Origin of the sequence: Bordetella genomosp. 9 (assembly GCF_002119725.1) — a bacterium.
Lineage (GTDB): Bacteria > Pseudomonadota > Gammaproteobacteria > Burkholderiales > Burkholderiaceae_B > Bordetella_C.
Map to the genome: position 1 here is coordinate 227,623 of NZ_CP021109.1, position 54,121 is coordinate 281,743.

56 protein-coding genes and 1 tRNA gene (1 of these 57 cut by a window edge) are annotated in these 54,121 nt (G+C 66.9%); 21 read left to right on the forward strand and 36 right to left on the reverse strand.

Annotated features, from left to right (window positions below; translation table 11 throughout):
* Positions 1 to 66 precede the first annotated feature (66 nt).
* Positions 67 to 549: a YajQ family cyclic di-GMP-binding protein gene (locus tag CAL13_RS01000; protein WP_086055838.1), complete on the reverse strand. Its 483-nt coding sequence runs from the start codon at positions 547 to 549 to the stop codon at positions 67 to 69.
* A gap of 126 nt (positions 550 to 675) precedes the next feature.
* Between CAL13_RS01000 and CAL13_RS01005 the strand changes: the two genes are divergently transcribed.
* A complete protein-coding gene (locus CAL13_RS01005; RefSeq protein ID WP_086071235.1) occupies positions 676 to 1,188 on the forward strand; it encodes a DUF2127 domain-containing protein in 513 nt (170 codons plus the stop codon).
* Positions 1,189 to 1,209: 21 nt separating this feature from the next.
* Here CAL13_RS01005 and CAL13_RS01010 read toward each other — a convergent pair whose 3' ends face one another.
* Positions 1,210 to 2,043: an oxidoreductase gene (locus CAL13_RS01010; RefSeq protein ID WP_086071236.1), complete on the reverse strand. Its 834-nt coding sequence runs from the start codon at positions 2,041 to 2,043 to the stop codon at positions 1,210 to 1,212.
* 160 nt (positions 2,044 to 2,203) lie between these two features.
* Here CAL13_RS01010 and CAL13_RS01015 point away from each other — a divergent pair, with 160 nt between their 5' ends.
* Both CAL13_RS01015 and CAL13_RS21570 read left to right on the forward strand, forming a co-directional pair.
* Complete coding sequence (locus tag CAL13_RS01015) at positions 2,204 to 3,115, forward strand: AraC family transcriptional regulator (protein ID WP_086059156.1); 912 nt, start codon at positions 2,204 to 2,206, stop codon at positions 3,113 to 3,115.
* 65 nt (positions 3,116 to 3,180) lie between these two features.
* Positions 3,181 to 3,315, forward strand: coding sequence for a hypothetical protein (locus CAL13_RS21570; RefSeq protein WP_269768187.1), 135 nt, complete (start codon positions 3,181 to 3,183; stop codon positions 3,313 to 3,315).
* Here CAL13_RS21570 and cysW read toward each other — a convergent pair.
* The 8 genes from cysW to CAL13_RS01055 all read right to left on the reverse strand — a co-directional run bounded on the left by cysW (position 3,290) and on the right by CAL13_RS01055 (position 10,506).
* On the reverse strand, positions 3,290 to 4,117 hold the full coding sequence (cysW, locus tag CAL13_RS01020; RefSeq protein ID WP_086055841.1) for a sulfate ABC transporter permease subunit CysW: 828 nt from the start codon (positions 4,115 to 4,117) through the stop codon (positions 3,290 to 3,292). The two genes, CAL13_RS21570 and cysW, sit on opposite strands and share 26 nt — an antisense overlap.
* A gap of 402 nt (positions 4,118 to 4,519) precedes the next feature.
* Positions 4,520 to 5,353: a sulfate ABC transporter permease subunit CysT gene (gene cysT / locus CAL13_RS01025; protein WP_086055843.1), complete on the reverse strand. Its 834-nt coding sequence runs from the start codon at positions 5,351 to 5,353 to the stop codon at positions 4,520 to 4,522.
* A 228-nt stretch (positions 5,354 to 5,581) separates the two neighbouring features.
* On the reverse strand, positions 5,582 to 6,550 hold the full coding sequence (gene cysP, locus CAL13_RS01030; protein WP_232467809.1) for a thiosulfate ABC transporter substrate-binding protein CysP: 969 nt from the start codon (positions 6,548 to 6,550) through the stop codon (positions 5,582 to 5,584).
* Between the two features lie 198 nt (positions 6,551 to 6,748).
* Positions 6,749 to 7,492, reverse strand: coding sequence for an NAD(+) diphosphatase (nudC, locus tag CAL13_RS01035; RefSeq protein ID WP_420042433.1), 744 nt, complete (start codon positions 7,490 to 7,492; stop codon positions 6,749 to 6,751).
* Positions 7,493 to 7,699: 207 nt separating this feature from the next.
* Positions 7,700 to 8,194, reverse strand: coding sequence for a peroxiredoxin family protein (locus CAL13_RS01040; protein ID WP_086055846.1), 495 nt, complete (start codon positions 8,192 to 8,194; stop codon positions 7,700 to 7,702).
* 38 nt (positions 8,195 to 8,232) lie between these two features.
* Positions 8,233 to 8,967: a BON domain-containing protein gene (locus CAL13_RS01045; protein WP_086071239.1), complete on the reverse strand. Its 735-nt coding sequence runs from the start codon at positions 8,965 to 8,967 to the stop codon at positions 8,233 to 8,235.
* On the reverse strand, positions 8,964 to 9,560 hold the full coding sequence (locus tag CAL13_RS01050; RefSeq protein ID WP_198297700.1) for a phosphoheptose isomerase: 597 nt from the start codon (positions 9,558 to 9,560) through the stop codon (positions 8,964 to 8,966). Before CAL13_RS01050 ends, CAL13_RS01045 begins: the two co-directional genes overlap by 4 nt.
* Positions 9,561 to 9,990: 430 nt before the next feature.
* Positions 9,991 to 10,506, reverse strand: a complete 516-nt coding sequence (locus CAL13_RS01055) for a YraN family protein (protein WP_086071240.1) — start codon at positions 10,504 to 10,506, stop codon at positions 9,991 to 9,993.
* A 59-nt stretch (positions 10,507 to 10,565) separates the two neighbouring features.
* On the opposite strand from CAL13_RS01055, the gene rsmI reads away from it, so the two are divergent.
* Complete coding sequence (rsmI, locus tag CAL13_RS01060; RefSeq protein WP_086071241.1) at positions 10,566 to 11,531, forward strand: 16S rRNA (cytidine(1402)-2'-O)-methyltransferase; 966 nt, start codon at positions 10,566 to 10,568, stop codon at positions 11,529 to 11,531.
* A gap of 80 nt (positions 11,532 to 11,611) precedes the next feature.
* Entirely contained in the window at positions 11,612 to 12,163 is a 552-nt protein-coding gene (locus CAL13_RS01065) for a methylated-DNA--[protein]-cysteine S-methyltransferase (RefSeq protein WP_232467810.1), read from the forward strand.
* 28 nt (positions 12,164 to 12,191) lie between these two features.
* On the opposite strand, the gene CAL13_RS01070 is transcribed toward CAL13_RS01065, so the two are convergent.
* Both CAL13_RS01070 and rapZ read right to left on the reverse strand, forming a co-directional pair.
* Positions 12,192 to 13,337 (reverse strand): septal ring lytic transglycosylase RlpA family protein, encoded by a 1,146-nt coding sequence (locus CAL13_RS01070; protein ID WP_086071243.1) that lies wholly within the window; start codon positions 13,335 to 13,337, stop codon positions 12,192 to 12,194.
* The gene (gene rapZ, locus CAL13_RS01075; RefSeq protein WP_086071244.1) at positions 13,334 to 14,206 is read right to left on the reverse strand and encodes an RNase adapter RapZ; all 873 of its coding nucleotides are present in this window, start codon (positions 14,204 to 14,206) and stop codon (positions 13,334 to 13,336) included. The genes CAL13_RS01070 and rapZ overlap by 4 nt, the downstream gene beginning before the upstream one ends.
* A 306-nt stretch (positions 14,207 to 14,512) precedes the next feature.
* On the opposite strand from rapZ, the gene CAL13_RS01080 reads away from it, so the two are divergent.
* Both CAL13_RS01080 and CAL13_RS01085 read left to right on the forward strand, forming a co-directional pair.
* The gene (locus tag CAL13_RS01080) at positions 14,513 to 15,190 is read left to right on the forward strand and encodes a c-type cytochrome (RefSeq protein WP_232467729.1); all 678 of its coding nucleotides are present in this window, start codon (positions 14,513 to 14,515) and stop codon (positions 15,188 to 15,190) included.
* 92 nt (positions 15,191 to 15,282) lie between these two features.
* Positions 15,283 to 16,554 carry a c-type cytochrome gene (locus tag CAL13_RS01085; RefSeq protein ID WP_086073456.1) on the forward strand — a complete coding sequence of 424 codons (1,272 nt, stop codon included), beginning with the start codon at positions 15,283 to 15,285 and terminating at the stop codon, positions 16,552 to 16,554.
* Between the two features lie 6 nt (positions 16,555 to 16,560).
* Here CAL13_RS01085 and hprK read toward each other — a convergent pair whose 3' ends face one another.
* The 8 genes from hprK to CAL13_RS01125 form a co-directional block, all read right to left on the reverse strand.
* A complete protein-coding gene (gene hprK, locus CAL13_RS01090; protein WP_086055855.1) occupies positions 16,561 to 17,487 on the reverse strand; it encodes an HPr(Ser) kinase/phosphatase in 927 nt (308 codons plus the stop codon).
* A gap of 12 nt (positions 17,488 to 17,499) precedes the next feature.
* Positions 17,500 to 17,955 (reverse strand): PTS sugar transporter subunit IIA, encoded by a 456-nt coding sequence (locus CAL13_RS01095; RefSeq protein ID WP_086055856.1) that lies wholly within the window; start codon positions 17,953 to 17,955, stop codon positions 17,500 to 17,502.
* Positions 17,956 to 18,205: 250 nt separating this feature from the next.
* Entirely contained in the window at positions 18,206 to 18,529 is a 324-nt protein-coding gene (hpf, locus tag CAL13_RS01100; RefSeq protein ID WP_086055857.1) for a ribosome hibernation-promoting factor, HPF/YfiA family, read from the reverse strand.
* Positions 18,530 to 18,724: 195 nt separating this feature from the next.
* Positions 18,725 to 19,513 (reverse strand): LPS export ABC transporter ATP-binding protein, encoded by a 789-nt coding sequence (lptB, locus tag CAL13_RS01105; RefSeq protein ID WP_086055858.1) that lies wholly within the window; start codon positions 19,511 to 19,513, stop codon positions 18,725 to 18,727.
* 77 nt (positions 19,514 to 19,590) lie between these two features.
* A complete protein-coding gene (gene lptA, locus CAL13_RS01110; protein ID WP_232462475.1) occupies positions 19,591 to 20,394 on the reverse strand; it encodes a lipopolysaccharide transport periplasmic protein LptA in 804 nt (267 codons plus the stop codon).
* A complete protein-coding gene (lptC, locus tag CAL13_RS01115; RefSeq protein WP_086071246.1) occupies positions 20,391 to 21,098 on the reverse strand; it encodes an LPS export ABC transporter periplasmic protein LptC in 708 nt (235 codons plus the stop codon). Before lptC ends, lptA begins: the two co-directional genes overlap by 4 nt.
* Positions 21,099 to 21,135: 37 nt before the next feature.
* Positions 21,136 to 21,741: a KdsC family phosphatase gene (locus CAL13_RS01120; protein WP_086059158.1), complete on the reverse strand. Its 606-nt coding sequence runs from the start codon at positions 21,739 to 21,741 to the stop codon at positions 21,136 to 21,138.
* Between the two features lie 2 nt (positions 21,742 to 21,743).
* Positions 21,744 to 22,733 carry a KpsF/GutQ family sugar-phosphate isomerase gene (locus CAL13_RS01125; protein WP_086055861.1) on the reverse strand — a complete coding sequence of 330 codons (990 nt, stop codon included), beginning with the start codon at positions 22,731 to 22,733 and terminating at the stop codon, positions 21,744 to 21,746.
* A gap of 126 nt (positions 22,734 to 22,859) precedes the next feature.
* Here CAL13_RS01125 and purT point away from each other — a divergent pair, with 126 nt between their 5' ends.
* Complete coding sequence (gene purT, locus CAL13_RS01130) at positions 22,860 to 24,077, forward strand: formate-dependent phosphoribosylglycinamide formyltransferase (RefSeq protein WP_086071247.1); 1,218 nt, start codon at positions 22,860 to 22,862, stop codon at positions 24,075 to 24,077.
* A gap of 57 nt (positions 24,078 to 24,134) precedes the next feature.
* Here the strand turns inward: purT and CAL13_RS01135 are convergent, their stop codons facing one another.
* Positions 24,135 to 25,763, reverse strand: a complete 1,629-nt coding sequence (locus tag CAL13_RS01135; RefSeq protein ID WP_086071248.1) for an ABC transporter substrate-binding protein — start codon at positions 25,761 to 25,763, stop codon at positions 24,135 to 24,137.
* Positions 25,764 to 26,266: 503 nt separating this feature from the next.
* Entirely contained in the window at positions 26,267 to 26,500 is a 234-nt protein-coding gene (locus CAL13_RS01140) for a hypothetical protein (protein ID WP_086055864.1), read from the reverse strand.
* A gap of 233 nt (positions 26,501 to 26,733) precedes the next feature.
* On the opposite strand from CAL13_RS01140, the gene CAL13_RS01145 reads away from it, so the two are divergent.
* The 4 genes from CAL13_RS01145 to CAL13_RS01160 all read left to right on the forward strand — a co-directional run bounded on the left by CAL13_RS01145 (position 26,734) and on the right by CAL13_RS01160 (position 31,698).
* On the forward strand, positions 26,734 to 27,381 hold the full coding sequence (locus tag CAL13_RS01145) for a TetR/AcrR family transcriptional regulator (RefSeq protein WP_086071249.1): 648 nt from the start codon (positions 26,734 to 26,736) through the stop codon (positions 27,379 to 27,381).
* 42 nt (positions 27,382 to 27,423) lie between these two features.
* Positions 27,424 to 28,578: an acyl-CoA dehydrogenase family protein gene (locus CAL13_RS01150; RefSeq protein ID WP_086071250.1), complete on the forward strand. Its 1,155-nt coding sequence runs from the start codon at positions 27,424 to 27,426 to the stop codon at positions 28,576 to 28,578.
* Positions 28,579 to 28,822: 244 nt separating this feature from the next.
* Positions 28,823 to 30,052 (forward strand): CaiB/BaiF CoA transferase family protein, encoded by a 1,230-nt coding sequence (locus tag CAL13_RS01155; protein ID WP_086055867.1) that lies wholly within the window; start codon positions 28,823 to 28,825, stop codon positions 30,050 to 30,052.
* 131 nt (positions 30,053 to 30,183) lie between these two features.
* Positions 30,184 to 31,698 (forward strand): 3-hydroxyacyl-CoA dehydrogenase, encoded by a 1,515-nt coding sequence (locus tag CAL13_RS01160; protein WP_086071251.1) that lies wholly within the window; start codon positions 30,184 to 30,186, stop codon positions 31,696 to 31,698.
* A 60-nt stretch (positions 31,699 to 31,758) separates the two neighbouring features.
* On the opposite strand, the gene proB is transcribed toward CAL13_RS01160, so the two are convergent.
* From proB to rplU, 4 genes are all read right to left on the reverse strand, one after another.
* Positions 31,759 to 32,895, reverse strand: coding sequence for a glutamate 5-kinase (proB, locus tag CAL13_RS01165; protein WP_086071252.1), 1,137 nt, complete (start codon positions 32,893 to 32,895; stop codon positions 31,759 to 31,761).
* 74 nt (positions 32,896 to 32,969) lie between these two features.
* The gene (obgE, locus tag CAL13_RS01170; RefSeq protein WP_086071253.1) at positions 32,970 to 34,109 is read right to left on the reverse strand and encodes a GTPase ObgE; all 1,140 of its coding nucleotides are present in this window, start codon (positions 34,107 to 34,109) and stop codon (positions 32,970 to 32,972) included.
* Between the two features lie 122 nt (positions 34,110 to 34,231).
* Positions 34,232 to 34,492: a 50S ribosomal protein L27 gene (gene rpmA, locus CAL13_RS01175; protein WP_086055871.1), complete on the reverse strand. Its 261-nt coding sequence runs from the start codon at positions 34,490 to 34,492 to the stop codon at positions 34,232 to 34,234.
* Between the two features lie 34 nt (positions 34,493 to 34,526).
* Positions 34,527 to 34,838 carry a 50S ribosomal protein L21 gene (gene rplU, locus CAL13_RS01180; protein WP_086055872.1) on the reverse strand — a complete coding sequence of 104 codons (312 nt, stop codon included), beginning with the start codon at positions 34,836 to 34,838 and terminating at the stop codon, positions 34,527 to 34,529.
* A gap of 458 nt (positions 34,839 to 35,296) precedes the next feature.
* On the opposite strand from rplU, the gene ispB reads away from it, so the two are divergent.
* The 3 genes from ispB (at position 35,297) to tam (ending at position 37,414) form a co-directional block, all read left to right on the forward strand.
* Entirely contained in the window at positions 35,297 to 36,262 is a 966-nt protein-coding gene (ispB, locus tag CAL13_RS01185; protein WP_086071254.1) for an octaprenyl diphosphate synthase, read from the forward strand.
* Positions 36,263 to 36,273: 11 nt separating this feature from the next.
* Positions 36,274 to 36,350 (forward strand) — tRNA-Pro (locus CAL13_RS01190).
* Positions 36,351 to 36,634: 284 nt separating this feature from the next.
* Positions 36,635 to 37,414: a trans-aconitate 2-methyltransferase gene (gene tam / locus CAL13_RS01195; protein WP_086071255.1), complete on the forward strand. Its 780-nt coding sequence runs from the start codon at positions 36,635 to 36,637 to the stop codon at positions 37,412 to 37,414.
* A gap of 70 nt (positions 37,415 to 37,484) precedes the next feature.
* Here the strand turns inward: tam and CAL13_RS01200 are convergent, their stop codons facing one another.
* The 4 genes from CAL13_RS01200 to CAL13_RS21085 all read right to left on the reverse strand — a co-directional run bounded on the left by CAL13_RS01200 (position 37,485) and on the right by CAL13_RS21085 (position 40,734).
* Positions 37,485 to 37,829, reverse strand: a complete 345-nt coding sequence (locus CAL13_RS01200) for a cupin domain-containing protein (RefSeq protein ID WP_086073457.1) — start codon at positions 37,827 to 37,829, stop codon at positions 37,485 to 37,487.
* A 114-nt stretch (positions 37,830 to 37,943) separates the two neighbouring features.
* The gene (locus tag CAL13_RS01205) at positions 37,944 to 38,678 is read right to left on the reverse strand and encodes a YqcI/YcgG family protein (RefSeq protein WP_086073458.1); all 735 of its coding nucleotides are present in this window, start codon (positions 38,676 to 38,678) and stop codon (positions 37,944 to 37,946) included.
* Between the two features lie 137 nt (positions 38,679 to 38,815).
* On the reverse strand, positions 38,816 to 40,111 hold the full coding sequence (locus CAL13_RS01210; protein WP_157664769.1) for an MFS transporter: 1,296 nt from the start codon (positions 40,109 to 40,111) through the stop codon (positions 38,816 to 38,818).
* Positions 40,108 to 40,734 (reverse strand): hypothetical protein, encoded by a 627-nt coding sequence (locus CAL13_RS21085; protein WP_157664353.1) that lies wholly within the window; start codon positions 40,732 to 40,734, stop codon positions 40,108 to 40,110. The genes CAL13_RS01210 and CAL13_RS21085 overlap by 4 nt, the downstream gene beginning before the upstream one ends.
* Before the next feature lie 299 nt (positions 40,735 to 41,033).
* On the opposite strand from CAL13_RS21085, the gene CAL13_RS01215 reads away from it, so the two are divergent.
* Entirely contained in the window at positions 41,034 to 41,999 is a 966-nt protein-coding gene (locus CAL13_RS01215; RefSeq protein WP_086055877.1) for a GlxA family transcriptional regulator, read from the forward strand.
* A gap of 55 nt (positions 42,000 to 42,054) precedes the next feature.
* Here the strand turns inward: CAL13_RS01215 and CAL13_RS01220 are convergent, their stop codons facing one another.
* On the reverse strand, positions 42,055 to 44,115 hold the full coding sequence (locus CAL13_RS01220) for an NEL-type E3 ubiquitin ligase domain-containing protein (RefSeq protein ID WP_157664770.1): 2,061 nt from the start codon (positions 44,113 to 44,115) through the stop codon (positions 42,055 to 42,057).
* Between the two features lie 297 nt (positions 44,116 to 44,412).
* Between CAL13_RS01220 and CAL13_RS01225 the strand changes: the two genes are divergently transcribed.
* Positions 44,413 to 45,288 (forward strand): endonuclease/exonuclease/phosphatase family protein, encoded by an 876-nt coding sequence (locus CAL13_RS01225; protein ID WP_086071258.1) that lies wholly within the window; start codon positions 44,413 to 44,415, stop codon positions 45,286 to 45,288.
* The gene (locus tag CAL13_RS01230; RefSeq protein ID WP_198297886.1) at positions 45,289 to 47,838 is read left to right on the forward strand and encodes a penicillin acylase family protein; all 2,550 of its coding nucleotides are present in this window, start codon (positions 45,289 to 45,291) and stop codon (positions 47,836 to 47,838) included.
* Between the two features lie 10 nt (positions 47,839 to 47,848).
* Here the strand turns inward: CAL13_RS01230 and CAL13_RS01235 are convergent, their stop codons facing one another.
* Genes CAL13_RS01235 through CAL13_RS01245 form a run of 3 tightly spaced genes read right to left on the reverse strand, consistent with a single transcriptional unit; the run spans position 47,849 to position 49,548 of the window.
* The gene (locus CAL13_RS01235) at positions 47,849 to 48,181 is read right to left on the reverse strand and encodes an FxLYD domain-containing protein (protein ID WP_086055880.1); all 333 of its coding nucleotides are present in this window, start codon (positions 48,179 to 48,181) and stop codon (positions 47,849 to 47,851) included.
* 36 nt (positions 48,182 to 48,217) lie between these two features.
* A complete protein-coding gene (locus CAL13_RS01240; protein WP_086071259.1) occupies positions 48,218 to 48,874 on the reverse strand; it encodes a 3-oxoacid CoA-transferase subunit B in 657 nt (218 codons plus the stop codon).
* Positions 48,871 to 49,548, reverse strand: a complete 678-nt coding sequence (locus CAL13_RS01245) for a 3-oxoacid CoA-transferase subunit A (protein WP_086055882.1) — start codon at positions 49,546 to 49,548, stop codon at positions 48,871 to 48,873. Before CAL13_RS01245 ends, CAL13_RS01240 begins: the two co-directional genes overlap by 4 nt.
* 113 nt (positions 49,549 to 49,661) lie before the next feature.
* On the opposite strand from CAL13_RS01245, the gene CAL13_RS01250 reads away from it, so the two are divergent.
* Together CAL13_RS01250 and queC are read left to right on the forward strand one after the other, a co-directional pair.
* Positions 49,662 to 50,459, forward strand: a complete 798-nt coding sequence (locus tag CAL13_RS01250) for an IclR family transcriptional regulator (protein WP_232467730.1) — start codon at positions 49,662 to 49,664, stop codon at positions 50,457 to 50,459.
* Between the two features lie 62 nt (positions 50,460 to 50,521).
* Positions 50,522 to 51,250: a 7-cyano-7-deazaguanine synthase QueC gene (queC, locus tag CAL13_RS01255; protein WP_086071261.1), complete on the forward strand. Its 729-nt coding sequence runs from the start codon at positions 50,522 to 50,524 to the stop codon at positions 51,248 to 51,250.
* Between the two features lie 20 nt (positions 51,251 to 51,270).
* Here queC and CAL13_RS01260 read toward each other — a convergent pair whose 3' ends face one another.
* Positions 51,271 to 51,816 (reverse strand): GNAT family N-acetyltransferase, encoded by a 546-nt coding sequence (locus tag CAL13_RS01260; RefSeq protein WP_086055885.1) that lies wholly within the window; start codon positions 51,814 to 51,816, stop codon positions 51,271 to 51,273.
* A 258-nt stretch (positions 51,817 to 52,074) separates the two neighbouring features.
* Between CAL13_RS01260 and ilvD the strand changes: the two genes are divergently transcribed.
* Positions 52,075 to 53,940: a dihydroxy-acid dehydratase gene (ilvD, locus tag CAL13_RS01265; RefSeq protein WP_086055886.1), complete on the forward strand. Its 1,866-nt coding sequence runs from the start codon at positions 52,075 to 52,077 to the stop codon at positions 53,938 to 53,940.
* A gap of 160 nt (positions 53,941 to 54,100) precedes the next feature.
* Here the strand turns inward: ilvD and CAL13_RS01270 are convergent, their stop codons facing one another.
* Positions 54,101 to 54,121: the 3' end of an MFS transporter gene (locus CAL13_RS01270; RefSeq protein ID WP_086073460.1), read on the reverse strand. 1,164 nt of this gene lie beyond the right edge of the window; the window shows 21 of its 1,185 coding nt (coding positions 1,165–1,185); its start codon lies beyond the right edge, outside the window; it ends in the stop codon at positions 54,101 to 54,103.

Below are 54,121 nucleotides of genomic sequence, written 5' to 3' on the forward strand. Positions count from 1 at the left end.
GCGATACGGCGAGATGGCCGGCGCCGGCCGCACCCGGCGCTACGGCCGCCCAAGCCCCGCGGTGGCTCAATCGCGGAAATTCTCGAACTGCAGCGGCAGGTCCACGTCGGTCTTGCGCAGCAGCGCGATCACGGTTTGCAAGTCGTCGCGCTTCTTGCCCGTAACGCGCAGCTTGTTGCCATTGATCTGTGTCTCGACCTTGAGCTTGGCATCCTTGATCGCCGCAATCAGTTTCTTGGCGACAGGCTGCTCGATCCCTTGCTTGAGCGTGATCTTCTGCCGCGCGCCGCCCAGGTTCACGACAGGCTCTGCCGGGTCCATGCTGCGCGGGTCGATGCCTCTGGCGGTAAGACGGCCGCGCAGGATGTCCAGCATCTGCTTGAGCTGGAAGGCGGACGGCGCGGTCTGCGTGACCACATAATCCTCCAGCTCGAACCTGGCATCCGTGCCCTTGAAGTCGAAGCGCGTCGCCAGCTCCCGGTTGGCCTGGTCCACCGCGTTGCTCAGTTCATGCTTGTCCACTTCGGAGACGACGTCGAAAGAAGGCATGAGAGGGTCCTCTGATAGTGTTTGGCGCGATTTTCCCATGGCGGGCGCGCGGCGGAAAAGCCGTTATGCTACCGGCCATGAGGCCGCCGGCCGGCCGGCAAGCCCCATCACTCGACCGAGCTCCCGATGTTCGCCACCGATCCCACCGCACGACCGGTATCGCCGCGCGAAGCCTCGGCGCGGCAGCGCGCCCAGCGTGTCATCGCGCTGTTCGAGGCCCTGAAGGGGCTCGGCGCGCTGGCCGCCAGCATCGGCCTGCTGAGCCTGCTGCATCACGATCTGCGCCACATCGTTTTCGTCATCATCGGCCATTTCGGCCTGGACCCCGGCGGCCACTATCCCGAGGAATTGCTGCGCCTGGCCGCCCTGCTCCAGGACACGAGCGTCCGCACGCTGGTGGCCTTGGCGGCGGCCTACGTGACGCTGCGGCTGGCCGAGGCCTATGGGCTGTGGCGGGATCGCGCCTGGGGCGAATGGCTGGGCGCGTTGTCGGGCGCGATCTACGTTCCCTTCGAACTGCGTCACCTGCTGCACGCGCCCAGCGCCCTGAGCGCGGCCGTGGTGCTCGCCAACGTGCTGATCGTCGCGTTTCTGGCGTGGCAGCTGGTGCGGCGGCGCGCCCCGCGCGCAGCGGCGTAGACGGCGCAGCGCAAGCGCCGGTCAGCCGTCCGTCGAGCGGCTCAGGGCTTCCCAGGTGTCGATTTCCGCCGCGTAGGAAGCCAGCTTTTCCCGGATCAGACCCAGCGCATCGCTGCCCAGAACGAGATGCGCCGGCGGCGCGTCGCTGTCGATGACCGCCAGCATGGCGCGGGCGGCCTTGATGGGATCGCCCAGTTGCTTTCCGCTTTTCTCCGCACGCGCCTGGCGGATCGGATCGAACAGGCCGTCGTAGTCAGAGATGGAACGCGGGGTGCGAACCATGGAGCGGCCAGCCCAGTCGGTGCGGAAGGAGCCCGGCGCAACCGCCGTGACCGCGATACCCAGGTGCCTGACCTCCTTGCCCAGCGCTTCGGAGATTCCTTCCAGCGCGAACTTGCTGCCGCAATAGTAGGCAATGCCCGGCATGGTGATGAATCCGCCCATCGACGTGATGTTCAGGATGTGGCCGCGGCGGCGTTCGCGCATGTAGGGCAGCACGGCCTTCATCATCGCCACCGCGCCGAAGACATTGACGTCGAACTGGCGACGCATTTCCTCCAGCGGCGACTCTTCCATCACGCCCTCATGCCCGTACCCCGCGTTGTTGACCAGGACGTCGATCGGGCCGATGTGCGTCTCGACGTCGGCGATCACGCCTTCGATGGCGGCAAAATCCGTCACATCGAGGATGCGCGAAAACGCATGCGCAGGGCTGAGCGCATCGAAGGATTGCCGCGCTTGCGCGTTGCGCACGGTCCCGACCACCCGATGGCCGGCGGCCAGCGCCTCCTGGGCAAGCGCGCGGCCGAAGCCGCTGCTGACGCCAGTGATGAACAGTGTTTTCGTCGATGACATGGAAAATCTCCTGGGCAAGAATGACCCAGGCATACTATTCTCGCCATGACGTGCCGTCGCGGCGGAATTTTCTGGTTTTATTGCCTATTTTTATGGACGTTGAGGGTTTTCGATGAAGGACGCCGGATCGGGCGGATCTATCGGGGCGGCGGACCCGCGCATGGTGGCGCTGCTGCTGGCCCTGGCTCCGCAAGAAGGCTACAACTTGACCGCCCTGCCCGATGTGCGCATCCTGCGCTCGGATCGTCCGCTATCGCGCACACCCGTTCTTTACGATCCGGGAATTGTGATCGTGTGCCAGGGCAGCAAGCGGGGATTTTTCCGCGACCAGGTATACCGGTACGACGAGCAGCATTACCTGGCGGTGGCCGTTCCGGTCCCGTTCGTGATGGAAACGGACGCGTCGCGGCAGCGGCCGCTGCTGGCCATCTATATGCATCTGAATTTCCAGCTGGCTGCCGAACTGGCGATCCAGATCGACCGCCACGGACACCGCGGGCCAGCCGCCGAGCCGCGCAGCATGATGTCCAGCCCCATGGACGACGCCCTGAAATCTTCCGTTCTGCGCTTCCTGCAGGTATTGAGCGATCCGCTGGAGGCCTCGGTGCTCGGGCCGGCGCTGGTGCGCGAGCTGTACTTCCGCGTGCTGACCGGCGCGCAGGGCGGCGCGATGCGTTCGGCGCTCGCCATGCAGGGGCAATTCGGCAAAATCGGCAAGGCGCTGCGGCTGATCCACGCCGCGTATGCGGAACCGCTGAGCCTGACGCAATTGGCAGGCGAAGCGGGCATGAGCGTGCCGACCTTCCATGCCCATTTCAAGGCGATCACCGGCATGCCGCCGATGCAATACGTGAAGTCGGCGCGCCTGCATCAAGCGCGCCTGCTGATGCTGCGCCAGTCCATGACGGCCGCGGCCGCCTGCCACGCGGTGGGCTATGAAAGCGCTTCGCAATTCAACCGGGAGTTCAAGCGCCTGTTCGGCCTGCCGCCGGCAGAGGAAGCCAGGCGCATGCGGCACAGCTTCGCACTGCCGCCGCCCCAGCCCGGTTCCCCGTACATTTCTTCCCACTGACGGCGATACGGAGCAGGCTGCCGCGGCAGCCGCCCGGTGCGCTCAATGGGTTCAATGCGCTCGACGTGCTCTATGCGCTCGATGCGCGCGCGATATGCGGGCGAGATGCGCTCGATGCGCTCAATTCGCTCAATGCGCTGGATGCGATCGATGCGCTCGATGCGCTCGATGCGCTCAATGCGCGGGACCGCGCATCGTGATGCGATGCCCAAGTTCCATCAAAGTCTTGATCACCATGGTGAGCAGCGCCATGCAGGCCAGCAAGGCCGCGGCGGTGAACGCCGCCACGGTCTTGTAGTCTTCGCTCAGTTGTTCGATCAACAGCGGCAGCGTCACCGTTTGGCCGCGGATCGCGCCGGACACCACCGATACCGCGCCGAACTCGCCGACGGCGCGCGCGTTGGTGATCACGGTGCCGTACAGCAAGGCCCATTTGATGTTGGGCAGCGTGATGCGGCGGAAAATCTGCCAGCCGTTCGCGCCCAGGGTCAGCGCCGCGTATTCCTCGTCGGCGCCCTGCGCCTGCATCAGCGGGATGAGGATCCGCGCCACGAAGGGCGAGGTGACGAATACGGTCACCATGACAATGCCCGGCCAGGCGAACATCAGCTGGATATCGTGCTGGCTGAGCCAGCCGCCCACGGCGCTTTCCATGCCGTAAACAACCAGGTAGCAAAGACCCGCGACCACCGGAGAGGTCGCGTACGGGATGTCGACCAGCGTCGTCAACACCTGTTTGCCGCGGAAGTCATAGCGGGTCACGCACCAGGCCAGCAGAATGCCGAACGCGACATTGATGGGCACCGTCAGCGCCGTCGCCAGCAGGGTCAGCCAGATGGCATGCTGCATCTCCGGATCGCCCAGGTTGTCCGCCACCGCGCCCCAGCCGGCCGACAGCGCCTGCTGGAAAATCAGTATCAGCGGCAGGACGAGCAGCATGAACGCACCCGTCACGCCAATCGCAATCAACGCCCACTGGCGCCAGTTCCTGGGTTTGCGCATCTCAATACTCCATCAACCTACACATCGCCCGCACCAAGTCCTATCCCCCACACTCCCCGCCCAACCACAACGCGCCACTCCTCCACACCGGTACCCCTCGATCCGACCGGCACCCCGCGGATCCGGGACGCGCGGATCCGGCTCCGCCGGTCCGCCAGCGTCGCCCCCTTGAGGGGGAAGCGCGCAGCGCCTTAGGGGTGGACCTTCCCACCCCCAAAAACAGGTGTCGCCCGACCCGGGACGCGCGGATCCGGCTCCGCCGGTCCGCTGCGTCGCCCCCTTAAGGGGGAAGCGCGCAGCGCTTCGGGGGTGGGCCTTCCCCCCGCGCGGATCCGGCTCCGCCGGTCCGCCAGCGTCGCCCCCTTGAGGGGGGAGCGCGCAGCGCTTCGGGGGTGGGCCTTTTCACGCCTTCCCCCATGGCAGCAGGCGGCCCTGCAGCACGTGCAGCCCGAACAGCAACAGAAGCGAGGCGCCCAGCACCACGGTGGCGATGGCGGACGCCGCGGCGTAATCGAATTCGGACACCCGCACGAAAATCATCAGCGAAGTGATCTCGGTCTTGAAAGGGATGTTGCCCGCGATCATCACCACCGCGCCGAACTCGCCCAGGCTGCGGATGAAAGCCTGGGAGCCGCCGGTAAACAAGGCCGGGGTCAGGGAAGGCAGCAGCACACGCCAGGTGGTCTGCCAATCCGTGGCGCCCAGCGTGTGGGCGGCCTCTTCGTACTCCGGGCCGATCTCTTCCAGCACCGGCTGCACCGAGCGCACCACGAACGGCAGGCTGGTGAAAATCATGGCCGATACCAGCCCGGGGAAGGCATAGGAAATCTTGATGCCCGCCTGATCGAACCACTGGCCAATCCACCCGTTGGGTCCGAGCAGCACGGACAACGTCAGGCCTGCCACGGCGGTGGGCAGGGCGAAAGGCAGATCGACCAGCGAATCGAGCAGCAGGCGGCCGGGGAAGCGATAGCGCACCAGTATCCAGGCCAGCAGCAGGCCGAACAGCACGACCACAATCGTGGAAATCGCCGCGCCCAGCAGGGTGACGCGATAGCTGGCCACGACCCGCGGATCCGTGATGGCCTGCCAGTACTGGGCGGCCGACATCTCGCTCGTATAGGCGAGCAGGGCAGCGATGGGAAACAGGATCACCAGCGAGATGAAGAGGCTGCTGACGCCGAAGCTCAGCCCGAACCCTGGCAGCGTGGGGTTTTGTTTGAAGAATGTAGGCATACGGTTCGATGAAAGCCGCGCGGCCGCGCAGGGCGGCCGGTCTGGCGGCGCTTCGCCGCATCGCGCGGGAGGCGCCAGTCTACGCGAAATGCCGGGGAACGCCGTAGGATGCCTATCGCAACGAGGCCGCTCAGTGCGATGCCGCCGGGACCTGCCCTGCGTTCGCCATGGCGGACCGGGCGGCCCTGCCGGGGCGCGTCGCGCCCGGGATAGGGGCGGCCGCGGCGATCAGGACTTGCCGGCGAGCAATTGATCCAGGACGCCGCCGCCCTTGAAATGCGTGTCCTGGATCTTGTCCCAGCCGCCCAGCAATTGCTGCGGGTCCAGCAGCTCGACCTGCGGGAAGCGGTTGGCATTGGCCTTCACCACCTCGGGGTCGCGGACGCGGTAGTTGTAGCTGGCCAGCAGCTTCTGGATTTCCGGCGAGTACTGGTATTGCAGATAGGCCTCGGCCAGCTTGCGCGTGCCCTTGGCGTCGACCACCTTGTCGACCACCGCCACCGGGAACTCGGCCAGCACGCTGGTTTTCGGTACGACGACTTCCAGGCCCAGCGGCTTGAATTCTTCGCTGGCGGCGATGTTGCGCACTTCGGATTCGAAGGTCAGCACGGCGTCACCCTGGTTGTTCTGGGCGAAGGCAACCGTGGCGCCGCGTCCGCCCGTTGGGAAGCTTTCCACGTTGTGCAGCAGCTTGCCGACGAAGGCGCGCGTCTTGGCTTCATCGCCGTTGAACTTCTTCTGCGCGTACAGCCAAGCCGCAAGATAGGTATAGCGAGCGTTGCCGGAGGTCTTGGGATTGGGGAACACCACCTTCACGTCGTCGCGCACCAGGTCGTCCCAGCCCTGGATGTGCTTGGGATTGCCCTTGCGCACCAGGAAGGCGATCGTGCTGTAGTACGGCGAGCTATTGTCCGGGAAACGCTTCTGCCAGTCCTTGGCCAGCAGGCCGCGCTTGGCCAGGATGTCGACGTCCGGCACCTGGTTGAACGTAACGGTGTCGGCCTTCAGACCCTGGATGATTGCCTGCGCCTGGCGCGAGGTGCCGCCGAACGACTGCTCGATGTTTACCGTTTCCCCGGTCTTTTGCTTCCAGTATTCGACGAACTGCGGATTGATCGCGGTGAAGAGTTCGCGCGCGACGTCGTACGAGGAATTCAGCAGGTTCTGCTGGGCCGATGCGGCGTCGGCGCCGAGCATCAGGGTGGCGGCGAGCGACGTGGCAAGAAGACGCTTGATCAAGGGAACGGCTCCGAAGGAAACGATGGCCGCCCGACGTGGACGGTCGTCGCATCATGCCGGTCGCGCTTAGTTACTCAAACGAATAAATTTTGGTTTATATATTGCCGCTGCTTATAAGCGACAGGGCGGCCGCGATGCGGCGCCCGCCATGCGGATTCAGCGATCGCCGCGCGGCCGCTTCCCCTGTGGCAGATTTGCTCGAATCAGGTGCCCTGCAATCGAATCCATCGGTGGAATATCGGGCAAGTCGTCGTCCGGGCCGAACCAGCGCGCATCCACGATCTCCTGCCCGTCCACCCGGATATCTCCGCCGTCGTACTCCGCGGTGAAGGCAAGCATGAGCGAATGCGGAAAAGGCCAGGACTGGCTGCGGAAATATTTCAGGTCCCGCACGCGCAGCCCTACTTCTTCATAGACCTCGCGATGCACCGTCGCCTCCAGCGATTCGCCGGCTTCCACGAAACCTGCCAGCGCGCTGTAGCGCCCCGTCACGAAGCTGGCGTTGCGCGCGAGCAGAATGCGGTCGCCCCACCGGACCAGCACCATCATGGCGGGCGATATGCGCGGATAGGCGGACAGGCCGCAGCGCGGGCACTTCATGCAATATTCTTCGGGCACCCGCACCGTCGCCGTGCCGCAGGCGCCGCAGAAGCGATGGGTGCGCGCCCACTCGGCGATCTGGAAGGCACGGCTGGCGACGCCGGCGCCTTCCTCGCCCAGTACGTTGAGCATCTCGCGCAGACGCTTGAAGACGTAGCCCGCCGGTGCGGCGGCATCCCGCTTCAGCGCCGCTGCAACACAGGGCTGGCCCAAATAGTCGCCGATCGATTGCCACTGCACGGCCTCTGCGATCCGGCCTCGCACTTCGTCGCCCGGCAGCGACAGGCCGTCCTCCCGCACGAGCAATTCGCTGCCGCGGAAAGCGAAAACCCGCCCATGGGGCGGGACGATGGCATCGGCGATGCCGGAAGAAGAGCTTGCGGTGGAATCGGCCATCTGTCGGATCGGGCCATTGCGGCAATGGCGCGGCAAAGGTACGGGTTGGTTTGTCGCCGTGACGGCGAAATAGGCCGGAAGTGGCGGACGAGCGGCGCGATGAACCGCGCTTCAACCGGCTGCCAGCGCTTTTTCGATCTCGGCGTGGAAGGCCTTGGGATCGTAATCGCCAAGGTAACGCTTGATGATACGGCCCTGCTTGTCGATCAGGAAGGCGGTGGGCGTCAGCCGCACGTCGCCGAACGCCTGCGCCGCCTTGCCCTGCGTGTCCAGCGCGACGGTAAAGGGCAGCTTGCGCGTTTGCGCATAGTTCAGCACGTAGTTGGGCGGGTCGTACTGCATCGCCACCGCCACGGTCTGGAAACCCTGTGGCGCATAGCGGTTGTAGTCTGCGATCGTGTCGGGCATCTGCTTGATGCACGTGACGCAATCCGTGGCCCAGAACTTAACCAGGACCACTTTGCCGCGCAGGTCCTGCATGGATATCTTGCGGCCATCGATGGACGCGAAGGTCACGTCGGGCGCGGCCTGCACCGGCCTCCAGACGAACCACCCGGCGATCCCCGCGGCAATCGCCACCACCATCGCGATAAGCAGTTTCTTCATCTCACACCCTTCTGCGATCCGCCCGAAGCGCCGCGCGCCTACTTGATCGGTATGGCCTCGGCGCCGCCTGTGGGCGCCGACCCGCTGTCCGACCCGCCGCCGGTCTCGATGGGGGCGGGCTTGGTCGCGCCGCTGGCGGGGGCCGACGTGCCGGACGAGTTGGTGCCCGACAGCCTCAGCGCTTCTTCGCGGCTGATGATGTCGAACAGTTTAACCACCTTGGTCACGCCGCTGACGCCGGCCGCGGCGTTGGCCGCATAGTCTCCTTCGGCCTGGGTGACTTTGCCCTGAAGGTAGACCACGCCCTTGTCCGTCGTGATGGAAATGGTGCCGGATGGAACGAATTTGGTGTTCAGCAGCTCGGTCCGGACCTTGGAGCCCAGCCACGTATCGTTGGAGCGCGCCGTAAAGCTTGCCACCGGGCCGACCGTCAGCTGGTTGACCACCCGCTTGACGTTCTCTACGCCCTGGGCCAGCGACGTCGCCTGCGTCTTCGCCGCTTCGTTGGGCACTTCGCCGGTCAGCAGCACCACGCCTTCGTACGTGCTGGCGTTGACCCGCGCGGTGTCGCCGAATTTCTGCGACATGTTGCGCTCGACCTTGAAGCTGATGTTCTGGTCTTCCACCTGCGTGCCGGAGGTGCGGCGGTCCGTCACAACGACGGCCGCGCCGGCCGCCGCGCCGCCCACCACCAGGGGGGCGCAACCGGACAGCGCGGACGCGCCCAGGGCGATGGCCAGGGGAATGGCCAGCATTCGGGTCTTCAATGTCATTCAGGATCTCCAAGCAGTAGAGCGTCGATGCCGTCGCACAAGGCGTGCAGCAGGACGATGTGCGCTTCCTGGACGCGCATGGTCCGATCGCTCGGCACGCACAGATGGACGTCGTGCGGCGTCATCAGTTCCCCGATCACGCCCCCGCCCTTGCCGGTGAGGGCAATGACGTGCATGTCGCGCGCCTGTGCAGCCTGCACCGCGCGCACGACGTTGGGCGAGTTGCCGCTGGTCGAGATGGCCAGCAGCGCGTCGCCCGGCTGGCCCAGGGCGTTCACCTGCCGTTCGAACACTTCGTCGTAGCCGTAATCGTTGCCGACCGCCGTCAGGATGGCGGTATCCGTATTCAGCGCCACCGCGGCCAGCGGCAGGCGCTCGCGTTCGAAGCGCCCGACCAGCTCCGCGACGAAATGCTGGGCGTCGGCGGCCGACCCGCCATTGCCGCAGGCCAGGATCTTGGCGTTATTGGCCAGCGCGCCGAACAGCAGCTCCACCGCCACGGCGAGCGGTTCGGCCAGCACGTCCCGGGCAGCCTGCAGGGTCGCGGTCGCATCGTTGAAATGCGACACCATGCGCGTCGTCATATCAGTCATGGCGCGGATTATCTCACGCGCTTGGCGCCGCTTTCGGTCGCGAGCGCGCCGCGCCCCCCACCGCGACAACGGCCCAGTTTTGGGACGCGCGGATCCGGCTCCGCCGGTCCGCCAGCGTCGCCCCCTCGAGGGGGAAGCGCGTCAGCGCTTCGGGGGTGGACCCCACTCCTGGGTCGGTCTTCCCTCCGCCGCAAATGACAGATGCCGCCCGATCGCAGACGCCGCGGATCCGGCTCCGCCGGTCCGCCAGCGTCGCCCCCTCGAGGGGGAAGCGCGTCAGCGCTTCGGGGGTGGGCCCCACTCTGGGTCGGTCTTCCCTCCGCCGCAAATGACAGATGCCGCCCGATCGCAGACGCCGCGGATCCGGCTCCGCCGGTCCGCCAGCGTCGCCCCCTTGAGGGGGGAGCGCGTCAGCGCTTCGGGGGTGGGCCTATCTTTCCAGGGAGAAGGCGTGGCGCAGCCAGAACGGCGTCTCGCCCTCGAAGGCGACCACGTCGAACCGCACCGCGGCGGGCCGGCCTGCCCAGAAGCGGGCGATCAGGCGGGGCGCGAGCACGTGGGCCGCCCGTATCAGCCGCGCCTGCTTGGCATGGCCCACACTGGCGGCTGCGCCGCCGAAGCGATCGTCCCGGCGGGCGCGCACCTCTACCAGCACCAGAGTCCAGCCGTCGCGCAGCGCCAGATCGATTTCGCCGGCGCGGCAACGCAGGTTGCGCCCCAGCGGCTGCAGGCCGGCCCGGACCAACAGCGCCAGGGCGCGGTCCTCGTAGCCGCCCCCGCGGCGTTGCGAAGCCGATTGCGCCGGCAAGGTCTGGTCCGCGTCCGCGACCGCGTCAGGCAGCGGGCTCGCATCGTCACCCCGGCGGTTGCGCCGGCGCCGCCGCAGCCGCTTGGCCTGGGCGTGCCGGGCAACTTCGAATGGCAGGGCGGATGGATCGTCGGGCATGGCTGGCGGACACCGGGAAGCCACTACACTGACAGGGTTTGCCATCCTGTATTCCCAAAATGAACGAGAACGTCCCGGTGCCCGCCGCGATCGATTCCGGCGCCGACGCCCGCGCTCCCGGCGGCGATGCCTGGCGCCGCGTGGCCGAACGGGTGGCGGCCCAGCAGTGGCCCGCCGCCACCCTGTACGTGGTGGCCACGCCCATCGGCAACCTCGGCGACCTGGGCCTGCGCGCCTGGCAGGCGCTGGCGCGGGCTGACGTCATCGCCGCAGAGGACACCCGCGAAAGCCGTACGCTGCTGGATGCCTGGGGTGTCGCCACGCCTTTGATGGCCGCGCACCGCCATAACGAGGCCGCCGCCGCCCAAGCCATCTGCGAGCGCCTCGCGCGCGGCGAGCGCGTCGCCTTGATCTCCGATGCCGGTGCGCCCGCGGTGAGCGATCCCGGCGCGCGCATCGTGCGTGAAGTGCGGCAAGCCGGCTACGCCGTCGTGCCCGTGCCGGGCCCGAGCGCCGTGATTGCGGCCCTGATGGCCAGCGGCGTCACGTCCGACGAGAACCCCGCGTATGTGTTCGCCGGCTTCCCGCCGCCGAAATCCGCCGCCCGGCAACGCTGGCTGGCGCAGTGGTGCGCCCTGCCCGCGCCCGTCGTCATGTACGAATCGCCGCACCGGCTCGCCGCCACGCTGGCGGACCTGGCGCAGGTCTGCGGCCCGGCACGCGATGTCACCATCGCGCGCGAGCTGACCAAGCGGTTCGAGGAGGTCGCCACTGTTCCGGCAGGCGAGGCCGCCGACTGGCTGCAGGCCCAGCCGCACCGGGGCCAGGGCGAATTCGTCGTCATCGCGCATCCCGCGCCGCCGGCCGCGGCGGACGCGCAGGCCGCGGATCCCGCCACCGATGCGCTGCTGGACGCCCTGCTGGAATCGGTGTCGGTGCGCGATGCCGCACGCATCGCGGCCCGGGTCAGCGGATTGCCTCGCGACGTGCTTTACGCGCGCGCCCTGGCGCGCAAGCCGGCATGATCGCCCGCGGCAGCCGGCACCCGAACGGCACCGGAACGGCCGGCCCATGCGTGCGCGTCGTCGATACGCCCTTGGGCGCCATGCGCCTGCAGGCGGAAGGCGGCGCGTTGACCGGCGCCTGGTTCCTGGACCAGCGCGACTGTCCCGCGATGCCGGAGCCGGCCGCCGAGGCAAGTCCATCGCCGGATGCCGGCGGGCGCGATTCCCGCTCCGCCGAAGACGCCGTTCTCGACCAAGCCGTCCGCGAGCTCGCGGAGTACTTCGCCGGCCGTCTGCGCGCATTCTCCTTGCCGATGGCGCCGCAGGGCACGCCATTTCAACGGCGTGTCTGGGATGCGCTGCGAGATCTGGATTTCGGCGTGCTGGAAAGCTACGGCGCGCTGGCGCAGCGCTGCGCCACGCCAGCCGCGGTGCGCGCCGTCGCGCAGGCCGTCGGCCGCAATCCCATTTCCATCTTTATCCCGTGCCATCGCGTCGTCGGCGCCGACAGCGCCTTGACGGGCTTTGGCGGCGGCTTGCACCGCAAGCAGGCCCTGCTCGCGCTCGAAGGGCATGCCTATGCTTCGCCGGTGCGGCAGGCCCGCCGCGCCCAACAGGATCCGCGTCAGGGAAGCCTTTGGGACTCGCCGTGACGCCCGGGAAAGCGGCCGGCCCGACTTATCAATGCGTGGCGATGCTGGGCAGGATGCCCGTGCGGTCCGCCACGGTCTGCACGGCCGACATGGCGGCATTGCGATCGGCGTACGGACCGACACGCACTCGATAGAGCTGTCCCGACTGTTCCACGGTCGCCGGCGGCAGGCCCACTGCGCCGAGTTGTCCGTTCACCCGGGCGGCCAGGGACTGCGCGTTTGCAGGCTGGCTGAAGGCGCCGAGCTGAAGATACACCGAACCATTGCCGGTGGCGGCCGGCATGGCGCGCGAGGCGGCGGCTTGCGGCAAGGGCGTGGCCGTTGCGCTTGCCTCCGCGACCGGCGAAGCCGCAGGCAGGGACTGCGCTTGCGGCGGAGGGGGCAGCGGCGTGGGGCCGGAAGGCGCGCCGCCATCGGCGGTGGGAAAGCCGTTCAAGGCGGCTTGCCGCGCGTTGGCCTCGCTGGACGATGCAATAGGCAACGCCTGCGGCGTGCCGGATTCGGCCGTCGTGAAGGAAACGGGCGCCGGCGCGGCGGAGACCGCCGCGGCAACTGGGCTTGCGGCTGCGCTTCCTGCCGAAGACGCCGTCGCCTGCCCGCTATTGCGCTGCGCGACCATCCGCCGGATCTCGTCGGGCAGGATGCGTTGCACCGTGACCTCTCCGCTGCCGGGCCCGATGATGCCCAGCTTGTATGCGGCGGCATAGGAAAGGTCCATGATGCGGTTGTCGTGGAACGGGCCCCGATCGTTGACGCGGACGATGACGGTGCGCCCGTTGATCGCGCTGGTCACGCGCGCGTAGCTGGGAATGGGCATCGTCGGATGCGCCGCCGTCATGGCGTACATGTCGTAAGGCTCGCCGATCGACGTCGCGTTGCCGTGGAATTTCTTGCCGTACCAGGACGCGATGCCGCGCTGCGTGAACGGCCGGTCGCTGGTGTCGGGCACATATCGCTTGCCGAAGACGACATACGGCCGGTTGGCGCCGCTGGCCAGCGGTTCGATGCGCGGTTCGGCGTCCGGAATCGCGTCCAGATTGGATGGCGGATTGGATCCGGGCCCGTCGTCCTTGTAATAGCCGCCGCGTTTCCGGCCTCCGGTACTGGAGCAACCTGCCACCACCGCGGCCAGCAAAGCGATGAGAAGGAGATTGCGCAGGTGCCGGAAAGTCATGCCTGTTCTTCGGGTAGTTGGGTGCGGTGACGAACGAGCAGGGGTTGGTGATCGGCGAACCGCTGGGCCAGTTGCTCGACGACATAGACTGAACGATGCTGGCCGCCGGTGCAACCGATGGCCACGGTCAGATAGCTGCGGGTGTCTTCCATGTACCGCGGCAGCCATTTGCGGATGAACCCGGCGATATCGTCTATCAGTTGTCGCACGTTGTCGAAACTGGCCAGATACGCGGCCACGGGAGCGTCGCGGCCGGTCAGCGGACGCAGTACCGGATCGTAATAGGGATTGGGCAGGCAGCGCACGTCGAACACCAGGTCCGCGTCGCGCGGTACGCCGCGCTTGAAGGCGAAGGACTCGAAGGTCAGGACCACCGCCTGCCGGTCGGCCTGCACCAGATCCCGTATCCACGCCCGCAACTGCCCGGGCCGCAGCTCGGAGGTGTCGATGACGTGTTCCTGGTCGCGCAACGGCGCGAGCATTTCGCGTTCGACGCGGATGCAGTCCAGCAGCGATGCGGGCTTGCCGTTGCGCTGCAGCCGGTCCGTCAGCGGATGGCGGCGCCGCGATTCCGAATACCGCTGCACCAGCGTGTTGGTGTCGGCATCCAGGAATACCACCCGCATGCTCGTGCCCATGGCGCGCAGCTGCGCGATTGCAGCCGGCAATTCGGCCAGCTCGCCCGGAGAACGCACGTCGATGGCCACTGCCACGCGCGCCGTCTCGTCGTCGCGCGCGCTGGCGATGAAATCCAGCAGGTAGCGCACCGGCAGGTTATCCACGCAGGTATAGCCTGAATCTTCCAATAGTCTCAGGGCCACGGACTTGCCGGAGCCGGAGATGCCGGTAATGAGGACGACGCTAAGCATGTGGCCATTGTACCGGTGAGGGAAGGCCACCCCCGAAGCGCTGACGCGCTTCCGCCTCAAGGGGGCGACGCTGCGAACAGGCAAAGCCTGATCCGCGCGTCCTGGATCGGGCAGCACCCATGCTTGATGGGGGTGCGGTGTCTATGCCGGGCAGGAGGGGGACGGCGCCTGACTGGTATGCCTATAAACTCGGCATCTGCGCCTGTTCCGGGCGCGTGCGGTGCACCTACACTCGGTTTATTTGACAAGGCGCGATCGATGCGGGGTTTCCGGTTTGCTGTCGGCTGCGTGGCGGCGGTGTTGATAATGGTAGCGGCGGGTGCCGTGCGGGCGCAGGATGCCGCGGGCGTGCCGTTGGAGCCGGGAACCATGCCGGCGCGGCTGGCGGCCTGTACGGCCTGCCACGGGGAGCAGGGGCGCGCTGGACCGGACGGCTATTACCCCCGCCTGGCGGGCAAGCCGCGCGATTATCTTTTCCATCAACTGCAGAATTTCCGCGACGGCCGGCGCCAGTACCGCCCGATGACGAATCTGCTGCGTCATCTGCCCGACGATTATCTGCTGGAAATCGCCGCCTGGTTCGCCGGCCAGCATCCGCCGTATCCACCCCCTGCGCCGGCCGACGCAAGTCCCGCGACGCTGGCGCGCGGGCGCTTGCTGACGACGGCCGGCGATCCCGCGCGGGGCGTGCCTGCCTGCGCCGCTTGCCACGGCGCGGCGCTGAATGGGCTGGCGCCAGCCATTCCCGGATTGCTCGGCCTGCCGCGCGACTATCTGCTGGCGCAACTTGGCAGCTGGCGCAACGGCACGCGGGCGGCGGCGGCGCCGGACTGCATGGCGGACGTCGCGCGCCAGCTCAGTCCGGAGGACATCGGCGCGGTCGCGGCGTGGCTTTCATCGCAGCCGGTGCCGCAACCCTATCAGCCGGAGCCGGCCGGCGCCTTGCAGCCGCCCGTTGCATGCGGCGGCGTCAACCATCCCTAGCGTCAAAAAGCCTCAGTCCAGGAACAGCGTCCCATATGTCTTCGCACCGGCCCGATTCCCCGCGCTCCTTCGCGCCAGCCCGCGCCAACGGTATGCGGCGCCGCGTCATCGGGGTCCTGCTGCTGATGGTCGCCGTCGCGGTGGCGGCCGTGGCGGTGCTGGCCTGGCGCGGGTACCGCGACGATCCATCCACCGGGCCGCGCGAGGCGATTGCCGACCCCGACGCGCGCGTAGCCCGGGGCGCTTACCTGGCGAAGGTGGGCGATTGCATAGCCTGTCATACGGCTCCCGGCGGCAAGCCCTACGCGGGCGGCGCCGCCATCCCGACGCCTTTCGGCGTGTTCTACGGCCCCAACATCACCCCGGATCGCGGAACCGGCATCGGCGCATGGACGGAAGACGATTTCTGGCGCGCCCTGCATCAAGGCAAGTCGCCATCGGGCAGCCTGCTTTATCCCGCGTTTCCCTACACCGAATACACCCGGGTCAGCCGCGCGGATGCCGACGCCCTTTACGCCTATCTGCGCACCGTGCCCGCGGTTTCGCAGCCGAGTCGGCCGCACGATCTCGCGTTCCCCTATGGCTGGCGGCCACTCCTCGCATTGTGGCGCGGGCTCTATTTCGATCCCGGCGTGCATCCGGATGCCGGTGCGGAAAGCGGATTGGCGCGCGGCCGCTACCTGGTCGATGGTCTGGGCCATTGCATCGCCTGCCATGCGCCGCGCAACGCGCTGGGTGCGACGCCCAGCGGCTCCGGCTTCATCGGCGGCGCAATCGAGGGGCTGGGCTGGTATGCCCCCGCGCTGGATGGCGACACCGCGCAGGGGCTGGGGCGTTGGTCGCAGGACGACATCGCGGCCTTGCTCAAAACCGGCGTCAGTCCGCAAGGCGTGGCGGCCGGTCCGATGGGAGAGGTGGTCGCCGCCAGCACACAGTATCTGACCGACGAAGACGCGCAGGCGATCGCGGCGTATCTGAAATCCGTGCCCGCGGCGCCAGCAGAGGCGGCTGGCGCCGCGCCGCAACCTACCGGCATGCGGCGCGGCGCGGACGTGTACGCCGCCCGCTGCGCGCAATGCCATGGCATCGACGGCCGCGGCAAGGGCACGGATTGGCCGCCGCTGGCAGGCAACATCGGCGTTACCGCGCCTTACCCCGGCAATGTCGTGCGCATGGTGCTGGACGGCGGATTCGCGCCGGCGACGGCGGGCAATCCCCGGCCGCACGGGATGCCGCCTTTCGGGCAGGTTCTGAGCGACGACGACGTGGCGGCCGTGGCGACTTACGTGCGCAATAGCTGGGGCAACGCCGCCGGCGGCGTCACGCCGCTGCAAGTGAAGCAGGCCCGCGCGGCCGGCGGCTGAGCGGCTTTATTTGCTGTTCTGCAGGATCGCCATGGCCTGGCGTTCCATGAATTCGCCCAGCGTGTCGATGCCGCGCAGCTTCAGGATGGTGTTGCGCACGGCGGCTTCGACCAGCACCGCCAGGTTGCGGCCGGCGGCCACCTGCAACATCACCTTGCGTATCGGCAGGCCGAGCATATCCTGCGTGATGTCCTGCAGCGGCAGGCGCTCGAACTTGTCCTGCGCGGTGGCCCGCACCAGGTGGACGATCAGCTTCAAACGCATCTTGCGCCGCACCGACGTTTCGCCAAAGATGGTCCGTATATCGAGCAGGCCCAGCCCGCGCACTTCCAGCAGGTTCTGCAGCAGCGACGGGCAGTGTCCTTCGATCATATTGGGCGCGATGCGGGACAGTTCCACCGCATCGTCGGCCACCAGGCCGTGGCCGCGCGAGATCAGCTCCAGCGCGAGTTCGCTCTTGCCGAGTCCGGATTCGCCTGTGATGAGCACGCCCAGCCCCAGGACGTCCAGGAAAACGCCATGCACGGTGGTGGTGGGCGCCAGCTTCTTGCCCAGGTAGATGCGCAGCAGATCGATCAATTGCGCGGCCGCCACCGGCGTGCTGAGCAGCGGCACCTGGTGCTGGTCGCATTGATCGATAAGGTCCTGCGGCGCCGTCAGCCCGTCGGCGAGCAGAATCGCCGGCACGCCGCCGATCAGCAGCTCATCCATGTGATGCATGCGGCGGCGCAGGTCGAAGCGGGTGTAGTAGGCCAGTTCTTCCTGGCCGAAGACCTGTATGCGCGAAGGGTGGATCAGGTTGAGGTGTCCGACCAGATCCGCGGCGGCCATGCCGTCATCCGGAATCACGCGGTCCGCCGCGCCTTGTCCCGCGATCCAGTTGAAGGGGATTTTGTCGGCGTTGTCGTCGACCAGTTCCTGGACGGTAAGCATGGCGATGAAAGATCAAAGAGTGCCGGTCGTCAGCATGCGATGGACGGCCACCGGATCCGTTTCCGTGGCCAGGGCGTCGCGCAAAGGCTTATTGGACATCAATTGCGCGAGCTCGGCGAGTATGTCCAGGTGCTGCTGCGTGGCGTTTTCCGGCACCAGCAGAAACAACAGCATGCTGACAGGCTGGTTGTCCGGCGCTTCGAACGGCACGGGGCGCGAGAGCCGGAAGAACGCCGCGACAGCTTCGCTGAGGTTCTTGACCCGGCCGTGCGGGACGGCCACGCCATAGCCCAATCCGGTGGACCCCAGCCGCTCCCTGGCGAAGAGGCTGTCGAAGACGGTCGAACGCGCCAGGCCGTGATGGTTTTCGAATAACAGGCCCGCCTGTTCGAACGCCCGCTTTTTACTGGTGGCGAGCAGGTCCAGCACGATGTTCCCGGCGGGCAGGATGCGGGACAGGTGATTCATGATCGGATTATATGTTCATATGCCGCAACGCAAAAAAGCGGCTGTGGCGCCCAGGACGCAGTCTTTTCGCGCAACCGGATGGCGCTGACGGGCGAAGGCGTTGGGGAGGGGGATGGAAGGCGGGGAGTTTCGCTTGCCGATGCCCGGGAAGACCCTTGGGCCAGCGGGACATCGGCGCGGTGTCACGATGATGCGCGTCGAGCGCTATCTTGAAGCTGGTCGACGAGCGGGTGTGAGGCGCGTGCGGGCCTTATGCCGCAACAGGTTGTCGCTTCACGGGCTCGGCGGCGTGGCTCTGGATCTTGTCCTTGTGCTTGATAACCTGGCGGTCGAGTTTATCGGCAAGCAGGTCGATGGCGGCGTACAGGTTTTCGTCCTGCGCTTCGCAGTGGATGTCCTTGCCTCGCAGTCGCATGTTGACTTCGGCGGTATGACGCAAAGGTTCAACGGACAACATGACTTGCGTGTCGATCACGTGATCGAAATGTCTCAGAGCTCGCGCCAGTTTGTTCACCACATACTCCCGGATCGCCGGGGTGACGTCGAGATGACGACCGCAGATGCTCAGATTCATAGTGCAATCTCCTTTGCCAAGGAAAGGGTTGTGCGCTCAATGCGCGAAAAGCTGCGTGACGGTTCTCCTCTGAAAAGTTGCGGATTGAGGGCTGGAAAAAGGGCGCCCTGTAATCCTAGTGTAAAGGCTCTGGCCGGCAATTCAAGCCGTCTTGGCCAGGGCTGCTGTAGCGTATTCCCGGCGGTCCGGCCGCGGTTACATGCGGAAGTGTTCGCCCAGGTACACGCGCCGCACGGCGGGGTCGCCGACGATGTCCTCGGGATTGCCGTCCGTCAGCACCTTGCCTTCGCTGATGATGTAGGCGCGGTCGCATATGCCGAGCGTTTCGCGCACGTTGTGGTCGGTGATGAGCACGCCGATGCCGCGGCTCTTCAAAAAGCGCACGATGCGCTGGATTTCGATCACGGCGATGGGGTCCACGCCGGCAAAGGGTTCGTCCAGCAGGATAAAGCGGGGACGGGTAGCGAGGGCGCGTGCGATTTCCACACGGCGGCGTTCGCCGCCGGACAGCGAGATGGCGGTATTGCCGCGGATGTGCCCGATCTGCAGTTCGTCCAGCAGCAGTTCCAGGTTCTCCTGGATCTTGTCGCCCTTGATCGGCCGGCCTGCCTCGTCCACCTGGAGTTCCAGCACGGCGCGGATGTTCTGCTCCACCGTCAGGCGGCGGAACACCGACGCATCCTGCGGCAGATAGGACAGCCCCAGCCGGGCCCGCTTGTGGATGGGCAGGCCCGTGATGTTCTGGTCATCGATTTCGATGCGGCCTGCTTCCGCCGGCACCAGGCCGACGATCATATAGAAGCTGGTCGTTTTGCCCGCGCCATTCGGCCCGAGCAGTCCGACCACCTCGCCGCTGTCCACGGACAGAGACACGTCCTGGACCACCGTGCGGCCGTGATAGGTCTTGCGCAGCCCGACGGCGCGCAGGCTGCTGACATGCGCCGGCGCGGCGGGCGTGGTTTCGGGTGTTGCTTGCGTGATCATCTAAGAGGGAATGGGTGTGGGGCCGGGAAACGGCCGGGCCTGCCGCGTGGCGCGCGGCAGCCCCGGAAGAGGCGGGATCAACGTTGAACAGCGGAGCCGGACGTTCCGCCACCGCGGCGGTCGGCAGCCTGGCCGGTCGCGGACGGGGCGGCTGCGCCGGGACTCTTGCGGGCCGGTTCCTTCCCGGACTGCTGCTTCCGGCACTCCGCCACCGCGGCGTCGGTGCGCGCGCGCGGTTCCATCACGGAACGCACACGGCCGCCAGGCGCCGCCGATTCGGGCCCGCCCACGGCTTCGTAGGTGCCGGTTTTTTCGTTGTAGCGGACGCGTTGCCCGCGGATCGTATCGAAAGGCTTGCCGCAGATGAATCGCGTCACCACGGCCTGACCGATCAAATCGAAGGTGTCTTTGGTGCCGTCGTATTCGGCGCGGCGTCCGACGCCCTGGATCACTTCGAAGTTCTCGGGGCGCTCCTGGCGGACCGTCACCATTTTGCCGGGGTCGGCCAGCGCCGTTCCGTACTGGTTGCCCTGCGCGTCTTCATGCATTTGCAGCTCGTCGGAATGCAGCGTCATCAGGCCGCGCGTCATGATGACGTTGCCCGTGAATACACTGGTTTTCTTGACGTCGTCGTAGTGCAGCTGCTCGGACAGGATGACCGTGTTCGGTTCTTCTTCCGGGGTTTTCGCGCCGCCGGCTCTGGCGCCGCCATTCGGTTTCTGCCCGCCCGTGCCATTGGCGGCATCGGGCGCGGCCGGCGCGTTCGGCTTGGCGCCGGCGTCCTCGCTGGCGGCGCCCTGCGCATGCGCGCCCGCGGCGCCAAACGCGAGGACGGCGCCCATCAGCCAGGCCGAAAGCAGGCGTTTACGAAGTTCAGTCATGGTTGTTTTTCTGCAGGTTCGTGGGCGGGGGCTGGCGCCGGGGCGGCCTCGGGGCCGGCCGGCGATCTCGTGTTGCCTTGCGCGGCGCCGGAGGCCGGGCTGGCATTGTCCTTCTGTTGCGCCCGCCGCGTGTCGGCAGGCGCGATCTCCACGTTGGTGGAAGCGTAGACCTCGAGCTGGCGGGTCTTGTTGTTGTACTTCATGCCCTTGCCGTTCATGCGCGACTGGCCGCGCGTGACCAGGGCCGGCAAGTCCGTGGTGATCAGATCCTCGTCGGGCAGCAGCACCAGTTGTTCGCTGCGCACGTCCAGGGGCGGCGTATCCTGATCCGCCTGGCGGTGCATGTGCGCGTTCTTGTTCATGACGATGCGCTTGCCGCCTTCGTACATCGTCGCCGTATCCGAGGTCGCGACCGTGATGGGCGTATTCGGCCGCAGCCCGACCGCGCGCGGGTCGGTAACGACGTAAGAGTCGTCGTCAGGGTAATGCTCGCCGTAGACGCCTTCCAGGCGGTTGATCGGTTTGCCGTCCGCGTCCGTGCGGACCATGATGAAGTCGCGCGACCACGAATCCATTTCGTGGGTGAGGCGGCGCGGCGGATCCGTCGGCACGGCGCGCTGGGTATAGTCGGCAGCCCACCATGTTCCCACGACCAAAAGGACCAGCAGGAACAGGGCGATCAGCGACGGAAAGCGTTCTTTCATGGGAAGCGATGGCGGTTAGGCGCCGCGGTCGAGGCGGTCATTGGATCGCGCCGGGGCCCAGCAGGCCCGGCGAAGCGAGCAGCGTGCCCAGGCGCCCCTGGCTGGCAAGCAGGATGTCGCAGCATTCGCGGACCGCGCCCGCGCCGCCCGGCTGGGCGGACACCCAGTGCGCCCCCTGCGCGACGTAGGCCGGCGCGTGCGGCACGGTGGCTGCGAAGCCCGCACGCTGCATGGCCGGCAGATCGATGATGTCGTCTCCCATATAGCCGGTCTGCTCCAGCGTGACGCCGGCGCGTTGCGCCAGGGCCGTCAATGCGCCGCCCTTGTCGCGCACGCCCTGCATGACTTCGGCGATGCCCAGTTCGGCGGCGCGGCGGTCCACGATGGGGCCGGACCGGCCCGTTATCAGCGCCACTTTGATGCCGCCCTCGGCCAACAGGCGCAGCCCATGGCCGTCCAGCGCGTTGAAACGCTTGAGCACCTCGCCGTGCTCGCCGTAGTACAGGCTGCCGTCGGTCAGCACGCCGTCCACATCGAACACCATCAGACGCACCGCCGCCGCCCGTTCCTTCACGATGGGTTGCAGCCGCGCGAGAATGAGCGCTTCGGCCGGGTGCATCGCGGAGTGCGCGCTCGTCATCATGTTCATACCACCTTCGCCGCCATCAGATCATGCATGTGCAGGGCGCCGATCAAAATGCCCTCTTCGTCCAGGACCAGCATCTGGCTGACCCGCAGTTCGTCCATCTGCTGAGCCGCCACCACCGCCAGAACGTCCGGGGGCACGGCGTGCGGGGACCGCGTCATGCCGTCCGTGATCCTGAGACCGCGAATATCCCCGTGACGTTCAATCAGCCGCCGCAGATCGCCATCGGTGAAGATGCCCAGCGGGCGCCGCTGAGGATCGACGATGACGGTCATGCCCATGCCCTTGGCCGACATTTCCTCGAGCGCCCGGGACAGCGATGCATCGGCGCCCACCGTCGGCAGGGCGTCGCCCTTGCGCATGACGTCGCGCACGTGCGTGAGCAGGCGCCGGCCCAGCGTCCCGCCGGGATGGGACCGGGCGAAATCCTCCGGCCCGAAGCCGCGGGCCTCCAGGCAGGCGACGGCCAGTGCGTCGCCCAGCGCCAGCGCCGCGGTGGTGCTGGCCGTGGGCGCCAGATTCATCGGACAGGCTTCCTGGGCCACGCTGACGTCCAAATGGATATCCGCCTGGCGCGCCAGTTCGGATGCCGGGTTGCCCGTCATGGCGACCACCCGAGTGCCCATGCGGCGCGCCACGGGCAGGATGGTCAGCAATTCTTCGCCGGCGCCGGAGTACGAGATCGCGACCAGCACATCGTCGGGCGCGATCATGCCCAGGTCCCCATGCACGGCCTCGGCGGCGTGCAGGAAAAACGCGGGCGTGCCGGTGGACGCGAGCGTCGCGGCGATCTTGCGGGCGATGTGGCCGGTTTTGCCGATGCCGCTGACGACGACCCGCCCGCGGCAGTCCAGCAGCATCCGCACGACACCGGCGAAACTTTCGTCCAGGCGGGCCTGCAGGTCGTGCAAGGCTTGCGCTTCGATACGCAGCGTGCGCCGGGCGGAAGCCAGTGCCGCGTCCGGAGAAGTGTCGGGGAGTGCATTCATGGGCCGATTTTAATCGCAGCGCGGCAATTTGCCGGGAAGGCCAGGTTGCCGCTGTTTCGGCACTATGGCATTCTCGCAGGCTTCCCTGTCGCGGGCCTTGCCCGCTTTTCCGCTCGCAGGTTATTCATGTCCGCCATCCCCTCCCCCCTGTTCGGCACCCCGCTTTCCCCCGCCGCCACGCGCGTCATGCTGCTGGGGGCGGGCGAGCTGGGCAAGGAAGTCATCATCGCGCTGCAGCGCCTGGGCGTGGAAACCATTGCCGTGGACCGTTACGCCGATGCGCCCGGCCAGCAGGTGGCGCACCGCGCGCACGTGGTTTCCATGACCGACCGCGACGCGCTGCGCGCGGTGATCGAAAGCGAGCGCCCACATGTCATCGTGCCCGAGATCGAGGCCATCGCCACCGACCTGCTCGTCGAGCTTGAAGCGGCCGGCACGGCGCGCGTCACGCCCACCGCGCGTGCCGCGCAGCTGACCATGAACCGCGAGGGCATCCGCCGGCTCGCGGCCGAAACCCTGGGTCTGCCCACCTCGCCGTACCGGTTCGTCGATACCGAGGGTGAGCTGCGCGAGGCCATCGACGGCGGCATCGGCTATCCCTGCGTCATCAAGCCCGTCATGTCGTCCTCGGGCAAAGGCCAGTCGGTCATCAAGGGGCCGCAGGACGTGGCGCAGGCGTGGCGCTATGCCCAGGAAGGCGGACGCGTCGGCAAAGGCCGGGCCATCGTTGAAGGCTTCATACGCTTCGATTACGAAATCACCCTCCTGACCGTGCGCGCTCGCGGCGCCTCCGGCGAAATCGAAACCCGATTCTGCGAGCCCATCGGTCATCGGCAGGTGGATGGCGACTATGTGGAAAGCTGGCAGCCGCACCCCATGTCGGCCAAGGCGCTGCAGGAGGCGCAGCGCATCGCGCTGGCGGTGACCGGCGAACTGGGCGGCATGGGTCTGTTCGGCGTCGAGCTGTTCGTTGCCGGCGACCAGGTGTGGTTCTCGGAGGTCAGCCCGCGTCCGCACGACACCGGCATGGTCACCATGATTTCGCAGGTCCAGAACGAATTCGAACTGCATGCGCGCGCGCTGCTTGGCTTGCCGGTGGATGTATCCCTGCGCCAGCCAGGGGCCAGCAGCGTCATCTACGGCGGCGTCGATGCGCGTGCCGTCACGTTCGAGGGTGTCGATCGCGCCCTGGCTGAGCCGGGCACCGACATCCGGCTGTTCGGCAAGCCGGAATCCTTCGTCAAGCGCCGCATGGGCGTGGGCCTGGCGACGGCGGAAACGGTGGAAGCCGCCCGGGAAAAGGCGCTTCGCGTGTCAGGCGCCGTCACGGTCAAGGCCGCCTGAGGAAGTCATGCCGCGCCGGCCTGCACGAGGCATCGCCGGCGCGGTCTTGCACCGCGGTTACTTGTCGCTGGCGGGCTTGGCCGACATGGCCAGCGTGTACTGGTCGCGGCGGCCTTCGTAGGCGATGCCCTTGCGATAGGCCCACAGCGTGCTTTCGAAGTGCAGCGGGATCAGCGGCACGTCGGCCAGGGCGATCCTGGTCGATTCCTCCAGCATGGCGCGGCGCTTGTCCGGATCCACGGTCACCGCGGCCTCGCGGTACACCTTGTCAAATTCAGGATTCGAGTAGCCGCCATAGTTGCTGGTGCCCAGCGACTTCGGCGCATCCAGCGACGTCACCCAAAGCTGGAACAGGGCCGATGCCTCGCCGACTTCGGACGGCCAGCCGCCCAGCGCGAAACTGAACTCGCGCTTGGCGCGCTTGGGGAAGTAGATCGAAGCCGTCATGGCATCGACGTGGGTCTTGATGCCGATGCGGGACAGGTACTGGGCCACCGCCTGCGCTACCTGGCCGTCATTGATATAGCGGTCGTTGGTGCTCGACACCGTCAGTTCGAAACCGTCGGGATAGCCGGCTTCGGCCAGCAGCTTCTTGGCCGCGGCGGGGTCGTACTTGATTTCAGGCGCGTGGGCCAGCCCGCCGAACATGCCATCCGGCATGTATTGATAGGCGGGCGTCGCCATGCCGTCCATGATGCGCTGCGTGATGGCCTTGCGGTCGATCGCCATATTGATGGCGCGGCGCACACGCACATCCTGGAGCGGGTTCTTGCCGTCCGGCGCCTTCACGAGGGGGCTGGGGCTGCGGCCGACGTCGGGCTGGAAGAACACCAGGCGCGTAGACGGCGTAGCCACATAGCCGAAATTGGGGTTTTCTTTCACGCGCTGGATGTCGCGCGCGGCCGGGTTTTCGATCAGGTCGAAGTCGCCGGACAGCAGGCCGGTCATGCGGGGGCCGGCGTTGGGCACCGGAACCATCTTCACTTCTTTCCAGTACGGCTTGGGGCCCCAGTAGTTCTCATTGCGCACCAGTTCGATGCCCGTGCCCTTGACGTACGACTTCAGCATATACGGGCCGGTACCGATGGCGTCCTTGCCGCTGTTGAAGTCGACGACGGTGGGCCAGGGGCCGGTCACGCCGCAGCCTTCCTTGGGCGCGAAGGTCAATTTGCCATGGGGGACGATGCCGTTCCAGATAATGGGCAGCGAACGCGCGAGTTCGGCCGGCATGACGGGCAGCGGTTCGCGCGTTTTGATGATGACGGTGTAGTCGTCCGGCGTCTGGACGTCGGTGAACATCTTCGTCAACGTTGCGTACGACGCGGAGATATTGGTTTCGTTGTTCAGCGTCCGGCAGATGGTGAACAAAACGTCCTGCGAAGTGAACGGCTTGCCGTTGGAGAACTTCACGTCATGCCGAAGCTTGATTTCCCAGGTCAGGTCGTCCAGGTTTTTCCACGACGTTGCCAGGGCCGGGACCAGATTCATGTCGGCGTCGCGGCCGATCAGCGAACTGTAGACGTGCGCCGAAAAGGCGTCATTGGCCGTCATCTTGTGATAGTGGGGATCGGCCGAGGTCGGCTCGGCGGACAGCGCGATTTTCAGCGTCTGGGCGTGGGCGGGCAGGGCGGCGGCGATACCGACACTGGCGCACAGCAGCGCCAGGGCGTGACGGGGGAACAGCATGTACGTACTCCGGATAGAGGCGGGACGACAACGGAGGCGCCGGGGGGCTTTCCCCGAATCGCGGCCGCCCCGCAGGCGGCAGCGATGCAGCCGTATATGAATCGTTATCAGTCGTAAGCGCCGAAGCGGGCGATTATGGTGAGGCGCCGCAAGGACTGTCAATGCACGTTGTCCAGTAGACGGCCAATGCGGGCCTCCATGCCGCGTCCCGGCATGCGCTGGAAACAAAAAAAGCCTCTCCGCCGGAACGGAGAGGCTTCACGCTGCTTGTACTTCGCTACTGCTGTACTTCCTGTACTTCACTACTGCCGTACTTCACTACTGCTGCCTGGCTGCTGCCAGTTCCACTTCGCTACTGCTGCTGCTACTGCTCTGCTTCACTGCGGCGGCACTGCTGGTACTTCTTCGCTGCGTCGTTTCTTCCGCCGTACTGCTGCACTGCTCTACCGTTGCTGCCTGCTGTGCGCACGCGCGCGGCTGTCATGCGAGCCGGCGCGGGCGGCTTACCACTGGCCGACGCTGTAGCGGCTGCTCTGCTGCTGGGCGCGGCTCATCGCGTCCTGCACTTCTTCGACGAAGTTGAAGAAAGCGCCAACGCCATGCGCCACGGCGCGGGCGGCGCGCTTGACGGCGGCGACGGGATGGGCGGCGGGTTGCGTGTTCAAGGTGTTCTCCAGGATGTCGCGCTCGAGCGCGTCGGTCAGACGAAGATTCTGGTTCAGGGCAAGGTTGGTCATGGTCGGTCTCCTGCGGTGTTCGGTCTTGCTCGATCAGTGAAAACCATTATAGGGAAAACCCGTAGTGCAGCGCAACAAAAATCTAGGGATAACCCTAGGTATGTTGTAAGCAAGCACGACGATGCCTGGCGCACAGGGGCTCTATCCGTGTGTCCCCAATTCGGGCCGGGTATTTACCTTCCGGGCGGTAAGTAATAGGATGTTGGGACCTTGTCTGATTTCCCTGATGACGCATGTCCGAGAACCGACCACACGGCGGACCGCCCGCCCGTTCCGCCGGGACTCCACGGCTGCGCCCCGGACGGCCGCCGACCATGGCGGCCCCGCGAGAACGCATCCTGGAAGAGGCGGCCCGGCTTTTCGCCGACAGCGGCTATGAAAACAGCACCATGGCGGATGTGGCCGGCCGCCTCGGGGTGACGAAGGCGGCGATCTACCACTACTTCCCGACCAAGCAGGACATTTACGACGCAATCATCATCGACGTGCTGTCAGGTTTGACGGCCACCGTCGCGGCCGAAGTGGCCCGGGAAACCGAGCCCATGGCCCGGCTGCGGCGGTTCATGCTGGCGCACGCCCGCTATTTCCAGGCGCGCCATCCGCAATTCGTGACCATGCTGATCGGCTATTCGGGCATGCAGCCCGGTTACCGGGAAGACGCGGCCCGGCTGCGCGACGAATACGAGCAGATCCTGCGACGGCTGATCTCCGAAGGCGTTGCGCGGGGCGTGTTTCGCGACGTCGATCCCGCGCAGACGGGCCGCGCCATCCTGTCGATGCTCAATTGGATGGCGCGCTGGTACAAGCCGGGCGGCGAACAGGACGCGGAAGCGGTGGCCGACGGGTATTTCGATCTTTTGTGCGGCGGCATACGCCGTTGACGGGTCCTGACTACAACCGGCCCGAAGGCCGAGGAGACTTACATGGCGCTTGACGCTGAAACCCTGAATCTGCTGCTGGATGCCGTTCGCCGCTTCGTCGCGGAGCGGCTCGTTCCGGCCGAGCAGGCGCTGGCGGAAACCGGCACCATCCCCGAATCCATCGTCGCCGGCATGCGCGAGCTGGGCCTGTTCGGCCTGTCCATCGACCCCGCCTACGGGGGCTTGGGCCTGAACATGGAAGAAGAAGTGCAGGTCGCGATGGCGCTGGGCCATACATCGCCCGCCTTTCGTTCCCTGGCGGGCACCAATATCGGCATTGGTTCGCAGGCCATCGTGCTTGCCGGAACCGACGCCCAACGCGCCGCGTATCTGCCCCGGCTCGCGACCGGTGAACTCATCGGCTCCTTTGCGCTGACGGAGCCCGAAGCCGGCTCGGATGCGATGTCGCTGCGGACCTCCGCGCGTCGCGAGGGCGACCACTATATTCTGAACGGCACGAAGCGGTTCATCACCAATGCCCCCGTCGCCGGCCTCTTTACCGTCATGGCCCGCACCAGCCCGGAACGCAAGGCCGAGGCCATTTCCTGCTTCCTGGTGGAAGCCGGAATCCCCGGACTGACGCTGGGCAAGCCGGATAAGAAGATGGGTCAGGCCGGGTCCCTGACCTGCGATGTGATCTTCGACAACTGCCGTGTTCCGGCCGACGCCCTGCTGGGCGGCCAGGAAGGCAACGGTTTCCGCACCGCGATGCGGGTGCTGGACAAGGGCCGCCTGCATATCTCCGCGCTTTGCGTGGGCATCGCGCAACGGCTGCTGGGCGATGCGATCCGCTACGCGACCGAGCGCAAGCAGTTCGGCAAACCCATCGCCGATTTTCAGCTGATCCAGGCCATGATCGCCGATAGCCAGGCCGAGATCTACGCCGCGCAATCCATGGTCATGGACGCCGCGCGCAAGCGCGACCGAGGCGAGAACACCACGATGGAGGCGGCTTGCTGCAAGCTGTTCGCCTCTGAAATGGTGGGCCGCGTCGCTGACCGCGCGGTGCAGATCCATGGCGGCGCCGGCTATATCTCCGAGTACGCCGTCGAACGTTTCTATCGCGACGTGCGCCTGTTCCGGATCTACGAGGGAACGTCGCAGATCCAGCAGCTGGTGATCGCACGGGAGGCGATAAAGGCTGAATTGAATGCGTGAGCCGGGGGGAGGCAAGCCCGCCCCCGAAGCGCTATCGCGCTTCCCCTTCGAGGGGGCGCCGCTGGCGGACCGGCGGAGCCGGATCCGCGGCGGTCCGCAACGCTGGGACGCCTATTTTTGCGGCGGCGCGTCGAGGGGCGGGCGTGCGGCTGTCGGCGCCTGATTGGGCGCCGCGGCATCAGGCACAATAGCCGATTCGACATCCATCCCTGCCATTGACCCACGGAATCTGAAGCACGCGTCCATGACCACCCGTCCCGCTCCCCTTACCGGCATTCGCGTCCTCGACCTGACCCGCGTGCTTGCCGGCCCCTGGTGCACCCAGAATCTCGCCGATCTGGGCGCGGAAGTCATCAAGATCGAACGGCCGGGCAGCGGCGACGATACGCGCGGCTGGGGGCCGCCGTATTTGAAGGATGCCGAGGGCAACGACACAACGGAAGCGGCCTACTATTTGTCCGCCAACCGCAACAAGCTTTCGGTGGCGCTGGACATCGCATCGCCGCGCGGCGCCGAGCTGGTGCGCGAGCTCGCCATGCAAAGCGACATCCTGGTGGAAAACTTCAAGGTGGGCGGCCTGCGCAAGTACGGGCTGGACTACGACAGCCTGAGCAAGGTCAATCCGCGCCTGATCTACTGTTCCATCACCGGATTCGGCCAGACCGGCCCCTACGCCAGCCGTCCCGGCTACGACTTCATGATCCAGGGGATGGGCGGTTTGATGAGCATTACCGGCGAGCGCGACGACCTGCCGGGCGGCGGGCCGCAGAAAGCCGGCGTGGCCGTGGCCGATCTGATGACCGGCATGTATTCCGCCGTGGGCATCCTGGCCGCCCTGTTCGAACGCGAGCGCAGCGGCAAGGGCCAGCATCTGGACATGGCGCTGCTGGACTGCCAGGTGGCGATGCTGGCCAACCAAAATCTGAACTACATGACATCCGGGGTCGCGCCGCGGCGCGCCGGCAATGCGCACCAGAACCTGGTGCCCTACCAGGTGTTCGCTGTGAGCGATGGCCACATGATCGTCGCCGTCGGCAACGACAGCCAGTTCCGTGCTTACTGCGGCGTGATCGGCATGCCCGAATTGGCCGACGATCCGCGCTTCGCGACCAACCCGGGCCGTGTCGTGAACCGCGAGGCGCTGGTGCCCATTCTGGCCGAACGCATGCTGCAGGGCGCGCGCGATCACTGGCTGGCGGAACTGGAGCGCGTCGGCGTGCCGGCCGGCCCCATCAACACGCTGGACCAGGTGTATGAGGACCCGCAGGTGCGCTTCCGCCAGATGCGCCGCGATCTGCCGCATCCCGCCGCGGGCACGGTTCCCATGGCCGCGAGCCCGTTGCGCTTGTCGGGCAGTCCCGTCGAATATCGCCGTCCGCCTCCGATGCTCGGCGAACATACCGAGCAGGTTCTGCGCGAGCGGCTGGGCCTGTCCGACAGCGACATCCAGGCGCTCGCGGGCGGCGCGGCCTGAAGGCGCGATGTGACGGTGCGGGTTGCTCTGCAGGCGAGCGCGGCGGTCCGCCGTCGAAGATTCGGCCCGCCTCGATTGAGCGCCGCGCCGGGCCGGACACGAAGAGAACGAGCCAAGCAGGAGAGGAGCAAATGACGGATATCACCACCATCGGCATCGTCGGCGCCGGGGCCATGGGGCGCGGCATTGCGCAGATCGCCGCGCAGGCCGGCCTGACGGTCCGCCTGTACGACGCCAGCAGCGACGCCGTTGCGGCGGCGCGCGGCGCGCTGGAGCAGACCTGGAACAAGCTGGCCGACAAGGGCAAGCTCAGCCGCGACGATGCCGGCGCCGCGCTTTCGCGCATCGTGACCGCCGCATCGCTGGAAGCGCTGGCCGATTGCCAGTTGGTCATCGAGGCCATCGTCGAGCGCCTGGACGTCAAGCGCGACGTCTTCACGCAATTGGAAGCCGTGGTCGCGGACGACTGCATCCTGGCGTCGAACACTTCTTCGCTGTCCATTACGGCCATCGCGGCGGTCTGCCGGCTGCCGCAACGCGTGGCCGGTTATCACTTCTTCAACCCCGTGCCGCTGATGAAGGTCGTCGAGGTCATCGACGGCCTGCGCACCGATCCCGTGGTGGGCGACCGGCTGTCCGAGCTGGCGCATCGCATGGGCCACACCGCGGTGCGCGCGCGCGATATGCCGGGCTTCATCGTCAATCACGCGGGCCGGGGCATGAACACCGAAGGGCTGCGCGTGGCGCAGGAAGCAGTGGCCTCTTTCGCGCAGATAGACGCCATCATGCGGGAGCAAGCAGGCTTTCGCATGGGCCCGTTCGAGCTGATGGACCTGACGGCGCTGGACGTGTCCCATCCGGTCATGGAGTCCATCTACCGCCAGTTCTTCGACGAGCCGCGATTCCGCCCGTCGCCCATCACGACGGTGCGCTTGGCTGGCGGCCTGGTCGGCCGCAAGGCCGGTGAAGGTTTCTACCGCTATGCCGACGGCCATAAGCAGGCGCCGGCCGAGGCGGCCGCGCCGGCGTTGCCGCGCGGCTTGAAGGTGTGGGTCAGCGCCGTGCACCCGCAGGGGCACGACGCCGCGGTCGCGCTGATCGACGGACTGGGCCCGCATCGCGTGCAGGCCAGCGAGCCGCCGGACGACGCATTGATCGTGGTGACGCCCTATGGCGAAGACGTGTCGACCGCCGTGTTCACGCAGGGTCTGGATCCGGCGCGCACCGTGGGCCTGGACACCCTGCATGGTTTCGATCCCGCGCGCCGCCGCACGGTCATGACGTCGCCCGCCACGCTCGCGCCGTGGCGCGACGCCGCGCATGCCTTGTTCGCTACCGACGGCGCGCCCGTCAGCGTGATCGAAGACTCCCCGGGGTTCGTGGCGCAGCGCATTGTCGCCACCATCGTCAATATCGCCTGCGATATCGCGCAGCAGCGCATCGCGACTGCCGGTGATATCGACAAGGCCGTGACGCTGGGGCTCGGCTATCCCATGGGGCCGCTCGCGATGGGGGATATCCTGGGCGCGGCGCGTATCCTGGAAATCCTGCGCAACATGGAACGCGTTACGGGCGACCCGCGGTATCGCCCCAGCCTGTGGCTGCAGCGGCGGGTGCAGCTCGGTATGTCCTTGCTGGAAGGTTGAGCGCGGCGCGGCCGCTTGCGGGCGCCCCGCGTCACGCGGCCGCGGGCCGGTATCGCGCGCTCAAAGCACCACAAGGTTGTCGCGGTGCACGAGCTCCGGCTCGGTCATGCTGCCCAGCAGCGCTTCGATGCGCGAAGAGGGCTGGCGCATGATGCGGCGGGTTTCCGACGAAGAATAGTTCACCAGACCGCGCGCGCATTCGCGCCCCTCGGTATCCAGGCACGCGATCACGTCGCCGCGCTCGAAATCGCCCTGGACGTCAATCACGCCGATCGGCAGCAGGCTTTTGCCTTCCTGCAACAGGGCGCGCACCGCGCCTTCGTCCAGCACGACGCGGCCGCGCAGACGCAGGTGGTCCGCCAGCCATTGCTTGCGCGCCGACCACACCGGCAGCACGGCCCGCAATTCGCTGCCGATGCATTCGCCGCGTGACAGACGCACCAGCACGTCGCGCTCGCGGCCCGACGCAATGACGGTATGCGCGCCGCTGTGCGCGGCCCGCTTTGCGGCCAGCACCTTGGTCAGCATGCCGCCCGTTCCGATCCCGCTGCCCGCGCCGCCCGCCATGGCTTCCAACGCCGGGTCGCCGGCCTGGGCGTGCGCCACGAAACGGGCATCGGGGTCCTTGCGCGGGTCCGCTTCGTACAGGCCGCGCTGATCCGTCAGGATGATCAGGGCGTCTGCTTCGATCAGGTTCGTCACCAGGGCGCCGAGCGTATCGTTGTCGCCGAAGCGGATCTCATCGGTGACCACCGTGTCGTTTTCATTGACGATGGGCACCACACCCAGCCGCAGCAGCGCGAACAGGGTGGACCGCGCGTTCAGATAGCGGCGCCGGTCGGCCAGGTCTTCGTGAGTCAGCAGCACTTGCGCCGTGCGCAGGCCGTGCTCGGCGAAGGCGGCTTCATAGGCCTGCGCCAAGCCCATCTGCCCGACCGCGGCGGCCGCCTGCAGTTCATGCATGGCCGCCGGCCGCTTGCGCCACCCCAGGCGCGCCATGCCCTCGGCGATGGCGCCGCTGGAAACCAGCACGATCTGCTTGCCCTGCTGACGCAGGGCGGCGATTTGCTGCGCCCAATGTGCGACGGCCGCGCGGTCCAAGCCGCGGCCTTCATTGGTGACGAGCGTGGAACCTACCTTGGCCACCAGCCTGTGGGCGGCGGCGATGACGGAAACGGCGTTGGTGTCGGCGGTCATGACGGGTGCCGGGACGGCGGCGGATATCGGTCGCAAAGATCGCGGCGCGCGCCGCGAAAGATTGCGATTATGGCCTATTCGGGGCGTTCGCCGGCATCGCGCGGATCGGCGTCGGACCGCGTGTCGTCGAAGCGCGGGTCTTCGGCGACATAGGTCCCTTCCGCCTGGTCCTGCGCGATCTGGTCCTTGCGCTTCTCCGCGTCCAGGTAGTCCTGCAGCGCCCATATCAGGTCCTGCGTGCCGTCGCCGGTCAGCGCCGACACGGTGTAGACGGGGCCGGACCAGCCGAATTCCGCGCAAAAGCGCGCTTTCACGGTGTCGGCGTCGGCGTCCGCAACCATGTCCAGCTTGTTCAATACCAGCCAGCGGGGCTTAGAGGCAAGGTCCTCGTCATAGCGCCGCAGCTCCTCGACGATCGCACGCGCGTCCTGCACCGCTTGCGGGATGGGATCGGTATCCGGATCGGGCGACGACACATCGACCAGATGCAGCAGCACCCGCGTGCGGGACAAGTGCCGCAGGAACAGGTGTCCCAGCCCCGCGCCCTCGGAGGCGCCTTCGATCAGGCCAGGGATATCGGCCACGACGAAGCTGCGCGACGGCGACGTGCGGACCACGCCCAGATTCGGATGCAGCGTGGTGAACGGGTAGTCCGCGATCTTCGGGCGCGCGTTCGAAATCTTGCTGATCAGTGTGGACTTGCCGGCGTTGGGCAGGCCAAGAAGGCCGACGTCGGCCAAAACTTTCAATTCCAGGCGCAGGCGGCGTTGCTCGCCCTCCTTGCCCGGGGTCCACTGACGCGGCGCGCGGTTGGTGCTGGACTTGAAGTGGATATTCCCCATACCGCCCTGGCCGCCCGCGGCAAGCACCACTTTCTGGCCGTGGCGGTTCAGGTCGAACAACTGCTCGCCGGTATCGGCGTCGTGCACCACCGTGCCCACCGGCACCCGCAGCACGATATCCGGCGCGGCCGCGCCGTACTGATCCGAGCCGCGGCCGTTTTCGCCGTTGCGCGCCCGGTGCAAGCGGGCATAGCGGAAGTCGATCAGCGTGTTGATGTTGCGGTCGGCCACAGCCAGGATGCTGCCGCCGCGGCCGCCGTCGCCGCCGTCCGGCCCCCCTTTCGGGATGAATTTTTCGCGGCGAAAGCTCGCCACGCCGTTGCCGCCTTTGCCGGCAATGACTTCAATGGTGGCTTCGTCTACGAATTTCATGGTGACCGATGGCCGCTGCGCGCCGTATTGGGAAAGAGGGAGGAAAGCGAAAATTCATTAAAACAAAAAGCCCTGCCGCACGCGACAGGGCTCTTTGCGGTGCGGGATCGAAGATCCTGCGCTTATTCGGCAGCGACGATCGATACCGTTTTCTTGTTCAGCGCGCCTTTGGTGGCGAACTGGACCTTGCCGTCGACCAGCGCGTACAGCGTGTGGTCCTTGCCCATGCCGACGTTCACGCCGGGGTGGACACGGGTGCCGCGCTGACGCACGATGATCGAGCCGGCCGGGATCAGTTGACCGCCGAAGGCCTTGACGCCCAGTCGCTTCGATTCTGAATCGCGACCGTTCCGCGTAGAGCCGCCGCCCTTTTTCTGTGCCATGTTGAATAGCTCCTGCTATGGATACCGGTGCGCGTCAGGCCGTGATGGCCTCGATGCGGATCTCGGTGTAGTTTTGACGGTGGCCCTGATGCTTCTGATAGTGCTTGCGACGGCGCATCTTGAAGATCTTGACCTTGTCGTGCCTGCCATGCGCAAGAACGGTCGCCTTGACCACAGCGCCGGCGACGATGGGCGTACCAATCTTCAGCTGGTCGCCTTCGCCCACGGACAGCACCTGGTCCAGGGTGATTTCTTGCCCAATGTCAGCAGGTATCTGTTCTACCTTGAGTTTTTCGCCGGCTGCGACGCGATACTGCTTGCCGCCGGTTTTTATGACCGCGTACATGGGTAATTTCCTATAAGTTGATCAGCGCACAAAACGCTGAACTCGCAATTCTATCCCGCCGTGGCCGCGAAGTCAAAAAGTCCAGGCAGGGCAAGCAGTTACGCATCCTGGTGCGGCGCCGCCTGGGGCGGATCCCGGCAACATAGCTACCGGGCTTCCTCTCTTTTCAGCTGCTCGCCGGCGGGCGCCTTGCGCTGCATCGGCGCGGCTGCGCAGCGCCGCCCGCACCAGCCGCCCGGCGCCCATCGGCCGATCGGAGCCGTCCGCACCGCCCGGCGCCCGATCAGCGGGTTTACGCTTGCGCGTGGCCGTTTACCGATGCGCGAGACGCGTTGAACAGCGGTGTTCCGCCAAGGTGACACCGTATAATTGGCGCCGACCCCGGTCGGCTTGCATGGCGGGCGCGGGCCCCGCGATAAGAGCCACGACGGCTCGTCTTCTGATCACCCGGACACGTCTTGAATCTCCCCGAGCTTATTGCACCCATTGCCGACGACATGAAAGCGGTCGACGCCGTGATCCGCGCGCGACTGAATTCCGACGTGGTGCTCATCCGCACCATCGGCGATTACATCGTCGGGGCCGGCGGCAAGCGCATGCGGCCGGCATTGCTGCTCATGATCGCCCGCGCGCTCGGCTACACCGGCACGCATCACCACACGCTGGCGGCGGTCGTGGAGTTCATCCACACCGCCACGCTGCTGCACGATGATGTGGTGGACGAGTCCGACCTGCGCCGTGGCCGCGAAACGGCCAATGCCGTCTTCGGCAATGCGGCCAGCGTGCTCGTGGGCGACTACCTGTATTCACGGTCCTTCGAGATGATGGTGGACGTGGATTCCATGCGGGTCATGGCCATCCTGTCGCAGGCCACCACCGTGATCGCCGAAGGCGAGGTGCTGCAACTTTTGAACGTGCACGATCCCGAGGTCTCGCAGGAGCGCTACCTGCAGGTCGTGCGCTATAAGACCGCCAAGCTGTTCGAAGCCGCCGCCCAGGTGGGCGCCGTGCTGGCCGGTGCCACGCCCGAGCAGGAGCAGGCCGCCGCGGCCTACGGCCGCCACATCGGCACCGCCTTTCAGCTGGTGGACGACGTGCTCGATTACAGCGGCGACGCTGCCGCCCTGGGCAAGAACGTCGGCGACGATTTGCGCGAAGGCAAGCCCACGCTGCCGTTGATCCGCGTGATGGAAGTCGGCACGCCGGCGCAGCGCGAGCTGGTCCGCAAGGCCATCGAAACCGGCGATGCCGACTTCGAAGCCGTCGCCGCCGCCATCCGCGCCACCGACGCCCTGGCCCATGCCATGGAAGCCGCCCGCGCCGAAGCCGAGCTGGCCCGCCAGGCCCTGGCGGCCTACCCGATTTCCGTTTATCAGCAATCCCTGCTAGAATTCTGCGCTTTCGCGGTAAACCGCGATCGCTGACACAGTCAGAACGGGGCGTAGCTCAGCCTGGTAGAGTACTGCGTTCGGGACGCAGGAGTCGGAGGTTCGAATCCTCTCGCCCCGACCAATGCCATACATTGGTCATTCCCGATTTGAAAGGTCCTGCCGCTTGATGGCTGCAGGGCCTTTTTCGTTTTTCGGTTTCTCGTTTTCCGGTTTCTCGCTCTCCCGTTTTTCGCTTTCCCCCTTCGGCGCCGTCCGGGTCCGGGCCGGCAGCGCCCGTCGTCCCGGGCCTTCCCCCGCTTCGGGCGGCTCCCGTCTTGGCCCAACCCTGTTCGGCTGCCATTCAACCCGCCGGCAGTATCATCCGCCGCAAGCCGGCCGGACGAGCCGAGGTTGAAGGAGCAAGCCATGGCGCAAGACAAGTGGTCTTCCAAGCAGTATCTGAAGTTCGAGAACGAACGTACGCGCCCCGTGCGCGATCTGCTGGTGGCGGTGCCGGTCACGGCGCCCCGCCAGGTCGTCGACCTTGGATGCGGTCCGGGCAACTCGACGGAGGTGCTGGCGCAACGCTTTCCCTCGGCAAGCATTGCGGGACTGGACAGCTCCGCCGACATGATCGAAGCCGCCCGCAAGCGCATGCCGCAAGTGCAGTTCGAGGTGGCGGACATCCTGACCTGGCAGGCCCCAGGTCCTTACGACGTGATCCTGTCCAACGCGGTGTTCCAATGGGTCCCCGGGCATGAAACGCTGTTCCCGGCGTTGGCCGGCAAGCTCGCCGAAGGAGGCAGCGTGGCGATCCAGATGCCCGACACGCAGGAAGAGCCGCCGCATCGCATGATGCGCGAACTGGCGGCGCAGGGGCCCTGGGCGGACAAGTTGAAATCCGTCAGCCAGGCGCGAACTGCGCTCAGGTCCGCGGATTGGTACTACGGCTTGCTGGCGCCGCATTGCAGCCAGGTCGATATCTGGCGCACCACCTACTACCACGTCCTCGAAGACGGCCCGTCCGCGATCGTGGAGTGGTTCAAGGGCAGCGCGCTGCGGCCCTTCCTGGACCCCCTGGACGAGACCGAACGGCGGGACTACCTGAATCGCTATACCGAAATGATCGCGAAGGCATATCCGCCGCTTCAAAACGGCGCGGTACTGCTGCCGTTCCCGCGCCTGTTCATCGTCGCAACGCGCTGACACTGACAAGCGATGCCCGCAGCGGCGCCCGCGATGGCGCCGCTCGGTGACCGTTCGATCGCTCTCCCCATTACCCGCCGCAGCACTGGCTGGCGCGCTCCTTGATGGCGGGCGCCAGGCGTTCGAAGGCGATCAGGTAGATGGCGCCTTCGGTGGGCGATGCAACGGACCCGTGCACCGTCCCGCCGGGCAGGTCGATGACGTCGCCCTTGCGGCAGACGTGCTCGACACCATCGGCGTACACCGTCAACGTGCCGTCGACGATGATCAGGGTTTCGTCCGTGGGGTGGCTGTGCGTGCGATGCTCCTTGCCGGGCGCGTCGCGCTGCAGTTCGATGCAGCCCTGTTGCGGCAGCAGCACGCGCAGGTCGTGGGCCAGGTCGATATCGCCGAGCAATCCCTTGATGACTTCCATGTGAACCTCGCTGAATGAATGGCCGATCCCTCGGAAGAATCGCGCCTTTGACCGGATGAGTGGTTCCGCTTGCGCAAAGCGCGCCGCGCGCGTCATGGATCCCAAGTCGCGCACTCAAACCTCGGACGCCAACGCAGCCGCGCGCATGGCGTGAAACGGGCAGCCCGTGGCCGGACGGTTGTCGTCGCCCAGGAAGTACTGCTTGTATTCCCGGTTGGACGGATCGCCATAGGCGCCGAGGTCGGAGGACGGCGGGATCATGTCGTACGCCAGCAGCCGTTCGCGCACCTTCGCAACGCTGGCGTCGCGGGCTTTCTTGCTGCCCAGGATGTGGTCGAAGACCCAGCGCGGCTGGAAGGTGATCATGAACGAGCTGGACCGGCGGCTTTGCCGCTGGACGTGCGCGGGCGTGTTGCACACCACGAAGATCGGTTCGCCGGCGAAACAGAATTCCCACATCGGCGCATCGAGTTCGGCGGGGATGTCAGCCGGCCACTCATGCCGGTCCAGCGCGGACAGGCGATCGAGCAAGGCCCAGAAGCGGGCGCGATAGGCTTCCAGCGTGGCCAGCGCGCGCGGCCGGAAAAACACGACGAGCGACGTGTTGGGGCCGAAGCTGCGGGCCTGCGAAAGATAGTCGCGCAGGTTGGAAGCCAGGCGCTCGGCGTCGTCGTCGTCAAGGAAGAGATAACGCAACTGGTCCGCGCGGTAGCCTGCGACGCCGAAGATGCACGGGAAGGCGCGCGTATCGTTGTCGAGCGTGCCGGCGAGCTCCTGGAATAGAACCGCCTGCCAGCTGCCCGCGGCGTGGCGTTGTTGAACTTCGGAACGGCTGAGATAGTCTTTCACGGCGTTGTCCACCCATTCAGGTTGAGGGAAATGAATCGACTTGCCATGACGTGCGCGCGGCGCGACGCCGCATCGGCACGAGTGAGGGGGCTGGGGCCTGTCAACGCATGCTAGGCATCTTCCGGTGTCAACAGTCCCTAGGCTTGATGCAATACGCGCATCGCCGCCGCGCCGATACAGCCGATGGCCGAGACGGCCGCCATGAATAGAACGAATCCGGTATAGCCCTGGGCGGTATACGCGAGGTGGCCGGGTGTGCCTGTGGCGGTCGCCACCAGCAGCGTTCCCACCAGGGGCTGGACCAGGGCCGCGACGATGCCGGCCAGCGTGGTGTTGAAGGACGCGCCGATTCCGATCATTTCTGTGGAATAGACTTTGCGAACGGCTTTCAACACCAGGGGCACGGTCCCGCCCGCCACCAATCCAAGTGCCGCAAAACAGGCGATGGCGTAGGCATAGCCGAACGACGCCAGCAACGCAGGCAGCAGGGCCAGCAGGATCGCCGCGCGCAGCAGGCAGTTCCACACCAGGGCGCGGCGCACATTGCGTATGCGGTCCGCCATATGTCCAAGGACGATGGACCCGATCACATTGCTCACCAGGAATGCCAGGATGCAGGTGCTGGCCTGTTCCTTGCCGATGCCCAGCGTATCGCGAACCATGGGCAGGCCCCATACGCCAGATAGCGTAGTCACGGACGCGAAATGCGAGGCGAAGACGGCGGCGCAGCCCCAGCTGGCGCCATTGCGCAGGCGGCCGCGGAACAGCCTGACGGTCTGCATCAGGCGCGGCGGCACCTCGTTCAGCGCCATCGGGCTCTGGTCGGCCTTGGAAAAAACGAAGAGCGATGCGGCCAGGTTCGCGCCGATGGCGACGGCCACCATGGCAAAGCATTCGCGCCATCCCAGCGTGGACACCGCGATGGCCAGCGGCGTCGTGGCCAGCGCGCCGCCCAGGTATCCCGATACCTGCGACAGGCCCGACATCAAGCCGAAGCGGCTTTGCCTGAACTTGATCGCAACCAGCTTCAGCATGGCGGTGAAGACCAGCGCATCGCCGCAGGCGATCACCACGCGGGCCGCGAAGGCGGCCGGCACGCTGGGCGCCGCGGCAAAGCAAGCGGTGCCGACCAGCGAAACGAGCAGACTGCCCAATAACACGCGCCGCACGCCCAGCGTATCGACCAGTATGCCGGCCGGGATCTGCATCGCCAGGTAACCGTAGAAGTAGCCCGAGGCAAGCAGGCCCAGGCCCGCCGCGTCGATCGCGTATGTCTTCGCGAGCTCGGTCAGCATGGATTGCGGCGCAAGCCGCTGCATGAACGCCAGCGCGTAGGCCAGCGCGATCAATATCCAGGACGCGTAGGCTCGCGCGGAAGGCCCGTCCTTTCCAAGCGGAACGGACGGGCTCTCGATAGAAACGACTTTGCTCATGACAGTTTGGGACGGCGGACGATGCCCAGGGAAAACAGCGCGTCGGCGGAATTCGGCGCCAGTTCCGCGATGCGCTTGCCCACGTACACGGCGGCGCCGCGATAGCTGGGCTTGCGATGTTTGATGTGTCCGTAGACGTCGCGCATCACCAGCGCGGGAAGGTCCAGCACCCGGTCCGGGTAGAGCCGCTTGGCGGCAAGAACCGCGAGCGCCAGCAGGCCGGCCCGCCCGCCGTTTTCCTTGGGCGGGTCGGCCTGCAGGTCGGGTACGACCTCGGCGCATCGGCGTGCGTTTGTCAATGCCACGATGGCATTGCGGGTACGCCAGCAATACAGCAGCCGCGATTGATGCGGCCGCTGCCGGAAGGCCTCGGCGAATATCAGGTCCGTGATATCGCTATACAACCCCAGGCCCTGGTAGGGCGGCGCCAGTTCGGTACCGGATCGGTACAGGCAAAGGTCGCCGTTCATATCGAAGTACTGGTAGATCGAAAACCCGACGAGCTCCTTGTCGGCGAAAACCAGGACCATGCCGTAGCCGCTGCGGAAGGGGCTGTGAAGCGCCGTCCAGTGCGGTTCGGTGACATCCCAATTCATGCCGATAAGGCGGTTGAAGGCGTCCATGGTGGCCGCGCGCTCTTCTGCCGGGAAATCCTCGGATCGCGGAAAGGACCTCAAGGTAATGGTCTTTCCGTTCGGAAGAAGCTTGATCGGCATCGCGCAGCCCTGCCTTCGATATCGTTTTTTGAGTACTGTCGGAGCGCTCAGGATAGCGGGCGCTTCGCCCGCCGGTCCATGCCCGCTCCATCCCCCATGGCAGCATGGATTCTCGTTGATCCAAGACGTTCAGTTTGGTGATTTACGGTCAAATTTCGATAGAATTGGGTCAACTTTCAGCCAGGCCTTACCATCCGCATCGACGCATGCAAGCGCCCGTTATCGCCGTCATCGCGTTCGACAGAATCAGCGCCTTCCACCTGTCGATTCCCTGCGCCGTATTCGGCACATACGGCGGCGTGCCCGGCGCGCCCAAGTTCGTCCTGAAGGTGTGTTCGTCCGAAGGCGACACACTTGCCACGACGTCCGGGTTCTCCGTCGTCGCCACGCCGTCGCTGGAGGTCACCGAGACCGCCGACGTCATCGTGGTGCCGAGCTGGCGGGATACGACCGAGCCCCCTCCAAAGGCGCTGGTGGACGCCGTGGCGGCGGCCAGCGCGCGCGGCGCCAGGGTAGTCGGGCTGTGCCTGGGCGCCTACGTACTGGCCGAGGCAGGCATCCTGGACGGCCGCCGCGCCACCACCCATTTCGCCTGGGCCGACCATTTCGCCCGCACCTATCCCAAAGTCAAGGTCGAGCCTTCCGTTCTGTACGTGGATGACGGGAACATCACGACCTCGGCCGGAACGGCGGCGGGCATCGATTGCTGTCTGCATATCGTGCGCGAGCTGTACGGCGCCAAGGTGGCGGACTTCGCCGCGCGGCGGCTGGTGGTGCCGCCCCATCGCCACGGCGCGCAGGCGCAATTGCCGCCCGACGCGTTTTCCACGGAAGGCGCCGGCTTCCGCCTGGCGGAGCTGCTGGACTGGCTGCGCGGCACCATCGTGGAAAAACATACCGCGGACAGCCTTGCCGAACGCCTGGCGATGAGCCGCCGCACCTTCAACCGGCGCTTCCTGTCTCTGACCGGATGCAGCCTGAGCGAATGGCTGCTGGCCGAACGACTGCGCCTGGCGCAGAAGATGCTCGAAACCACCGAGCTGCCGCTGGAAATCATTGCCGAGCGCGCGGGGCTGGGCAGCAGTTCGTCATTGCGCCAGCACTTTTCGCGTTACTTCCAGATGTCGCCGTCCGCCTATCGCAGGCAGTTCCGCGCGGAGCATCAGAGCTGACGGTTCGCGGAACAGTCTGGCGCTGCCGCCCGGCGCGCCGGCGTTGGATGCCGCCTCACCGGGACGATAGGGCGTTGGCGGTCACCGTCTTGAACCACTTCGGTTCATGCGCCTGCGCGATGGCGCGGTGCAGGTTCAACTTGTGCCGAGACAGGAACCGGCGCATGGTGGCGCACCAGATCAATCCCTTCACCTCGGAGGCGACGGCCCGGGATGCCTCCCGTACGGCATCGAAATCGTCGCGCCGCAGTCCTGCGTCGGCCAGGCGGCGCGCAATGCGCCTTTCATTGGCGGTCCAGAAGGGGCGCGGCATCTCGAAAACCGCCAGGCCCAAAGGGAAGCTTCGCCGGAAAAGCTGCCCTTCCGTCTGGAGCAGACGGTCCAGCCATTTGTATATCGGCCCCCGGTAGGTGTGGAAGTGCTCCTCGATTTTCCTGGCGTCGGCCACCAGCGAAGGCGCCACCCGCTTCATCACCGATTGCAGCGGAGCCCAGTCCGCCAGGTACGCCAGGTAGCCGCCGTTGTTGCGTTCGGCCTCGACAAAGGCCCTGGCGCCTTCGATGTCGGACCACGTGATGAGCGAAAGACTGGCCCACTGCATGTCGACTTCCCCCGACGGCAGGAAGACGGCATGGCGCAGCCCGTTCTGCATGTCTAGGATCTGTTCCACCTGGTCCACGTGGGCATCGGACTCCGGCCGGTTGTTCTGGCGTAGCCGTTCGCGTTCGCGACGCTCCAGTTCGGGCAGCATCTTGATGACGTAGCGCGTGACGGCGTCCTGGTTGAACATATCTTCGCCCAGATGCATCAGCTCCAGGATCCTGTCGTCGTAGGCGCCGGCCTCGGCATCCGCATTCAAGGCGGCCACGTGCAGGTCGTTCAAGGTGAGCAGGACCAGGTCGTCGCACGCGGCCGTGCTTTCCCGCGCGATTTGCAGGCAGTTCATCATCAGGCCGGCGTTGCCCGGCTGTTGCATCTTCCGCAGTACATTGCGCAGGTTGTCCCGCACGGCATCATTCGCGCGTGACGCAGGCAGGTTCCACGCGCGGTCCAATAGTTTCACGAGCTCCGACGCGCCGAAGGGGTCTGCCCGCTGCCCCTCGATCCACGCCTCGTTGGCCTCTTCGCCAAGGAACTTGCGGATGGCATCCTGCAGGCGCTGCGGCGCCTGACTGTCGAATCCGTACAAGGCGTCCCTGGTATCGGGGCCTGCGTCGATGACCTCTACGTCCGGCCCAAGGACGGCGCGAAAGGCGTCGGCGTCCAGGCCATCGCCGCCGACCAGAAGGGTCCGCAGCGCCGGGTATGGCTCCGTGGGCAACTCGAGCAGCGGATTGCCCGAAATATCCAGCACCTCACAGTCGGGGATAAGGTGTGCCGGCGGCAAGCTCCTGAATCGATTGCCTGCCAGGCTGAGCTGGGTGACGCCCATGCCGGCAAGGGGCGGGCACATCAACAGGTTCATCGACGAAAGGTCCAGCGGCCCTTCCGCGTTGTTCTCTTCAATCCACTTCACGGCCGTCCGGGTGGCATCGTGGCGGTTGCCCGGTATCGTGACGTCGCCGGCGTAGGCTTCCAGCGCGCGCTGCCATGGCTCCGTCATGTACCCCATCTGTTCCTGCAATGTCAGCATGGAGTACCGGCCGAAGCCGAAATCGGTCAGCTCGTGCTGCCGGCCCCGATATTCGGCGAGCAAGCCCGCCAGGTCCAGGAACAGATCGAGGATCTGATCCTGGCGCTGTTCGCCAGCAATCTCATCATCGCGGGCAGGGAACGCCCGGAAGTTGATGATGCATGCGCCGTTTGCGGTGTGAGGTTCGTCCGCCGAAGCGGCATCGGCCGCAGCATCGTTCCGGTGGAAAAGCCGCACGGGGCGCCGTTGGGGCGGGACATCGCAAAGCTCGATGTTGCGCAGCAGTTCGGCGCCGATTTGCGTGCGGGCGACGCCCAGCAGCGCCGCTTCGAACTGCGACGCTTCCTGTTCGTCCGGCTGCATGCCGGCCTGCACGGTGAGCAGGCCGCAGATGTCCAGTAGCGCGGGAGCGGCGTCCGTCGCCGCCACCCCTGCGGCCGGAGACGGCGCGGACGCGATGGCGTTTCCGTTCAGGGCGGTCATGGCCGTACGCCCTCCGGGCCTGGCGTTCGCCTGGCCTGATCGATCTGCGCCGGACGCACAGGTGCAAGCTGCGGTTTCATTGGGGTTTCTCCTCCTCGTGCCATTCGGGGCCGTTGAGTGCCGCAGGCCCTCTGCCTGTTCCATGGGACGCGGCCATGCTTCGGCGGGGGCGCCCTGCCAGCCGCCCGGCTTGCGCGCGCGAGTCCCCATGGGTGCGGTGGACGGCGCATGACGCGGCTGGTAAAACACCGGGAGCCTCGCCGACCCGGTCGGCGCTTTTCCGTATCGAGCGTATTCATGCGATTGGTGAACTGGAATATCCAATGGGGCCGCGGCGTGGACGGCCGGGTGGATCTCAAGCGCATCGTGGACGAGGCCCGGCGGCTCACCGACTTCGATGTGCTGTGCCTGCAGGAAGTCACGCGCGGCTTCGATGGCGGCGACGCCGCGGGAGGTTTGCCCGGCGGGCCCGAGGCCGACCAGTTTGCCGCGCTGGCGGATCTGTTGCCGGGGTACACCGTGCTCTCCGCCATCGGCGCGGACCTTCCCGCCCTCAAGCCTGGCGCCCCGCGTCGTCAGAACGGCAACGCGATCATTACGCGCTATCCGGTCGGTCCTGTTTTCCGGCATAGCCTGCCCTGGCCGCCGGACCCCGCGGTGATGTCCATGCCCAGGGTGGCCCTGGAAGCCGTGCTGCTCACTGACGTCGGGCCGCTGCGCGTCACCACCACGCACCTGGAGTTCTATTCCGCCGCGCAGCGCATTGCGCAGGCGCACGCTCTGCGCGGCCTGCACATGGAAGCCAGCGGCCACGCGCACCGGCCGAGCCGTCACGGCAATCCGAACAGCCCCTTCGCGGCGGTGGAGCGTCCCGCCGCGGCGCTGATCTGCGGAGATTTCAACAGCGCAACGGACGACGCCGCTTATCAATGCATGCTGGACCCCATGCCGCCGGGCGTGCCGTCGCTGGCCGATGCCTGGACGGCGTTGCATGGCGCCGCCGAACGCGCGCCCACCGTAGGCGTCCATGATCATATCCAGTGGCCGCAAGGGCCGTTCGCATGCGACTTCGTTTTCCTGACGCCGGATCTTGCCCGCCGCCTGACGCGCTGTGACGTGGACCCGTATAGCACGGCGTCCGATCATCAGCCTATCGTGGTGGAACTGCGCTGAATGAGCCGGCCGCCGCTCGCGCCACGCAATGTGCGCCGGTGGGGGCGTGTCGCCGCGTGGTGTGCGCTCGCGGTATCGGGAGTCGTCATCCTGGCGGCCGCTGCGGTCGGCTGGGCGTGGTGGGCCAGTTTGCCGCAACTGGATGGCGACATTCCCGCACAGGCGCTGGCGGCGCCGGCCTTTATCGAGCGGGACGATCAGGGCAGCGTCACAGTGATTGCGGCCAACCGGCCCGACCTGGCCTACGCCACCGGTTATGCGCATGGCCAGGACCGATTCTTCCAGATGGACTTGCTGCGGCGGGTCGCTGCGGGGGAGGTCGCCGCGCTGGTGGGGCCGGATGCCGTCGAAGCCGACGTGCGGCATCGCATGCATCGCTTCCGCGCACGCGCGCATGCCGCTTATAACGCCCTGCCGCCGGCGCAGCGCGCGCTGCTGCAACGGTATGCGGACGGCGTCAATGCCGCGCTGGCCGCCCTGCCGGTGTGGCCGTTCGAATACGGCTTGCTGGGCGTGCGGCCGGAAGCCTGGCAGCCCGAAGATACCTTCCTGGTCATCGACGCCATGTATCTCGACCTGCAGTCCGGCGAACTGCAACGGGTCTTGTCCCGCGGTTTTCTGCGCGATGCGGTATCGAAGGACATGCTGGCTTTCCTGACGCCGCCCGCCAGCGCGATGGACGCCCCGTTGGACGGGGCCTCGGGCGGCCCCACATCGTCGCCGCCGATGCGCATTCCACAGGCGCGGCCGGATTGGCTGGATGGCCCCGGGCGTGCGCAGAACGGCGCCGCGTCCCGCGATGCGGCGGCCTGCGGCAGCGCGTGCGCGAAGCCTTCGACGAAATCGGGGGGCGGCGCAGCCGGCCCCGCGGCGGCCGTCCTGGCGATGCTCCGGACCAATGCAGACGTTGAGCCGGGTACGGTGGGCAGTAACGCATTCGCGGTGGCGGGCTCGCGCAGCGCGGACCGCGCGGCCCGCGTCGCCAACGACATGCATCTCGGCCTGCGCCTGCCCAATATCTGGTATCGGCTGACGTTGGTCCAGCAAGGCGAAGCGCCGCGGCGAATATCCGGGGTCAGCCTGCCGGGCGCGCCTGTGGTCGTAGCCGGCAGCAACGGCGACGTGGCCTGGGGCTTCACCAATAGCTATGGCCATTTCATCGACCTGGTGCGGCTGGAGCGCGACCCCGCGGACCCGGCGCGCTATCGCGGTGCGGACGGGAAGTGGGAAACCGCAACCGTCCATGATGAATGGATAAAGGTGAAAGGCGGGGCCCCGGTACGCCGCCCGGTATACGAAACGCGCTGGGGCCCCGTTTTCAGTGCGGGCGGCCAGGACTATGCGGTCCGATGGATCGCTTATCGTGCCGACGCTGCGGACCTGGGTCTGCTCGGCATGGAGACCGCGCGGGATGTGACGCAGGCGATGCGGGTGGCGCATTCCGCCGGCGTGCCGACGCAGAACATGCTGGTTGCGGACCGCGGCGGCCAGATCGGATGGACGCTGGCCGGCCCCTTGCCGGACGCCATGCTCGACCCCGCAGGCTACCCTGTGGACGCCGCGGCCCTGGCCGGACGCGCCTTGCCGCCGGGGCCGCCGGGACGGCTGGCCGCCGCCGATACGCCGCGCATCCTGAACCCGCCTTCGGGGCTGCTGTGGACGGCGAACGGCACGCAGCTGTCCGACGCCGCCCGGCAGGCCCGGATCGGCGATGGCGGCGCGGACGTCGGCCTGCGCGGCGGGCAGATGCGCGACGGCTTGCTGGCGCTGTCCGAACCGGACGAGAAAGCGCTGCTCGGCATCCAGCTGGACGACCGCGGTCTATGGCTGGAATTCTGGCGGGATCTGGCGCTGGAAAGCCTGGACGCCGCGGCGCTGACGGGTCATGCCGACCGGGCCGCCTTCCGCCGCATCCTGACGCAGTGGAATGGCCGCGCCGATGCCGACCAGGCCGGCTACACCCTGGTCCGCGATTTCCGTGAGACCTTGTACGGCGCCTGGTTCGCCGGCCTGGACGAACGGTTGTCCGCGCGCGCGCCGGAGCTCGCGCCTGCGATATCGCTGGGGCGGGCATCGTCGAGGCTGGAGGCCGTGATGCGCACGCTCGCCCGGCAGCGCGCGTGGGTGCCGGCGCGCCATGCCGGCTGGCGCGACTTCATGCTGGCTGTCATCGACGAAACCATCCAACGCAACCGGCCGCGCGGCGCGCCGCTGGCCCAGGCACGCTGGGGTGAGCGCAACGTGCTGGCGCTGGCGCACCCCTTCGCCGCGCTGTTGCCGCATGGGCTGCGGCCCTGGTTCTCGGCGCCGGCCGAACCCATGCCGGGCGACATCAACATGCCGCGCGTGCAGCGGCCCGCATTCGGGGCGTCGGAGCGTTTCGCCGTGGGGCCGGGGCGCGAAGCGCAGGGCATTCTGCACATGCCCGGAGGCGCATCCGGGCATCCCTTGTCCCCGTTCTATCTGGCGGGGCATGAAGACTGGGTGCGCGGAACCCCGTCGCCTTTCCTGCCGGGGCCGGCGGCGCACAAGCTCGTATTGCGGCCCTGAACGCCCGGCCTTATTCGACCTTGACTTCGTACGCGGTGAAGCGCGCGAAAGGCAGCGTGGTGGTGGCGCGCAGTTGCCAGGTTTCCTTGTCCGGCAGGTTGTAGGTGCGCGCCGACGTGGTGCCGATGACGTTGCCCTGCGCGTCCTGCAGGCGGAACAGCACCGTGGCGCTGTTGAGCAGGCGGCCGGTGTCGTTGTGCAGGGCGCCGGTGATGACGGTGCCGCCGGTGGCCGTGTCCCGCACCGCCTGCAGGCGGTCGATGGTGACACCCTGGGGCAGCGATTGCGCGGCGGCGCCGGCCGTCGCCGCGGCAAGGAACAGAGAGGCAAGCAGGCGTTTCATCGTCGTACTCTCGCGTGATTGGCGCGAGGCAGAATATCAGCCCGCGTGCGACGTGTCGACGCGCAGCGGCAGGCCGGTGATGCGCGTCAGCGCCGCCAGGTCCGTATCGCCGAACGTATCGATGACGTACACGCCGTCGTTCCGGATATCGAAGACCGCGACGTCGGTATAGACCCGCGACACGCAGCGCACCCCGGTAAGCGGATAGGTGCATTCCGGCACCAGCTTGCTCTGGCCGTCGCGCGTGGTCAGTTCCATCATGACGAAGACTTGCTTGGCGCCGCTGGCCAGGTCCATTGCGCCTCCCACAGCGGGAATCGCGTCGGGCGCGCCGGTGTGCCAGTTCGCAAGGTCGCCCTTTACCGATACCTGGAATGCGCCGAGTACGCAGATATCGAGATGGCCGCCACGCATCATGGCGAAGGAATCGGCGTGGTGGAAGAAGGACGTGCCAGGGACCTGGGTGACCGGTTGCTTGCCGGCGTTGATCAGGTCGTAGTCTTCCTGCCCCGGCGCCGGCGCCGGCCCCATGCCCAGCATGCCGTTTTCGGTGTGCAGCACGATTTCGCGATCGGCGGGCAGGTGGTTCGCCACCAGGGTGGGCAGGCCGATGCCCAGGTTGACGTAGGCGCCTTCCGGAATATCCCGGGCGACGCGCGCGGCGATCTGGTCGCGTGTGAGTTTGGCGGTCATTGCTGTTCCTTCGCGGCGATGCGCACGACGCGCTTGACGTAGATGCCGGGCGTGACGATGGCTTCGGGGTCGAGCTCGCCCAGTTCGACGACGTCACGCACTTGCGCGACGGCGATCCTGGCGGCGCTGGCCATGATCGGCCCGAAATTGCGGGCGGTCTTGCGGTAGACCAGGTTGCCCCAGCGGTCTGCGCGCTCAGCCTTGATCAGCGCATAGTCGGCATGCAGCGGCAGTTCGAACACATACTGCCTGCCATTCAGTTCGCGCGTTTCCTTGCCTTGCGCGAGCGGCGTGCCGTAGGCCGTGGGAGTGTAGAAACCGCCGATGCCGGCCCCGGCGGCGCGAATGCGCTCGGCCAGCGTGCCCTGCGGCACGAGTTCCAGCTCGATCTTCCCGGCGCGATACAGGCCGTCGAATATCTGGGAATCGGCCTGGCGCGGAAACGAGCAGATGATTTTGCGCACCCGTCCGGCGCCCAGCAGCGCGGCCAGGCCCGTCGTGCCGTTGCCCGCGTTGTTGTTCACGATGACCAGGTCTTTGGCGCCTTGGGCAAGGAGCGCGTCGATCAGTTCGACCGGCTGGCCGGCGGGGCCGAAGCCGCCGATCAGGATGGTCGCGCCATCCGGGACGTCGGCCAGCGCCTCGGCGGCGCTTTCTACGAGTTTGGAAATCATCGAGGGTCCGGAAAGGTTGTTCGTCTATAGAACAAACGTTCTACAATCGAACGCATCCTTTCATGGGGTCCGGCGCACTGTCAAGGCGCTGTGTCCTCCTGGTGAACACTCTTATGTCCATCCCCGAAGCATCCGTCATCGATACCCCGCCGCCCAGCGACAGCTATGTGCAGTCCTTCGCACGCGGGTTGGCGGTGATCCGCGCCTTCGGGCCCGACCATCCCAGCATGACGTTGTCCGAGGTGGCGAACCGCGCTGGCCTGACCCGCGCCGGCGCCCGCCGCATCCTGCTGACGCTGGCGCAACTCGGGTACGTCAGCATGGACGAGCGCCGGTTCGCCCTGACGCCCCGCATCCTCGACCTGGGCTACGCCTATCTGTCGGGATTGCCGCTGTGGAATCTGGCCCTGCCCTACATGGAGTCCGTGGCCCAGGCCACGCGCGAGTCCTGCTCCGTCTCGGTGCTCGATGGGCTGGACGTGGTGTACATCCTGCGCCTGTCAACGCACAAGGTGATGAGCATCAATCTGTCGGTGGGGAGCCGGTTGCCGGCGTGGGCAACGGCGATGGGCCGTGTTCTGCTGGCGGGTCTGGACGACGCCACGCTGGACAAGGTGCTGCGCGAGAGCGCCCGCGTGGCCTATACGCCGGACACCGTGACCGAAATCCCCGCGCTGAAGGCCGCCATTGCGCGCGCCCGCCGCGAAGGCCATGCCTGCGTGGTGCGCGAACTGGAGCCCGGTCTGCAATCGGTGGCGGTGCCCATCGTGGATCGCGGCCACCGGACCATCGCGGCGATGAACGTCAGCTGCCACGCCAGCCGCTATACGCCGGCGGAAATGGTGCAGGCGTTCCTGCCGCCCCTGCGCGAGGCCGCCGCGCAGATCAATCAGGCGCTGCGGCATCGCTGAGCCCGCGCCGGTTATCCTCATGACTGTCAGCGGGCCCCCGCGGCCCGCATATCGGAGTACCCATGCAAAACCATCAACGACGCGCCCTGGTCCTGTTTTCCGGCGGGCAGGATTCGACCACCTGCCTCGCCTGGGCGCTGGATCGCTACGCCCACGTCGAAACGGTGGCGTTCGACTACGGCCAGCGCCATCGCATCGAGCTGGATGCGCGGTTGAAAGTCCTGCGTGAATTGCGCGTGCGCAAGCCGCAATGGGCGTCGCGGCTGGGCGAAGATCACCTGCTGGACCTGTCCGTTCTCGGGCAGGTGGGGGATACGGCGTTGACCAGCGACCGGCAGATCGAGATGCAGGCCAATGGCCTGCCGAACACCTTCGTTCCCGGGCGCAATCTGCTGTTTCTGACGCTGGCCGCGGCGCTCGGCTACCGGCGCCAGCTCGATGTGCTGGTGGGCGGCATGTGCGAAACCGATTTTTCCGGCTATCCCGACTGCCGCGACGACACCATCAAGGCGCAGCAGGTGGCGCTGTCGCTGGGGTTGGGCGCGCGCCTCACCATCGAAACGCCGCTGATGTGGCTGGATAAGGCGCAGACCTGGGCGCTGGCGGACAAGTTGGGCGGGCCGGACCTGGTGCGGATCATCGTCGAGCAGAGCCACACCTGCTATCTGGGCGAACGCGGCGAACGGCACGATTGGGGATATGGCTGCGGATCCTGCCCGGCCTGCGCGCTGCGCAAGGCAGGATGGGAACGTTGGGCGAGCGGCCAGGCGGCCCCGTTGCCCGCGGCGTAAGCCGCCCGTCGCGCGTTCCGTCAGCCGGTACGGCCGGACGGCGGCGTGCGGTCGCCGTCGCCCAGCGCGCGCTGCATCAGCACCGTATCGCGCCATTCCCCGAACTTGTGGCCCACGGATCGCAGTGTGCCGGCGGCATGAAAGCCGCAGCGCGCGTGCAGGGCGAGCGAGGCGGCGTTGGCGCTGTCTCCCACCACCGCCAGCATCTGCCGCCATCCCAGCGCCGTGCAGCGTTCGATCAGCTGACTCAGCAGCCTGCCGCCGATGCCGAACCCCGCCATGCCGGGTTTGACGTAGACGGAGTCTTCGCAGGTGTAGCGATACGCCGGCCGGGGCCGGTACAGCGTCGCATAGGCGTAGCCCACCACTTCGTCATCGCGCACCGCCGCCAGGTACGGCAGGCCGCTGGCCAGTACGCTGGCGCGGCGTTGCAGCATGTCTTCGAGGGTGGGAGGGCTCAATTCGAAGGACGCCGTCCCATGCAGCACATGATGGCTGTAGATGGCCTGGATGGCGGCCATGTCTTCGGCTTCGGCGTCGCGGATCAGAATGTCGTTGGCGGGCATGGGTCGGTACCGGGCAGGGAAAGCCGCAAGTGTGGAGCAAGCCGCGCGGTTGCGGAAGTTGGGGCCAGCCCCATGGCGCGCGGGAACCGGCCGTCGCGGCGCGAGCGGCTTGCACCACGCTGAAGCAGCGCGCCCCTGCATGCCCCAATATGGGGCGGGGCCATGAACCGGGTGCACGAAATCGGGGCCCGCTTCGACGCAGGCGTTATGATGAGGGCCTTTTTTACGCCCTTCCGCTCTTTCTCGAGACGACCCGCCATGCCGCAATATCGTTCCCGCACCTCCACTCACGGCCGCAACATGGCCGGCGCTCGCGCCCTCTGGCGCGCCACCGGCATGAAGGACGGCGACTTCGGCAAACCCATCATCGCGGTGGTGAATTCATTCACCCAGTTCGTACCGGGCCACGTGCATCTGCGCGACCTGGGCGCCCTGGTGGCCCAAGAGATCGAGGCGGCAGGCGCGATCGCCAAGGAATTCAATACGATCGCCGTGGACGACGGCATCGCCATGGGCCACGACGGCATGCTTTATTCGCTGCCGTCGCGCGAGCTCATCGCCGACTCGGTCGAATACATGGTCAACGCGCACTGCGCGGACGCCATGGTCTGCATCTCGAACTGCGACAAGATCACCCCGGGCATGCTCATGGCCGCGATGCGGCTCAATATCCCGGTTGTCTTCGTGTCCGGCGGACCGATGGAGGCCGGCAAGATCAAGTCTCCGACCGACGGCAAGGTCCTGGCCAAGATCGACCTGGTCGACGCCATGATCAAGGCCGCCGACCCGAAGATGAGCGACGCAGAGGTCGCGGAATACGAGCGCAGCGCATGCCCCACCTGCGGTTCCTGTTCTGGCATGTTCACCGCCAACTCCATGAACTGCCTGACGGAAGCGCTGGGCCTGGCGCTGCCGGGCAACGGCACCATCGTCGCCACGCACGCCTGGCGCAAGGGCCTGTTCGAGCAGGCAGGGCGTCTGATCGTCGATCTGTGCCGCCGCTATTACGAGCAGGACGATGCATCGGTCCTGCCGCGCAACATCGCGACCCGCGCCGCCTTTGAGAACGCCATGACGCTGGACGTCGCCATGGGCGGTTCCACCAATACGGTGCTGCACCTGCTTGCCGCGGTGCAGGAGGCGGGCGTGGATTTCACGATGGCGGACATCGACCGCATCTCGCGCCGCACGCCCTGCCTGTGCAAGGCGGCGCCGGCCACGGACAAGTACCACATCGAAGACGTCCACCGCGCCGGCGGCGTCATCGGCATCCTTGGCGAACTGGCCCGCGGCGGCCTGCTCGACCTGTCGGTCGGCAACGTCCACAGCGGGACGCTGGGCAAGGCGCTGGAACAATGGGATGTGAACGGCGGCGCCGGCGAACAGGCCCGCACCTTCTACCGCGCCGCCCCCGGCGGCGTACCCACGCAAGTGGCGTTCAGCCAGGACGCCACCTATCTGACGCTGGACCTGGACCGCGCCAACGGCTGCATCCGCGACGTCGCGCACGCGTACTCCAAGGACGGCGGGCTGGCGGTGCTGTACGGCAATCTGGCCGAAAAAGGCTGCATCGTGAAGACCGCCGGCGTCGACGAAAGCCAGCTGGTGTTCCAGGGCCGCGCCCGCGTGTTCGAAAGCCAGGACGCGGCGGTGGAAGGCATCCTGGGCGACAAGGTGGCGTCGGGGGACGTGGTGGTGATCCGCTACGAAGGCCCCAAGGGCGGGCCGGGTATGCAGGAAATGCTGTATCCCACGTCCTACCTGAAGTCCAAGGGCCTGGGCAAGACCTGCGCCCTGTTCACCGACGGGCGTTTCTCGGGCGGGTCCTCTGGCCTGGTCATCGGCCACGCCTCGCCGGAAGCCGCAGAGGGCGGCGCCATTGGCCTGGTGCGGGACGGCGACGCCATCCAGATCGATATCCCGAACCGCCGCATCCACCTGGAAATCAGCGATGCCGAGCTGGCCGCGCGGCGCCAGGAAATGGAAAGCCGGGGCGAGCGCGCCTGGCAGCCGGTGAACCGCCAGCGCGTGGTGTCGCAGGCGCTGCAGGCCTATGCCGCGCTGGCGACCTCCGCCGACCGCGGCGCTGTCCGTGACGTCAGCCAGCTGACCCGCCGCAAGTAAACGGCGAACGGAAAAAGCGGAACGGGCCGCCTTCGGGGCGGCCCGTTCCGTTTGCACCGCTGGAAGCGCGAGATGATCGACGCCTTGCCGGGCTTGCGCGCGGTCTGCAGCTGGGGCGGGGGCGCCGGCGCGGCGCCGCCCGCCATCGCGCTTCAGCGGATCAAGGGCATTCCGTCGCGGG

Excerpts from the sequence above, each read along its gene's own strand:
- CAL13_RS01235 (WP_086055880.1), bottom strand. The coding sequence starts at position 48,181 with ATGAAACGCCTGCTTGCCTCTCTGTTCCTTGCCGCGGCGACGGCCGGC.
- CAL13_RS01000 (WP_086055838.1), bottom strand. The coding sequence starts at position 549 with ATGCCTTCTTTCGACGTCGTCTCCGAAGTGGACAAGCATGAACTGAGC.
- CAL13_RS01250 (WP_232467730.1), top strand. The coding sequence starts at position 49,662 with ATGTCCATCCCCGAAGCATCCGTCATCGATACCCCGCCGCCCAGCGAC.
- CAL13_RS01240 (WP_086071259.1), bottom strand. The coding sequence starts at position 48,874 with ATGACCGCCAAACTCACACGCGACCAGATCGCCGCGCGCGTCGCCCGG.
- CAL13_RS21085 (WP_157664353.1), bottom strand. The coding sequence starts at position 40,734 with ATGGACGCCTTCAACCGCCTTATCGGCATGAATTGGGATGTCACCGAA.
- CAL13_RS01065 (WP_232467810.1), top strand. The coding sequence starts at position 11,612 with ATGCGCCTGCAGGCGGAAGGCGGCGCGTTGACCGGCGCCTGGTTCCTG.
- ilvD (WP_086055886.1), top strand. The coding sequence starts at position 52,075 with ATGCCGCAATATCGTTCCCGCACCTCCACTCACGGCCGCAACATGGCC.
- lptA (WP_232462475.1), bottom strand. The coding sequence starts at position 20,394 with ATGACTGAACTTCGTAAACGCCTGCTTTCGGCCTGGCTGATGGGCGCC.
- CAL13_RS01150 (WP_086071250.1), top strand. The coding sequence starts at position 27,424 with ATGGCGCTTGACGCTGAAACCCTGAATCTGCTGCTGGATGCCGTTCGC.
- CAL13_RS01055 (WP_086071240.1), bottom strand. The coding sequence starts at position 10,506 with ATGCCCGACGATCCATCCGCCCTGCCATTCGAAGTTGCCCGGCACGCC.
- CAL13_RS01220 (WP_157664770.1), bottom strand. The coding sequence starts at position 44,115 with ATGACCGCCCTGAACGGAAACGCCATCGCGTCCGCGCCGTCTCCGGCC.
- CAL13_RS01225 (WP_086071258.1), top strand. The coding sequence starts at position 44,413 with ATGCGATTGGTGAACTGGAATATCCAATGGGGCCGCGGCGTGGACGGC.
- lptC (WP_086071246.1), bottom strand. The coding sequence starts at position 21,098 with ATGAAAGAACGCTTTCCGTCGCTGATCGCCCTGTTCCTGCTGGTCCTT.
- CAL13_RS01045 (WP_086071239.1), bottom strand. The coding sequence starts at position 8,967 with ATGACATTGAAGACCCGAATGCTGGCCATTCCCCTGGCCATCGCCCTG.
- CAL13_RS01085 (WP_086073456.1), top strand. The coding sequence starts at position 15,283 with ATGCGGCGCCGCGTCATCGGGGTCCTGCTGCTGATGGTCGCCGTCGCG.
- lptB (WP_086055858.1), bottom strand. The coding sequence starts at position 19,513 with ATGATCACGCAAGCAACACCCGAAACCACGCCCGCCGCGCCGGCGCAT.
- CAL13_RS01210 (WP_157664769.1), bottom strand. The coding sequence starts at position 40,111 with ATGAGCAAAGTCGTTTCTATCGAGAGCCCGTCCGTTCCGCTTGGAAAG.
- cysP (WP_232467809.1), bottom strand. The coding sequence starts at position 6,550 with ATGCTCGGCGCCGACGCCGCATCGGCCCAGCAGAACCTGCTGAATTCC.
- tam (WP_086071255.1), top strand. The coding sequence starts at position 36,635 with ATGGCGCAAGACAAGTGGTCTTCCAAGCAGTATCTGAAGTTCGAGAAC.
- CAL13_RS01215 (WP_086055877.1), top strand. The coding sequence starts at position 41,034 with ATGCAAGCGCCCGTTATCGCCGTCATCGCGTTCGACAGAATCAGCGCC.
- CAL13_RS01050 (WP_198297700.1), bottom strand. The coding sequence starts at position 9,560 with ATGACTGATATGACGACGCGCATGGTGTCGCATTTCAACGATGCGACC.
- hpf (WP_086055857.1), bottom strand. The coding sequence starts at position 18,529 with ATGAATCTGAGCATCTGCGGTCGTCATCTCGACGTCACCCCGGCGATC.
- cysT (WP_086055843.1), bottom strand. The coding sequence starts at position 5,353 with ATGCCTACATTCTTCAAACAAAACCCCACGCTGCCAGGGTTCGGGCTG.
- obgE (WP_086071253.1), bottom strand. The coding sequence starts at position 34,109 with ATGAAATTCGTAGACGAAGCCACCATTGAAGTCATTGCCGGCAAAGGC.
- purT (WP_086071247.1), top strand. The coding sequence starts at position 22,860 with ATGTCCGCCATCCCCTCCCCCCTGTTCGGCACCCCGCTTTCCCCCGCC.
- CAL13_RS01245 (WP_086055882.1), bottom strand. The coding sequence starts at position 49,548 with ATGATTTCCAAACTCGTAGAAAGCGCCGCCGAGGCGCTGGCCGACGTC.
- CAL13_RS01200 (WP_086073457.1), bottom strand. The coding sequence starts at position 37,829 with ATGGAAGTCATCAAGGGATTGCTCGGCGATATCGACCTGGCCCACGAC.
- CAL13_RS01260 (WP_086055885.1), bottom strand. The coding sequence starts at position 51,816 with ATGCCCGCCAACGACATTCTGATCCGCGACGCCGAAGCCGAAGACATG.
- CAL13_RS01095 (WP_086055856.1), bottom strand. The coding sequence starts at position 17,955 with ATGAATCACCTGTCCCGCATCCTGCCCGCCGGGAACATCGTGCTGGAC.
- CAL13_RS01120 (WP_086059158.1), bottom strand. The coding sequence starts at position 21,741 with ATGATGACGAGCGCGCACTCCGCGATGCACCCGGCCGAAGCGCTCATT.
- rapZ (WP_086071244.1), bottom strand. The coding sequence starts at position 14,206 with ATGCTTAGCGTCGTCCTCATTACCGGCATCTCCGGCTCCGGCAAGTCC.
- CAL13_RS01040 (WP_086055846.1), bottom strand. The coding sequence starts at position 8,194 with ATGAAGAAACTGCTTATCGCGATGGTGGTGGCGATTGCCGCGGGGATC.
- CAL13_RS01160 (WP_086071251.1), top strand. The coding sequence starts at position 30,184 with ATGACGGATATCACCACCATCGGCATCGTCGGCGCCGGGGCCATGGGG.
- CAL13_RS01135 (WP_086071248.1), bottom strand. The coding sequence starts at position 25,763 with ATGCTGTTCCCCCGTCACGCCCTGGCGCTGCTGTGCGCCAGTGTCGGT.
- CAL13_RS01125 (WP_086055861.1), bottom strand. The coding sequence starts at position 22,733 with ATGAATGCACTCCCCGACACTTCTCCGGACGCGGCACTGGCTTCCGCC.
- rplU (WP_086055872.1), bottom strand. The coding sequence starts at position 34,838 with ATGTACGCGGTCATAAAAACCGGCGGCAAGCAGTATCGCGTCGCAGCC.
- rsmI (WP_086071241.1), top strand. The coding sequence starts at position 10,566 with ATGAACGAGAACGTCCCGGTGCCCGCCGCGATCGATTCCGGCGCCGAC.
- CAL13_RS01070 (WP_086071243.1), bottom strand. The coding sequence starts at position 13,337 with ATGACTTTCCGGCACCTGCGCAATCTCCTTCTCATCGCTTTGCTGGCC.
- CAL13_RS01015 (WP_086059156.1), top strand. The coding sequence starts at position 2,204 with ATGGTGGCGCTGCTGCTGGCCCTGGCTCCGCAAGAAGGCTACAACTTG.
- CAL13_RS01010 (WP_086071236.1), bottom strand. The coding sequence starts at position 2,043 with ATGTCATCGACGAAAACACTGTTCATCACTGGCGTCAGCAGCGGCTTC.
- CAL13_RS01140 (WP_086055864.1), bottom strand. The coding sequence starts at position 26,500 with ATGACCAACCTTGCCCTGAACCAGAATCTTCGTCTGACCGACGCGCTC.
- CAL13_RS01005 (WP_086071235.1), top strand. The coding sequence starts at position 676 with ATGTTCGCCACCGATCCCACCGCACGACCGGTATCGCCGCGCGAAGCC.
- CAL13_RS01230 (WP_198297886.1), top strand. The coding sequence starts at position 45,289 with ATGAGCCGGCCGCCGCTCGCGCCACGCAATGTGCGCCGGTGGGGGCGT.
- queC (WP_086071261.1), top strand. The coding sequence starts at position 50,522 with ATGCAAAACCATCAACGACGCGCCCTGGTCCTGTTTTCCGGCGGGCAG.
- cysW (WP_086055841.1), bottom strand. The coding sequence starts at position 4,117 with ATGCGCAAACCCAGGAACTGGCGCCAGTGGGCGTTGATTGCGATTGGC.
- CAL13_RS01155 (WP_086055867.1), top strand. The coding sequence starts at position 28,823 with ATGACCACCCGTCCCGCTCCCCTTACCGGCATTCGCGTCCTCGACCTG.
- CAL13_RS01145 (WP_086071249.1), top strand. The coding sequence starts at position 26,734 with ATGTCCGAGAACCGACCACACGGCGGACCGCCCGCCCGTTCCGCCGGG.
- proB (WP_086071252.1), bottom strand. The coding sequence starts at position 32,895 with ATGACCGCCGACACCAACGCCGTTTCCGTCATCGCCGCCGCCCACAGG.
- hprK (WP_086055855.1), bottom strand. The coding sequence starts at position 17,487 with ATGCTTACCGTCCAGGAACTGGTCGACGACAACGCCGACAAAATCCCC.
- rpmA (WP_086055871.1), bottom strand. The coding sequence starts at position 34,492 with ATGGCACAGAAAAAGGGCGGCGGCTCTACGCGGAACGGTCGCGATTCA.
- CAL13_RS01080 (WP_232467729.1), top strand. The coding sequence starts at position 14,513 with ATGGTAGCGGCGGGTGCCGTGCGGGCGCAGGATGCCGCGGGCGTGCCG.